Origin of the sequence: Geoalkalibacter ferrihydriticus DSM 17813, assembly GCF_000820505.1 — a bacterium.
GTDB classification, from domain to species: domain Bacteria; phylum Desulfobacterota; class Desulfuromonadia; order Desulfuromonadales; family Geoalkalibacteraceae; genus Geoalkalibacter; species Geoalkalibacter ferrihydriticus.
Genome location: NZ_JWJD01000001.1, coordinates 227812 through 282421, shown reverse-complemented (window position 1 = coordinate 282421; position 54610 = coordinate 227812). Strand labels below are relative to the sequence as shown.

At 55.2% G+C, this 54610-nt stretch carries 65 protein-coding genes and 2 tRNA genes (2 of these 67 running past the window's edge); 14 read left to right on the top strand and 53 right to left on the bottom strand.

Annotation, left to right across the window (positions count from 1 at the left end; genetic code table 11):
* A protein-coding gene (locus GFER_RS01430) for a Cache 3/Cache 2 fusion domain-containing protein (protein ID WP_235264012.1) crosses the window boundary here: on the top strand, window positions 1-651 show its 3' portion. Its footprint begins 342 nt before the window's first position; 651 of the gene's 993 nt are visible here — the last part of the coding sequence; its start codon lies off the left edge, out of view; the stop codon is at window positions 649-651.
* A gap of 26 nt (window positions 652-677) precedes the next feature.
* On the opposite strand, the gene GFER_RS01425 is transcribed toward GFER_RS01430, so the two are convergent.
* Complete coding sequence (locus GFER_RS01425; RefSeq protein ID WP_040095404.1) at window positions 678-947, bottom strand: nucleoside triphosphate pyrophosphohydrolase family protein; 270 nt, start codon at window positions 945-947, stop codon at window positions 678-680.
* 72 nt (window positions 948-1019) lie between these two features.
* Between GFER_RS01425 and GFER_RS01420 the strand changes: the two genes are divergently transcribed.
* Window positions 1020-1859, top strand: coding sequence for an MBL fold metallo-hydrolase (locus GFER_RS01420; protein WP_040095403.1), 840 nt, complete (start codon window positions 1020-1022; stop codon window positions 1857-1859).
* Here the strand turns inward: GFER_RS01420 and GFER_RS01415 are convergent.
* Both GFER_RS01415 and GFER_RS01410 read right to left on the bottom strand, forming a co-directional pair.
* Window positions 1856-2107 (bottom strand): NfeD family protein, encoded by a 252-nt coding sequence (locus tag GFER_RS01415; protein ID WP_052445840.1) that lies wholly within the window; start codon window positions 2105-2107, stop codon window positions 1856-1858. The two genes, GFER_RS01420 and GFER_RS01415, sit on opposite strands and share 4 nt — an antisense overlap.
* Before the next feature lie 34 nt (window positions 2108-2141).
* The gene (locus GFER_RS01410; protein WP_040095400.1) at window positions 2142-2408 is read right to left on the bottom strand and encodes a hypothetical protein; all 267 of its coding nucleotides are present in this window, start codon (window positions 2406-2408) and stop codon (window positions 2142-2144) included.
* A 297-nt stretch (window positions 2409-2705) separates the two neighbouring features.
* Between GFER_RS01410 and GFER_RS01405 the strand changes: the two genes are divergently transcribed.
* Together GFER_RS01405 and cls are read left to right on the top strand one after the other, a co-directional pair.
* Window positions 2706-4121, top strand: coding sequence for a dihydrolipoyl dehydrogenase (locus GFER_RS01405; protein WP_040095399.1), 1416 nt, complete (start codon window positions 2706-2708; stop codon window positions 4119-4121).
* 138 nt (window positions 4122-4259) lie between these two features.
* Entirely contained in the window at window positions 4260-5777 is a 1518-nt protein-coding gene (gene cls, locus GFER_RS01400) for a cardiolipin synthase (RefSeq protein ID WP_200889277.1), read from the top strand.
* 33 nt (window positions 5778-5810) lie between these two features.
* Here cls and GFER_RS01395 read toward each other — a convergent pair whose 3' ends face one another.
* From GFER_RS01395 to GFER_RS01385, 3 genes are all read right to left on the bottom strand, one after another.
* Window positions 5811-7097 (bottom strand): hypothetical protein, encoded by a 1287-nt coding sequence (locus tag GFER_RS01395; RefSeq protein ID WP_040095397.1) that lies wholly within the window; start codon window positions 7095-7097, stop codon window positions 5811-5813.
* Between the two features lie 100 nt (window positions 7098-7197).
* Window positions 7198-8370 (bottom strand): hypothetical protein, encoded by a 1173-nt coding sequence (locus GFER_RS01390; protein WP_040095396.1) that lies wholly within the window; start codon window positions 8368-8370, stop codon window positions 7198-7200.
* 122 nt (window positions 8371-8492) lie between these two features.
* Window positions 8493-9392, bottom strand: coding sequence for an ExeA family protein (locus tag GFER_RS01385; RefSeq protein ID WP_052445839.1), 900 nt, complete (start codon window positions 9390-9392; stop codon window positions 8493-8495).
* Window positions 9393-9625: 233 nt separating this feature from the next.
* Here GFER_RS01385 and glgP point away from each other — a divergent pair, with 233 nt between their 5' ends.
* Both glgP and GFER_RS01375 read left to right on the top strand, forming a co-directional pair.
* Window positions 9626-11350 carry an alpha-glucan family phosphorylase gene (gene glgP, locus GFER_RS01380; protein WP_040095395.1) on the top strand — a complete coding sequence of 575 codons (1725 nt, stop codon included), beginning with the start codon at window positions 9626-9628 and terminating at the stop codon, window positions 11348-11350.
* A 96-nt stretch (window positions 11351-11446) separates the two neighbouring features.
* The gene (locus GFER_RS01375; RefSeq protein ID WP_052445838.1) at window positions 11447-11857 is read left to right on the top strand and encodes a C-GCAxxG-C-C family protein; all 411 of its coding nucleotides are present in this window, start codon (window positions 11447-11449) and stop codon (window positions 11855-11857) included.
* A 40-nt stretch (window positions 11858-11897) separates the two neighbouring features.
* On the opposite strand, the gene GFER_RS01370 is transcribed toward GFER_RS01375, so the two are convergent.
* Together GFER_RS01370 and GFER_RS01365 are read right to left on the bottom strand one after the other, a co-directional pair.
* Window positions 11898-12245 (bottom strand): Hpt domain-containing protein, encoded by a 348-nt coding sequence (locus GFER_RS01370; protein WP_040095393.1) that lies wholly within the window; start codon window positions 12243-12245, stop codon window positions 11898-11900.
* 28 nt (window positions 12246-12273) lie between these two features.
* Window positions 12274-14313, bottom strand: a complete 2040-nt coding sequence (locus GFER_RS01365; RefSeq protein ID WP_082047753.1) for a putative bifunctional diguanylate cyclase/phosphodiesterase — start codon at window positions 14311-14313, stop codon at window positions 12274-12276.
* A gap of 153 nt (window positions 14314-14466) precedes the next feature.
* On the opposite strand from GFER_RS01365, the gene yhbY reads away from it, so the two are divergent.
* The gene (gene yhbY / locus GFER_RS01360; RefSeq protein WP_040095391.1) at window positions 14467-14793 is read left to right on the top strand and encodes a ribosome assembly RNA-binding protein YhbY; all 327 of its coding nucleotides are present in this window, start codon (window positions 14467-14469) and stop codon (window positions 14791-14793) included.
* Between the two features lie 267 nt (window positions 14794-15060).
* Here the strand turns inward: yhbY and GFER_RS01355 are convergent, their stop codons facing one another.
* Complete coding sequence (locus GFER_RS01355; RefSeq protein WP_040095389.1) at window positions 15061-16197, bottom strand: deoxyguanosinetriphosphate triphosphohydrolase; 1137 nt, start codon at window positions 16195-16197, stop codon at window positions 15061-15063.
* Between the two features lie 85 nt (window positions 16198-16282).
* Here GFER_RS01355 and rsmD point away from each other — a divergent pair, with 85 nt between their 5' ends.
* Genes rsmD through GFER_RS01340 form a run of 3 tightly spaced genes read left to right on the top strand, consistent with a single transcriptional unit; the run spans window position 16283 to window position 17631 of the window.
* A complete protein-coding gene (gene rsmD / locus GFER_RS01350) occupies window positions 16283-16921 on the top strand; it encodes a 16S rRNA (guanine(966)-N(2))-methyltransferase RsmD (RefSeq protein ID WP_161807370.1) in 639 nt (212 codons plus the stop codon).
* On the top strand, window positions 16918-17415 hold the full coding sequence (gene coaD / locus GFER_RS01345) for a pantetheine-phosphate adenylyltransferase (RefSeq protein ID WP_040095387.1): 498 nt from the start codon (window positions 16918-16920) through the stop codon (window positions 17413-17415). The genes rsmD and coaD overlap by 4 nt, the downstream gene beginning before the upstream one ends.
* An 18-nt stretch (window positions 17416-17433) precedes the next feature.
* Window positions 17434-17631, top strand: coding sequence for a DUF1858 domain-containing protein (locus GFER_RS01340; RefSeq protein ID WP_040095385.1), 198 nt, complete (start codon window positions 17434-17436; stop codon window positions 17629-17631).
* Between the two features lie 13 nt (window positions 17632-17644).
* Here GFER_RS01340 and GFER_RS01335 read toward each other — a convergent pair whose 3' ends face one another.
* The 4 genes from GFER_RS01335 to GFER_RS18085 are packed head-to-tail and all read right to left on the bottom strand — an operon-like array spanning window position 17645 to window position 19702.
* Window positions 17645-18364 (bottom strand): creatininase family protein, encoded by a 720-nt coding sequence (locus tag GFER_RS01335; protein ID WP_040095383.1) that lies wholly within the window; start codon window positions 18362-18364, stop codon window positions 17645-17647.
* 30 nt (window positions 18365-18394) lie between these two features.
* Entirely contained in the window at window positions 18395-19156 is a 762-nt protein-coding gene (locus GFER_RS01330) for a 7-carboxy-7-deazaguanine synthase QueE (RefSeq protein WP_040095381.1), read from the bottom strand.
* A complete protein-coding gene (gene queD / locus GFER_RS01325; protein WP_040095379.1) occupies window positions 19128-19499 on the bottom strand; it encodes a 6-carboxytetrahydropterin synthase QueD in 372 nt (123 codons plus the stop codon). Before queD ends, GFER_RS01330 begins: the two co-directional genes overlap by 29 nt.
* 14 nt (window positions 19500-19513) lie before the next feature.
* Complete coding sequence (locus tag GFER_RS18085) at window positions 19514-19702, bottom strand: DNA gyrase inhibitor YacG (protein WP_074669543.1); 189 nt, start codon at window positions 19700-19702, stop codon at window positions 19514-19516.
* A gap of 251 nt (window positions 19703-19953) precedes the next feature.
* Here GFER_RS18085 and GFER_RS01320 point away from each other — a divergent pair, with 251 nt between their 5' ends.
* The gene (locus GFER_RS01320) at window positions 19954-21030 is read left to right on the top strand and encodes an ADP-ribosylglycohydrolase family protein (RefSeq protein WP_040095377.1); all 1077 of its coding nucleotides are present in this window, start codon (window positions 19954-19956) and stop codon (window positions 21028-21030) included.
* A gap of 88 nt (window positions 21031-21118) precedes the next feature.
* Here the strand turns inward: GFER_RS01320 and GFER_RS01315 are convergent.
* The 35 genes from GFER_RS01315 to GFER_RS01145 all read right to left on the bottom strand — a co-directional run bounded on the left by GFER_RS01315 (window position 21119) and on the right by GFER_RS01145 (window position 48582).
* Window positions 21119-21195, bottom strand: a tRNA-Arg gene (locus tag GFER_RS01315).
* A gap of 57 nt (window positions 21196-21252) precedes the next feature.
* Window positions 21253-21771, bottom strand: a complete 519-nt coding sequence (locus GFER_RS01310) for an adenine phosphoribosyltransferase (protein ID WP_040095375.1) — start codon at window positions 21769-21771, stop codon at window positions 21253-21255.
* A 60-nt stretch (window positions 21772-21831) separates the two neighbouring features.
* Complete coding sequence (locus GFER_RS01305; RefSeq protein WP_040095374.1) at window positions 21832-22815, bottom strand: sigma-70 family RNA polymerase sigma factor; 984 nt, start codon at window positions 22813-22815, stop codon at window positions 21832-21834.
* Between the two features lie 68 nt (window positions 22816-22883).
* Window positions 22884-23651 carry a peptidoglycan DD-metalloendopeptidase family protein gene (locus GFER_RS01300; protein WP_040095372.1) on the bottom strand — a complete coding sequence of 256 codons (768 nt, stop codon included), beginning with the start codon at window positions 23649-23651 and terminating at the stop codon, window positions 22884-22886.
* Between the two features lie 75 nt (window positions 23652-23726).
* Window positions 23727-24320, bottom strand: coding sequence for a YqaA family protein (locus tag GFER_RS01295; protein ID WP_040095370.1), 594 nt, complete (start codon window positions 24318-24320; stop codon window positions 23727-23729).
* 3 nt (window positions 24321-24323) lie between these two features.
* Window positions 24324-24977, bottom strand: a complete 654-nt coding sequence (locus tag GFER_RS01290; protein ID WP_040095368.1) for a protein-L-isoaspartate(D-aspartate) O-methyltransferase — start codon at window positions 24975-24977, stop codon at window positions 24324-24326.
* 20 nt (window positions 24978-24997) lie between these two features.
* The gene (gene surE, locus GFER_RS01285) at window positions 24998-25759 is read right to left on the bottom strand and encodes a 5'/3'-nucleotidase SurE (protein WP_040095365.1); all 762 of its coding nucleotides are present in this window, start codon (window positions 25757-25759) and stop codon (window positions 24998-25000) included.
* Between the two features lie 24 nt (window positions 25760-25783).
* Window positions 25784-26149 (bottom strand): MerR family transcriptional regulator, encoded by a 366-nt coding sequence (locus GFER_RS01280; protein WP_040095363.1) that lies wholly within the window; start codon window positions 26147-26149, stop codon window positions 25784-25786.
* A gap of 42 nt (window positions 26150-26191) precedes the next feature.
* Window positions 26192-26470, bottom strand: coding sequence for an integration host factor subunit alpha (locus tag GFER_RS01275; RefSeq protein WP_040095361.1), 279 nt, complete (start codon window positions 26468-26470; stop codon window positions 26192-26194).
* Window positions 26471-26551: 81 nt separating this feature from the next.
* The gene (pheT, locus tag GFER_RS01270; protein ID WP_040095359.1) at window positions 26552-28969 is read right to left on the bottom strand and encodes a phenylalanine--tRNA ligase subunit beta; all 2418 of its coding nucleotides are present in this window, start codon (window positions 28967-28969) and stop codon (window positions 26552-26554) included.
* Window positions 28970-29030: 61 nt separating this feature from the next.
* Entirely contained in the window at window positions 29031-30047 is a 1017-nt protein-coding gene (gene pheS, locus GFER_RS01265) for a phenylalanine--tRNA ligase subunit alpha (RefSeq protein WP_040095357.1), read from the bottom strand.
* Window positions 30048-30231: 184 nt separating this feature from the next.
* The gene (gene rplT / locus GFER_RS01260) at window positions 30232-30588 is read right to left on the bottom strand and encodes a 50S ribosomal protein L20 (RefSeq protein WP_040095355.1); all 357 of its coding nucleotides are present in this window, start codon (window positions 30586-30588) and stop codon (window positions 30232-30234) included.
* A gap of 112 nt (window positions 30589-30700) precedes the next feature.
* Window positions 30701-30898, bottom strand: coding sequence for a 50S ribosomal protein L35 (gene rpmI, locus GFER_RS01255; RefSeq protein ID WP_040095353.1), 198 nt, complete (start codon window positions 30896-30898; stop codon window positions 30701-30703).
* Between the two features lie 32 nt (window positions 30899-30930).
* Window positions 30931-31449: a translation initiation factor IF-3 gene (gene infC, locus GFER_RS01250; protein ID WP_040095350.1), complete on the bottom strand. Its 519-nt coding sequence runs from the start codon at window positions 31447-31449 to the stop codon at window positions 30931-30933.
* A gap of 11 nt (window positions 31450-31460) precedes the next feature.
* Entirely contained in the window at window positions 31461-33377 is a 1917-nt protein-coding gene (thrS, locus tag GFER_RS01245) for a threonine--tRNA ligase (RefSeq protein ID WP_040095348.1), read from the bottom strand.
* A gap of 70 nt (window positions 33378-33447) precedes the next feature.
* Window positions 33448-33522 (bottom strand) — tRNA-Val (locus tag GFER_RS01240).
* A 95-nt stretch (window positions 33523-33617) separates the two neighbouring features.
* The gene (locus GFER_RS01235; RefSeq protein ID WP_040095346.1) at window positions 33618-34928 is read right to left on the bottom strand and encodes a homoserine dehydrogenase; all 1311 of its coding nucleotides are present in this window, start codon (window positions 34926-34928) and stop codon (window positions 33618-33620) included.
* Window positions 34929-34961: 33 nt separating this feature from the next.
* Window positions 34962-35303, bottom strand: coding sequence for a hypothetical protein (locus GFER_RS19665; protein ID WP_412171497.1), 342 nt, complete (start codon window positions 35301-35303; stop codon window positions 34962-34964).
* A 128-nt stretch (window positions 35304-35431) separates the two neighbouring features.
* Complete coding sequence (nusB, locus tag GFER_RS01225) at window positions 35432-35944, bottom strand: transcription antitermination factor NusB (protein WP_052446035.1); 513 nt, start codon at window positions 35942-35944, stop codon at window positions 35432-35434.
* A gap of 83 nt (window positions 35945-36027) precedes the next feature.
* Window positions 36028-36492, bottom strand: a complete 465-nt coding sequence (ribH, locus tag GFER_RS01220) for a 6,7-dimethyl-8-ribityllumazine synthase (RefSeq protein ID WP_040095342.1) — start codon at window positions 36490-36492, stop codon at window positions 36028-36030.
* 28 nt (window positions 36493-36520) lie between these two features.
* Window positions 36521-37726: a bifunctional 3,4-dihydroxy-2-butanone-4-phosphate synthase/GTP cyclohydrolase II gene (locus GFER_RS01215; protein WP_040095340.1), complete on the bottom strand. Its 1206-nt coding sequence runs from the start codon at window positions 37724-37726 to the stop codon at window positions 36521-36523.
* Window positions 37727-37761: 35 nt separating this feature from the next.
* Entirely contained in the window at window positions 37762-38412 is a 651-nt protein-coding gene (locus tag GFER_RS01210; RefSeq protein ID WP_040095337.1) for a riboflavin synthase, read from the bottom strand.
* Window positions 38393-39505 carry a bifunctional diaminohydroxyphosphoribosylaminopyrimidine deaminase/5-amino-6-(5-phosphoribosylamino)uracil reductase RibD gene (gene ribD, locus GFER_RS01205; RefSeq protein ID WP_040095335.1) on the bottom strand — a complete coding sequence of 371 codons (1113 nt, stop codon included), beginning with the start codon at window positions 39503-39505 and terminating at the stop codon, window positions 38393-38395. Before ribD ends, GFER_RS01210 begins: the two co-directional genes overlap by 20 nt.
* Before the next feature lie 84 nt (window positions 39506-39589).
* Window positions 39590-40051 (bottom strand): transcriptional regulator NrdR, encoded by a 462-nt coding sequence (nrdR, locus tag GFER_RS01200; protein ID WP_040095333.1) that lies wholly within the window; start codon window positions 40049-40051, stop codon window positions 39590-39592.
* Window positions 40048-40527, bottom strand: coding sequence for a deoxycytidylate deaminase (locus GFER_RS01195; protein ID WP_040095330.1), 480 nt, complete (start codon window positions 40525-40527; stop codon window positions 40048-40050). The genes nrdR and GFER_RS01195 overlap by 4 nt, the downstream gene beginning before the upstream one ends.
* A gap of 11 nt (window positions 40528-40538) precedes the next feature.
* A complete protein-coding gene (gene glyA, locus GFER_RS01190; RefSeq protein WP_040095327.1) occupies window positions 40539-41789 on the bottom strand; it encodes a serine hydroxymethyltransferase in 1251 nt (416 codons plus the stop codon).
* 90 nt (window positions 41790-41879) lie between these two features.
* Window positions 41880-42335 (bottom strand): ribose 5-phosphate isomerase B, encoded by a 456-nt coding sequence (rpiB, locus tag GFER_RS01185; RefSeq protein ID WP_040097132.1) that lies wholly within the window; start codon window positions 42333-42335, stop codon window positions 41880-41882.
* Window positions 42336-42352: 17 nt separating this feature from the next.
* Entirely contained in the window at window positions 42353-43585 is a 1233-nt protein-coding gene (gene fabF, locus GFER_RS01180; RefSeq protein ID WP_040095325.1) for a beta-ketoacyl-ACP synthase II, read from the bottom strand.
* Window positions 43586-43712: 127 nt separating this feature from the next.
* The gene (gene acpP, locus GFER_RS01175) at window positions 43713-43946 is read right to left on the bottom strand and encodes an acyl carrier protein (protein ID WP_040095323.1); all 234 of its coding nucleotides are present in this window, start codon (window positions 43944-43946) and stop codon (window positions 43713-43715) included.
* Window positions 43947-44005: 59 nt separating this feature from the next.
* Complete coding sequence (gene fabG / locus GFER_RS01170; protein ID WP_040095321.1) at window positions 44006-44743, bottom strand: 3-oxoacyl-[acyl-carrier-protein] reductase; 738 nt, start codon at window positions 44741-44743, stop codon at window positions 44006-44008.
* Window positions 44744-44752: 9 nt separating this feature from the next.
* Entirely contained in the window at window positions 44753-45667 is a 915-nt protein-coding gene (fabD, locus tag GFER_RS01165; RefSeq protein ID WP_040095319.1) for an ACP S-malonyltransferase, read from the bottom strand.
* A 37-nt stretch (window positions 45668-45704) separates the two neighbouring features.
* Entirely contained in the window at window positions 45705-46685 is a 981-nt protein-coding gene (locus tag GFER_RS01160) for a beta-ketoacyl-ACP synthase III (RefSeq protein WP_040095317.1), read from the bottom strand.
* Window positions 46686-46708: 23 nt separating this feature from the next.
* Complete coding sequence (plsX, locus tag GFER_RS01155; protein WP_268746189.1) at window positions 46709-47770, bottom strand: phosphate acyltransferase PlsX; 1062 nt, start codon at window positions 47768-47770, stop codon at window positions 46709-46711.
* Window positions 47771-47782: 12 nt separating this feature from the next.
* Window positions 47783-47965 carry a 50S ribosomal protein L32 gene (gene rpmF / locus GFER_RS01150; RefSeq protein ID WP_040095315.1) on the bottom strand — a complete coding sequence of 61 codons (183 nt, stop codon included), beginning with the start codon at window positions 47963-47965 and terminating at the stop codon, window positions 47783-47785.
* Between the two features lie 71 nt (window positions 47966-48036).
* Window positions 48037-48582, bottom strand: a complete 546-nt coding sequence (locus GFER_RS01145; RefSeq protein ID WP_040095313.1) for a YceD family protein — start codon at window positions 48580-48582, stop codon at window positions 48037-48039.
* 259 nt (window positions 48583-48841) lie between these two features.
* Here GFER_RS01145 and mazG point away from each other — a divergent pair, with 259 nt between their 5' ends.
* Together mazG and GFER_RS01135 are read left to right on the top strand one after the other, a co-directional pair.
* A complete protein-coding gene (gene mazG / locus GFER_RS17365) occupies window positions 48842-49546 on the top strand; it encodes a nucleoside triphosphate pyrophosphohydrolase (RefSeq protein ID WP_052445834.1) in 705 nt (234 codons plus the stop codon).
* A 219-nt stretch (window positions 49547-49765) separates the two neighbouring features.
* Complete coding sequence (locus tag GFER_RS01135) at window positions 49766-50158, top strand: FxsA family protein (protein WP_040095311.1); 393 nt, start codon at window positions 49766-49768, stop codon at window positions 50156-50158.
* Here GFER_RS01135 and GFER_RS01130 read toward each other — a convergent pair.
* Together GFER_RS01130 and murJ are read right to left on the bottom strand one after the other, a co-directional pair.
* Window positions 50152-50700, bottom strand: a complete 549-nt coding sequence (locus GFER_RS01130) for a methylated-DNA--[protein]-cysteine S-methyltransferase (protein WP_052445833.1) — start codon at window positions 50698-50700, stop codon at window positions 50152-50154. The two genes, GFER_RS01135 and GFER_RS01130, sit on opposite strands and share 7 nt — an antisense overlap.
* Entirely contained in the window at window positions 50690-52279 is a 1590-nt protein-coding gene (gene murJ, locus GFER_RS01125; RefSeq protein ID WP_040097124.1) for a murein biosynthesis integral membrane protein MurJ, read from the bottom strand. The genes GFER_RS01130 and murJ overlap by 11 nt, the downstream gene beginning before the upstream one ends.
* 206 nt (window positions 52280-52485) lie before the next feature.
* On the opposite strand from murJ, the gene rpsT reads away from it, so the two are divergent.
* Window positions 52486-52749, top strand: coding sequence for a 30S ribosomal protein S20 (gene rpsT, locus GFER_RS01120; protein ID WP_040095309.1), 264 nt, complete (start codon window positions 52486-52488; stop codon window positions 52747-52749).
* Between the two features lie 200 nt (window positions 52750-52949).
* Here the strand turns inward: rpsT and holA are convergent, their stop codons facing one another.
* The 3 genes in view from holA to leuS are tightly spaced (at most 12 nt apart) and all read right to left on the bottom strand, a layout consistent with a single transcriptional unit that may run on beyond the window.
* Window positions 52950-53954 carry a DNA polymerase III subunit delta gene (gene holA / locus GFER_RS01115; protein WP_040095307.1) on the bottom strand — a complete coding sequence of 335 codons (1005 nt, stop codon included), beginning with the start codon at window positions 53952-53954 and terminating at the stop codon, window positions 52950-52952.
* 12 nt (window positions 53955-53966) lie between these two features.
* Entirely contained in the window at window positions 53967-54482 is a 516-nt protein-coding gene (gene lptE, locus GFER_RS01110; RefSeq protein WP_052445832.1) for an LPS assembly lipoprotein LptE, read from the bottom strand.
* Window position 54483: 1 nt separating this feature from the next.
* Window positions 54484-54610, bottom strand: the end of a protein-coding gene (gene leuS / locus GFER_RS01105) for a leucine--tRNA ligase (RefSeq protein WP_040095304.1). The gene runs 2429 nt beyond the window's last position; 127 of the gene's 2556 nt are visible here — the last part of the coding sequence; its start codon lies off the right edge, out of view; its stop codon occupies window positions 54484-54486.

Here is a 54610-nt window from a genome sequence, read left to right as displayed (position 1 = left end):
CGCCGCACCGGTGGAGAGATCACAGTTCTGCAGAACCTCAACCAACGAGGTGATCAGGTCAAGGTTTTTTGCACACTCGATTCCATCAGTGGTCCTCAGCAGGTCACGACACTGGTGCCGGGACAATTGCCCGGGGGACAACCGGATATTTTTCTGGAACCCCTATCCCGGGGGGAAGTCGTGATACGGCCGGAACTGGTTCATGGCCGACTATATCTTTCCATCTACCGCCCTTTGCGAGAAGGGCGTAAAACGATCGGCTCCCTGGTGTTACACGTCAAGGATCAGAATCTCGATCGATTGCGTGAGAACCTACTGCAATTAAATGTGGGTCGCACGGGTTATGTTTTTGCTCTCAAGGCCACCGGGGCCCAGCGTGGTCATTACGCCATTTCCTCTGGAGGCCTGCGCGATGGAGAGGACATCTGGAGGGCGACGGATGCTGCCGGACGCCCAATCATCCGTTCCCTTATCAATCAGGCTCTGAATCTCAATCCGCATAAAAAGCGCATTTCTGTACCCATCGCCTTTGAACGCTACCCCTGGAAGAATCCCGGCGAAGTCCATGCGCGCTACAAAACTTCGGCGATCACCTATTTCGAACCCTGGGATTGGGCCATCGGCGCAGGTTATTACGAAGATGAGTTCTAAGACATCAACCCTTGGGCGCAGCAGATTCAGGGGCCTTGCAATAGATGGTTGAGTTTGGCCAGCTTGGCCTGCACTGCCGCTTTCACCTTCTCTTCGCCGAACATGAAGGTGAGTTGCCCGACCATCAACCAGACATCGGCCAACTCTTCAACAACGCGGTCCGCATCGGCCTTGCCACGTCGGAAATGTTTAAGGACCGCAATTAACTCGGCGCATTCCTCCACGGCCTGATCATATTGAGCCTCGCTCCCCCACTTGACCAGGGTTTTGCGGTAAATGTTTGGGTTTTCAAGCATTTTCTGGGTGTCTCCTGATAAAATACGTGATGCATTTACGCTGATTGACGAAATCAACAAAAAGGATGCGCCATGCAGCCCTCTTTGCGTCTGACCATTCTGTGTGAAAATACTGTCGGCCGGCCCATAGCGGCCATCGGCGAGCACGGGTTTGCCTGCCTGATCGAACGCGGGGCGGACACCTATTTATTCGATACCGGCCAGGGGCTGGGACTACTGCAAAATGCCCGAGCGCTGAAAAAGGACCTCGCACGCGTCTCGACGGTTGTTCTCAGTCACGGACATTACGACCACACGGGCGGATTGCCGGACCTGCTGAGACTCACCGGCGAGATCGAGGTGGTGGCACATCCCGACATTTTTTCAGAACGTTACTGGGCGGGACTGGGACCTCGACGCTTTATCGGTATCCCCTACCAGCGGCCCTACCTGGAAAATCTGGGTTGCCGCTTTCGCTTCACGTCTTCCTTCACGCCCCTTGCACCGGGTTTATGGGTGACAGGCGAAATTCCCCGGCGTCATCCGTTGGAAAAAGGCGATGCCAACATGGTGATGATCGACGCGAATGGCCGTGAGACGATTGACCCCCTGAGTGATGATCTGTCTCTGGTGATTGATGCCCCGCGAGGTCTGGTCGTGGTTCTGGGATGTGCCCACGCCGGGCTTATCAACATCCTGCACCATGTCAGGGCAAAAACCGGGCGGGAGAAAATTTACGCGATTGTCGGCGGCACCCACCTGATGGCCGCCAGTGACGCATTGTTTGAAGAAACGGTACGGGCTCTCGATGAGTTTGGCGTGGAAAAAATCGCCGCGGCCCACTGCACTGGTCTGCCGCGCGCAGCGCAACTCCAGGCGCGCTTTGGCGCGCGCTTTGTTTTTGCTACCGTGGGAACTCAGCTTGAAGCCTAATCAGATTTGGACGATGATCGCCTGCGCGGCTCGAGAACCCGCGTCCAGAGAATAACAAAAGCAATGCTGGAGAAAGAAAACAGCAACAATTGGGCCTCCGGGGGGATCGCTGGGAAAATCGCCAGCAAGACACCCACGAAAACAGCCCCCAGACCAAACCAGAAAATGCTGACGACTGGAATGAACTTTTTCAAAATCACCAAGGCTGATCCGAATAGAATCCAATGCCACCAAAGCAGAACGTCCATGGGAGCCCCATCCTTTCTTTCTAAAATATATTGATCATTTAACAAGGGAATCGAGAAGTAGGACCACCGCTAGGAGTAAAAAAGCAAAGCTGACCAAATAGCCGTAATAGGCCGGACCGGTCCGGCCGTGTTTGGCTTTGGTCAAATCTCGATACTTGCCGAGATTTTTGAACACATGCCAGCGCAGATCAAAAGTCAGGGTACTATTTTTTTCCGCGGAAAGTTCCCGCAGGATCACAATGGCGCACAGGAAATTGAAAACACCGAACGCCAGAACCAGAAACAGAAAAAAAGCTGTCACAACGCCTCGCAATGAAAATTAGGGTGTTTGTGCCCTGCGCATGAATCTCGGATCTATGTACCTATCCGGCTGCAGTACATGCCGAACAGGTACATATCTATCGGAATTCATTCCATCTCGCAAGTACCGATCTGCCCCACCCCCACTCAGGTGGTCACAAACTGATCCGTCAGGCTGCCATCAATCTCTTCGCAACGCGTTGACTGCGGAGACTTTGTTCGATAAGTTTTTGTACCTGTTCAACCGCCGCGCCCTGCAGTACATGCTGAACGGTTACTGACTCCCAAGGAGCAATCTATGCCGGAATTCTACGATGTGGCTATCATTGGTGCAGGCACCGCCGGCCTGGCGGCATTGCACGAGGTGAAGAAAAGCACAGAAAATTTCGTGCTGATCAACCATGGACCCTACGGCACCACCTGTGCGCGTGTGGGGTGCATGCCCTCCAAAGTGCTTATCGAAACCGCCGCCGCTTTCCATCGCCGCGAAGTTTTTGAGGATTTCGGTATCCGCGGCAGCGCGGGGCTGCGCATGGATATACCTTCGGCCCTGGCGCGCGTGCGGCGACTGCGGGACGACTTCGTACGCGGCACTCTGAAAGCGACAGAGACTCTGGGAGAGCGCAACATTGCCGGCCAGGCAAGGTTCCTCGAACCTGATACCCTGGCTGTCGGAGATCGCCGTGTGCGGGCAAATAAAATCATTATCGCAACAGGCTCAAGTCCCGTCGTTCCTGATGCCTGGCAAAGACTGGGAAAGCGGATCTTGACCAGTGACGACCTGTTTGAGCAGATTGATCTTCCGTCCAAAATGGCCGTGATCGGACTCGGGGTCATCGGTGTTGAAATGGCCCAGGCTCTGGCGCGTCTGGGTATCCATCTTCATGCTTTTGATAGAGGCGGCTGGATTGCGAACCTCTCCGATCCGCAAATCAACGATATCGCTGCCGCTTGCCTGAGGGAGGAGTTCTCTGTCTACCTTGGCGCATCAGCCGAACTGGAACCTGCGGGAGATGGGGTCAGGGTGCGTTCCGGCGACGTCGATATGGTTGTCGACAAGGTGCTGGCCGCCTTGGGGCGCCGCCCCAACCTCGAGCACCTCGGCCTTGAGGTGCTGGGAGTCGCCCTGGACGAAAAAGGGTTGCCGCCTTTTGATCCGCTCACCATGCAGATCGCCGATCTGCCGATATTTATTGCCGGCGATGTCAACCAGCGCGCCCCGCTATTGCATGAAGCCGCCGACGACGGACACATTGCCGGGCGCAATGCCACCGCTGAAAAACCGCAGTGCCATGCCCGCCGAACGCCCCTGGCTATTGTTTTCTCCGATCCCAACATTGCGGTCGTGGGCCGGCGTTTTGCCGATTTGCCCGAGGACCAAACTCTCATCGGCGATGTCAGTTTTGCGCGTTCGGGTCGAGCCCTCGCCGCGGCGACCAATCGCGGAGGTTTACGCGTGTACGCCGACAAACAAAGCGGATGCTTGCTGGGCGCCGAGATCTGTGCCCCGCAAGGAGAACATATGGCCCATTTGCTCGCCCTGGCCATTCAACAGAAGCTTAGCGTGCACGATCTGCTGCGGTTGCCTTTTTATCATCCAGTTGTTGAAGAAGGACTGCGCAAGGCCTTGCGCAGACTGGCAAAACAGCTTCCCGAAGCGCCTGCATCAGACCTTGCCGACTGCGAGGCTTTCGGGATCGATGCCCTTGACTGACTCTTGGTTTTCTGTCCCGCCAACACGAGGTTTTGACCTTATTCCTGAGTTCTTTGTCGTCTGGACGCCAAGGCTCCTGCAAACGGTTGCCGGACAGGCATGTTTTTCGTCCGATGACCTTTTGGGGGGCCACCTCCCATGAACCTAACGGACAAAATGCACCAGCTAAAATTTCGCGCAACTGCGTACTTTGCGCCTTTTAAGCAGGCGATCGCCTATATCAGGGCACGCCAAAAGCGCTTCTTTGCGCTGTTTGTGACCCTGGCCCACATTGCCGGAGCGCTGACATCGGTTCAAGCCGTCATGGAAACCCGCACCGCCCAGGGTGCCATTGCCTGGGCAGTCTCCCTTAATACCATTCCCATTGCCGCGGTCCCCGCCTACTGGGCTTTTGGGCGCACCAAGTTTCAGGGATACGTGAAAAAGCGCCAGGAGAAAATTGATGAAACCAATCCCCTGGTCCGGCATTTCATCGACCTGGCGCGCGAGGAGCAGTTCCTGGTGTCAAATCGGACCCGGGAAACCCCGCTTCTGGAGCGTCTGACCAACCTCCCGGCCACCGTCGGTAATGATGTCCAATTGCTGCGCAACGGCGAAGAAATTTTTCCCTCTATTTTTCGCGGTATGGAAAAAGCCGAGGATTACCTGCTGGTTCAGTTCTACATTGTCCGCGACGACAACCTGGGACGTGAACTCCAGGCCCGACTTCTCGCTGCAGCCCAACGTGGCGTGAGAGTCAAGTTTCTCTATGATGAGATCGGCTCCTATCAATTGCCCCGCAGCTATCTCGATACCCTGCGAGAAAGCGGTGTTCAGGTCAGCGCTTTCAACAGCACCCAGGGGCGCGCCAACCCTTTTCAGATCAATTTCCGCAACCATCGCAAGATCGTGGTGGTTGACGGTCGCCATGCCTGGGTGGGTGGAGCCAACGTCGGTGATGAATACCTGGGGCTTCACCCGCGACTGACACCCTGGGTGGATGCCATGGTCAAAGTCACAGGGCCGGCGGTACAGGCCCTCCAAGTCCCCTTTCTGGAAGACTGGTTCTGGGCGAGCGGCGAAATGCTGGATCTGGATTGGACACCGCGAGCCGCCCCCAATGGCACATCGCGCACCGTTTTCATCCTGCCCACCGGACCCGCTGATCGGTTTGAAACCTGCGCGTTGTATTTTCTCCACAGTATCAACAGCGCCAGCCATCGCTTATGGATTGCCAGCCCCTATTTCGTGCCTGACGAGCAGATTGTCAGCGCGCTGCAATTGGCGGCGTTGCGCGGGGTGGATGTCCGAATCCTGGTGCCCGAAGACTGCGACAACCGTCTGGTGCGCTTGTCGGGCTGGTCTTATGTGGCAGCCCTGGAAAAAGCGGGTGTAAAGGTCTATCGCTATACCAACGGTTTTCTGCATCACAAAACCATGTTGCTCGACAACGAGACCAGTGCCGTCGGCACAGCCAACTTCGACAACCGCTCTTTCCGGCTGAACTTTGAAATAACATTGGAAGTACAGGACGAAGAGTTTGCGCGCGAGGTGGAAGAGATGTTATTGCAGAATTTTTCCGAATCACGTTTGTCATCGGCTCAGGAACTCGAGCAACGCAGTTTTCCTTTTCGCCTGGCCGTACGGGTGGCGCGCCTGCTGGCCCCAATTCAATAATTTCCCCCCCCAAACAGGTCACTAAGCCCTTGCCTACCCGAAGCGGTAAACACAGCGACCGTTCCGATAGAGTTCCACGGGGCCATCCTCAGACACCTTGAAGACCCAACCATAGTACGACGCCGCCGTAGCAGCCGTGGTGCGGCCGCCGCCGGTAACCAGGTCACCAACTTTGGAGGTGTCGATGATCACCCCCGTATCGAGCAATTCGCCCTTGCGGTTGATCACTGTCAGCCCGTCGGACGAAAGGATGCGGCTCAACTCACCGGAGCGCTTGAGCAGGCCGATTTTAGAACCGCGTACGTGGCGGATCAGGGCGCGGCTCAGGGCCTCACGACCGCCTACCGAGCCCTTGCGCAGGGCCTTAAGGTCGGTTTCATCATCGGCGATCAGCACCACGGTTCCATGGCGAGCCTTGGATAAAGCGTAGATGGACCACACCAGGTAATCAATAGAGCGCTTATCCAGATGACCAGCGAGAAAATCGCGAAAGATGTCGGGATCGTAGACTCCCCAGTAACCTTTGCGCCACACCAGCAGTTGATCGCTGTCCAGAACGATCTCCACTTCCGAAACCTTGTTGACGAAAATGGCGAACGCCCCTTCCCCGGCAGTCGCAAGCAAAGCGAGACTTTCCCGATTGGCCAACTGGTCGATGGAATCGCGGGGACCTGGAGCCCTGGTTCGCAGGATTCCTTTGACATTCATGCGGATATCACAGACAAACAGAGCACGCAGTCCGTCAACAAAACGGTAAGACAGGGGATTGCGAAAAAAATCGCCGGAAATACGTTGACGATCCTCACCAAGATCAAACCAGTCGTAGCGGCTTTTTTCAGCGGCGGCAAGAAAATCATCAAGCTGTGTGCGGTAGACGATAAACCCGGTCGTCGCCGGTACGCCTTCATAGCGCTGATAAGAAAGACTTTTCAAGAGCTGGATGAGGCTCTGGGTCGGCCAGAAAACCCCTTTGCGGTCACCGCGAATAAAGCGCGCCACGGCAATATCCGTCAGTGAGGTCAGCAGTGCAGTGCGGAAATGGGCTGCGTAACCTTGGGCCGAGAACCCGGCGAAGAGCCCCTCAAAGGCCGTGAGCAACTCCTGAACAAAGTTTTTTTCCGTGGCAGTGAAGGCAAGCTCTTTACGGACCGCACGAAACAGGAATCTGTCCTTGTCGAATTCAAGCGGAACCCTGATTTCAAGAGGGTTGTTCGTTTCACTTGACGAATCGTCTTCTTCGATCTCCGTCAAAGATAATTTCGCCCCGCCGAGGAAGGTTTGAACGCTATTTTCAATGGCGCTGAAAGCTGACTTGGGCATTTCGTTCCGATTGCCTTATCCTTGCGGCGGTTTCAGAAAAAAGGCCGCAGAACATCCGCGGCCTTCAAAATTTGCTTAAAAGGGCGACGTAGGGCCTCGATTAGCGTTTCTCCAGCCGAATTTCGCGATACTGGCCGTTGTGAATAAAGCGCACCCGATCCTGAAGAATGCGATCGACCTTGACCCCCTCGATAACAGTGCCCTCCATGACCGGCAAATCGTTGACCACCGCCAAGCGGTTTTTCACATCCCACTGGTAATGAATTTCGCTGACCCGCAGAGTAGGAAAAGCGACCGTTCCGGAAGCAGAGCGGGTTGTCGTGGGCCGGCGCGTGGTCGTCGACCCAGAGGGTGTTGGTGTCACCGCGCTCGGACGATTAACCTGGGTCTGAGCCTGAGTCTGATTCTGAGTTTGACTCTGGTTGGTGCGCGGTGTGGGTGTCGGCGCCGGAGTGTTTTCCGCAAGGTAGAGAACCCGCACATTGCTCCCGCTGACGGCGGTGGCTGTGGTGCTTGAGGGTGCCTGATCGGAGGCCGTCCTGGTTGTCGTCGGTGCCGGCGTGGCGGAACGAGGTGCAGGTTGCGCAGTGGGCTGTGCCTGCACGACACTACGCGGCTGCGCTTGCGGTGCGGCTTGAGATTTTTCAACCTTAGCTGGGGCAGGCGCGGCGGTCTTGGCCGGTTCCGCAGGTTTTTCGCGAACGGCAACGACGGTTTCCGCCCTGCTTGATTGGGGCTTGTCCGGGGAGACAACCAGAACCTCCCTGGGAAACACCACCCGATCTTTAAGGGCTTCAGCCGTATCCTTCAGAGCCCGGGCCGTTTCGTTGAGCGCGGCAGCGGTCTCATTTTGTGCGGCAATGCTTGCATCGACAGCCTTGTCTCCGGAACCCGCCACAGACTCAGATGCTGTGGAGTCGTCTCCCCCTGCCGGCAAAGGATCCCTGCCGGCAAAAAGCGCTTCGGGAGTTTCAACCACTAGGGGGGGATCGATGCCGTCGAGGGGCACGATGGTTGTTTCGGCAACCTCATTGGCGACGGCAGGCACGGCGACCTGCTCTTCGTCGGGCGAGGAAAATCCACCGAACAAGGCATAGGCGACCATGCCTCCGGTCAGGAGTAAGGCAGCAATGGCCGTAGGGAGAATCCAGTTTTCGACCTTCTTCGCCTTGCGACTCGAGCGCAGAATGTCGCGCGCGATATTGACCGCGCCCTCTTTTTTTTCCGCTTTTTGTTCTTCAAGCTTTTTGAGGGCTTTGAGAATGGAACTCATGTACAAACTCCCCTATATCAATAGTCACGGTCGCGGACGAATTGTCGAAAGACGGATTCGCTTATCGCAGCTTTCTTTATACCAGAAACATGCCCAAAACCGCTCAGGCGCCGAGGTTACACCTACAGATTCAGATAGTAGCCTAGAATCCCTACTGCGAAGGCCACGACCAAGGCTCCAATCCAGAGCATGGGGCGACGCTGAAAAGTTCTTTGCGGATAACCCAGCTCACCGATGGCGGTCTGGATCATACGGGTGTCAATTTCCCGGCACCCTTCGGCATAGCCGACCAGCAGTGCGCGATCGCACAGAATATTGATCAGGCGCGGATACCCCTTGGAAAAAGAAAAGATTTTTTTCAGTGCGCCGTCACCGAAAACCCGTTGTTGCGTTCCGCCGGCAATCCTTAAACGATGGCTGATGTAATCGCAGGTATCGGTAAAGTCCATGGGCTGCAGATGGTAACGCACGGTGATGCGCTGATTGAGCTGGCGCAGGTCGGAACGTGACAGAATATCTTTGAGCTCGGGTTGCCCCACCAGAACGATCTGGATCAGTTTGTCGGTTTCCGTTTCGAGGTTGGAGAGTAGGCGGATCTGTTCAAGAACCGCGGGCTCGAGGTTCTGGGCCTCATCGATGACCAGCACCACGGTACGGCCTTCGCTGCGCTGTTGCAGCAAAAATTCGTTGAGTGCGCTCAGCAGGTCGGAGTTGCTGCCTTCCTTGTCGGCGAGGCCGAATTCGCGATTGATGTTGCGCAGCAAATCCGTCGCCGATAGACAGGGATTAAAGATGAACGCCAGGCAATAGTGGTCTTCCTGAAGCTCACCGAACAGGGTGCGCAGCACCGTGGTCTTCCCCGTGCCCACCTCACCCGTCACCACCACGAACCCAGCCTGATTCTGAACCCCGTAGAGCAGATGGGCGAAGACTTCCTTGTGGTTTTTGCTCAGATAGATGAACTTGGGGTTCGGCGTGATGGTGAAGGGTTTTTCCTTCAAACCGTAATAATCAAGATACATGGCATCCCTGGTGTCGCCGGGCCTTTGCCCGACCCGGACAGAGGGTTGAAAAACTCCACCAATTTCCCATAGATCCCAGCGTATTTCAAGCAGAAACTGTAAGGATCGACTTTTCCGCTCCGCGCATTTCCCGGTACGTCGAGGGCATGAAGTTTTCCCTGTCGGCACGGGAAAATCCTGCTATTCTAGATACGATTTTTGGGTCAATCCGCAACAAGGAGCAAGGAACGGCGATGGAAAAACACAACTCCTGGAAGAAATTCACCTGGGAACCGCGCATTGCTTACTTTTCCATGGAAATGGGCCTTTCTGCCGAGATACCTACCTACAGTGGCGGCTTGGGAATTCTCGCGGGTGACACGATCAAAAGTGCCGCCGATTTGGATCTGCCCATGGTTGCGGTGACCCTGCTTCACCGCAAAGGCTATTTTCGCCAGCAGATCGACCCTGAAGGCTGGCAGCGTGAATTTCCGGTCGAGTGGAATCCCGAGAAATATCTGCAACTTTTACCCGTCAAGGCGCTGGTGGCCGTGGAGGGGCGCGATGTCAAGATCCAACCCTGGCTTTATCGCGTCAAAAGCCCCGCCGGAGGTGTGGTTCCGGTGCTGCTGCTCGACACCGACATTCCCGGCAACGCCGAAGAAGATCGTCACCTGACCGACTACCTGTACGGCGGAGATCTGGAATATCGGCTCAAGCAAGAAATCGTCCTGGGCATCGGCGGCGCCCGCATTCTCGGCGCCCTGAACTTCAGCATCCGCAAATATCACATGAACGAAGGGCATGCGGCGATGCTGACCCTGGAGCTGCTCAGCAACACCCGAGGGCGCATTGACGACCCCTGGGAAGAGCGTGCCTCCTGGGATACCCACCGGGTCATTGAACAGTGCGTGTTTACCACCCATACGCCCGTTGAAGCCGGACATGACAAGTTCCCCTGGGAGATGGTCGAGCGTGTCCTGCCGGAAATCGTCCCCTTTACCCTGTTGCGGGATCTGGCCGGCCAAGAGACCTTCAACCTGACCCTGCTTGCCCTCAACCTGAGCAATTTTGTCAACGGGGTTGCAAAAAAACATGGTGAAATATCCAAAACCATGTTCCCCGGATTTAAAATCCATGCAATCACCAACGGCATTCACAGTTTCACCTGGACTTCGCCGTTTTTCGTGCAGTTATACAACAAATATCTGCCCGGCTGGGCCAACGAGCCCGAACTATTGGTCCGCGTGGACAACATTCCGGACGAAGAAATCTGGGATGCCCACTGCGGCGCCAAAGCTTTTCTGTTTATGTATATCGAGGAAACCACCGGGCAGCGCTTTGACCCCAACGTTCTGACGATCGGTTTTGCCCGCCGCTCGGCAACCTACAAGCGGGCCGATCTGATCTTCAGCGATCTCGAGCGTCTGGTGCGCCTCGGTGAAGGCAAGCTGCAACTGGTTTTCGCCGGCAAATCCCATCCCCGGGATCTACCCGGCAAGGAAATCATTCACCGCATTTATGAAAAAATCGCGAGTCTCCAGGGCAAAATCCGCGTCGTCTATCTGGAAAATTACAACATGGATGTGGCCTATCGTCTCATCCCCGGAGTCGACCTGTGGCTCAATACCCCGGTGCGCCCCCTGGAAGCCTCAGGGACCAGCGGCATGAAGGCAGCCATCAACGGTGTTCCCAATTTCAGCATTCTTGACGGGTGGTGGATTGAAGGGCATATCGAGGGTGTGACGGGTTGGTCCATCGGACCCGCCCCCACCGAAAACAGTGCCATCGCCAACGGCGACAGTCTTGAAGACGTCGAAGACCTTTATCGCAAGCTCGAAAAGGTTATCCTGCCCCTCTACACCAGCGACCGTTCGGGGTGGATCCGGGTGATGAAAAATGCCATCGGCAAAAACGCCTATTATTTCAACACCCATGTCATGATGCGCCGCTACGTAACGGAGGCCTATATCCGCTGAGAGAAACGCCCGTGAATACTTGACTTTTTCTGTCCCGTTTTGCAGGATAAGACACTGACTAAACGCTGAAAGCACATGTAGAAAAAAAGGCTTTTTATGCTGAAGAAATTTTGGCGGTTGCGCAAAAAGATACCTGAGAGTGCCACGGTTGCCGAAAAAGCAGGGATGCTGTTTGCGTCAGGTCACAATTGCACCCAGGCTGTTTTTGTGGCGACGACCGGCGAAGAGGATCCTCGGATTCTGAAAATGGCCGAAGCATTCGGCGGCGGAATCGGCGGAGCCAAATGCCTGTGTGGGGCGGTTACGGGGGGCGTTATGGCTCTCTCAATAAAGGACCGAGGACACCTCGCCGCCCGACTCGTTGAAGAATTCAAACAAAATCATCGTGCAACCTGCTGTGCTGCCCTGTCAAAAAGTTTCCGCTGGAACAGCAGGGAACATCGCGAGAACTGCCGGCGCATTACCCAGGAAACCGCCGCGCTTACCGCTCGCCTCCTGCAGGAATAAATCCTTTACTGGGCAATCGTCTCCATTCTCGATTGTCCGCTCAGAACCTCGCAAGATAAGTCTGGACGCGCTCAACTTCCTGGTTAAGTTCGACGGCCAGGGCGTCGATACCTTCAAATTTGTTTTCCCTGCCTCTTTGCTCCACTTCCTCGGCCAACGCATAGGCCTGAAGGGCCTGAAAAATCCCCAGCAGCGACTTCATGCTATGGGCGGTTTTCTCGATTTTCGCGCCGTCTTTTTGACAAATGGCCTCGTTGAGAGTTCGCACATAGCGCGGACAATCAATGTTGAACTGTTCAATCAAGCTGGAAATAACACTTTTCTGGCTGCCGAGATCCTCAATCAAGTCGGTCAGATCCACCGGTGGAGGCAAGGTGTTGGAACTCATGTCGCGAGTAATCCTTCTCTATGACGCTTCAGGCAGCGCTGCGTTCAAGCAAGTCTGCAAATGCGTCGCTTCTTAATGGCGGACTGAATAAATAGCCCTGCATCTTATCGCAACCCGCCTCAGCTAAAAAGGCTTTTTGCGCTGCGGTTTCAACCCCTTCGGCGACAACGGACATTTTCAGATGGTGAGCCATGGCAACAACAGCCGTTGTAATGGTACACGCCCCCCGATCATCCGGGATACCGGCAATAAAAGATTGATCGATCTTAAGGGTGCCGACAGGAAAATTCTTCAGATAGGACAGGGATGAATAACCCGTGCCGAAGTCATCGATGATGAGATGAACACCCAGGTCGCGCAATTTTTCCAATGTCCTTACGGTTTCACTGATATCTCGAAAGAGGACGCTTTCGGTGATTTCCAGAGCAAGCCAGCGCGGATCAAGCCCGGTCTCGCGCAATACCCGGGCTACCAGGGCGGCAATGTCGCGATGATAGAACTGGCGGGCGGAAACATTCACCGCAACCCTTTGCGGCGGCAATCCCGCCTGCTGCCAAAGCCGGTTTTGTTCGCAGGCAGACAGCAGAATCCACTCTCCCAGAGGATCGATCAACCCTGTTTCCTCGGCCAGGGGAATGAATTCCGAGGGAGAAAACTGCGAGCGTCCTTCCTGGGTCCAGCAGATCAGTGCCTCCATGCCGCTCAATGTGCCGCGGGAGAGATCTAGCTGAGGCTGATAGAGAAGGACGAACTCGTCACGCTCCATGGCGCGATGCAGTCGATTTTCCAGAACCAGCGTCTGAAAAGATGCACGACTCATCTCAGGATTAAAAAACTGCACATTGTTTCGTCCCAGGGCCTTGGCGCGACTCATGGCCACATCGGCGTTGCGCAGCAGGGTTTCGCTGTCCTGACCATCGTGGGGAAAGACGGCCACCCCGATGCTGGCAGTTACATAAAGTTCATGCCCGACAACGTTGAGTGGGATTTTAATTGCCGCCAGTAACTGCGCGATAAAGCCTTGCACGTCCTCGACAGAGTTCACCTGGGGAAGGCACAAGGCAAATTCATCTCCGTCGAGATGAGCCAGCAACCCCTGTCCGTCCATCTGCTGACTGAGCCGTTCGGCGGTCAATTGTAAAACCTGCCGTCCATGGCGATGGCCAAGGGTGCGGACAATGGTTTTAAAGCGATCGAAATCGAGATAAATAAGGGCCAGTTGGCTGCCGCTTTGCCGCGCCCGCCCCAGGGCGGCATCAAACCCCTCGCGAAACATCTGCTGGTTGGGCAAACCTGTCAGCTCATCATAGTAAGCCATCCGCAGCATCTTTTTCTCCGCGGCGCGCCTTTCAAGTTCAGACGCGGCACGCGACGCAAAAATCCGCAGAAGGGATTCCGCCGTTTTCTTCTGCCCCATGGGCTGTCGCGACATGACCAGCACAACGCCGAGAAGCCGTTGCCGGGTATCGCGCAGCCCCAGGGCCAGACAACCTTCAATCTGCATGCGACTGAAGGGATGGTCTGCTTCCTGCCGGTTTGCGACCCCATTGGGGCACCAGCAACTTTCGCTGGTGTGCAGCGCACTGCAAGCGGACCCCTTCAGGGCAAAATCAAAATTGTCGCCGATGGCGCCGTCTCTCCAGAACGCAATAGTGCGTGCCTGGTGTTTCTCTTCATCCTCAAAAGCTGCGATCAGGGCGCAGTCGCTGTTGAGGGCTTGAGCGAGATAAGCAGCCAGCGAGGTGAAAAAAGCATCACCGATTTCGGCCGAAATGCCCTGCGCGGCAAGAAAAACTTGCTCTTCGGCACGCCGCAGGGTGCGCAGATGGCGCCATAGCAGAAAAAACAGCAGAAGTCCGGTGATCAGGACAAAAATCAACCCTTTAAAAGTTTGCAATCGGGTCAATGCAGTGGGATCAGTAATGAAAACAGCCACAAGTCGATCCGAAAGCAGGATCCAGAGCAGTCCGGCGAGCAAATAACCACCCGCGATTTTAAGGGCGGTTGCCCATCCTGCGGGCAGCAGATTCTTGAGGGAATCTTTAGGGGTGGTGTGTTTTAGCAACATTGTCTGACTGGGGCTAGGGGTGAACGGTCACTGATTGACACTATCTCATCATCCACGCCTGTCAAGCAATTCCTATTTTCTTCCTTGGAAATCCGCTTTGACCATGATAGAAGATGCGGATTCTTTCATACTAACCGGCATCGAGGCTATTTCATGCAAAAGTTAACCGGAAAACAGGCACGTCACCTGCGCGCCCTTGGGCATCATCTCAATCCGACCGTCATGGTGGGCAAGGAAGAGATCGACGAACGGGTAATGCAATCCGTCGAAGAAGTGCTTGAAGCCCACGAGCTGATCAAGGTGAAGATCCAGAAAGGCTGCCTGACTGACCGCAAGGATGTGGCCGAGGAACTGGCGCGCCGCAGTGGTTCCGTCGTGGCGCAGATTCTCGGTCAAACGATCCTGCTTTATCGTCCGAGCGAAAAACAGCGTATCAGCCTACCTGCGGCTTCACCCAAGAGCTCGGCGAAAAAGGGATAATCGATCCTCGGTCCGGCTCGGGGCCGCTTGGCGTCGTCTCTTTTCAGTCCTCTGTAATTTTAGATGGCACAGCCCAAACCCGGTTGCGGGTACGGGCTATGCGCAAAAACCCATCCCCCCCGGTCTCGGCCAATCCGGCTTCCTCAGCCGGCGGCGACCGTTCGTCCGACCGCGCCACGCCGTCTTGCGCATAATGCCGCAACGACAGCAACTTTCAACGCCACCATCCACTCACATGGGCTCCCAACTCCTTGCGTCATCTTATCCTTATACGGGTTCATAAGGTTCAACGAGACGACGAAATTCGTCCAAAGCATAACGGTCCGTCATCCCTGCGATATAGTCGCAAATGGCGCGTTTATGCCCGTGTTGATCCATTTTTTTCTGTTGTTCGAGCGGGAGCAACTGGGGATTGGTCACATAGGCATCAAAGAGAAAAGTCAGGCAGCGCTCTGTTTTCAGCCGCATGCGTTCAACCTTATAATGCCGATACAGATATTTGTGAAGGAAGGTTTTGAGTTGCTGATTTTTTTCCGCGATTCCAGGGCTGAAACCGACCAGGCCGGCAGGGTGGGAACGCACGTCATCAACGGACTGGATACCGGCCGCACTTATTGCCTGCGTGGTCGTGGTGACCAGATCTTGAATCAGAGCGCCGATAAGATGACTGATGGTTTGGTGGATATGGCGGCTCTGGTCGGCGCCGGGGAATTTTTGCGCCACCATCATCCAGGTTTCCTCCCAGATCGCAACCTGCTCCAAATCGATTAAGGTTACATAGCCTGATTTTAGGCCATCGTCGATATCATGATTGTTGTAGGCGATTTCGTCGGCGAGATCAATAATCTGGGCCTCGATGGCGGGGCTGTGGCGGGGGTCATAATCGGCGAGCGCCGCATCATCCTCTTGCCCGATGCAGGCGCAAGAGTGCTTGATGATCCCTTCGCGGGTTTCCCAACTGAGATTAAGGCCGCAGAAGCCGGGATATCGTTCTTCAAGGAGCTCAACGATGCGCAAGGACTGACGGTTATGTTCAAATCCGCCCTGATCGGCCATCAACCGACTCAACACCTCTTCGCCGCTGTGGCCAAAGGGCGTATGACCGAGATCGTGGGCCAGGGCCAGGGCTTCGACGAGATCTTCGTTGAGCCGCATCTGCCGAGCGATGCCCCGGGCGATTTGAGCGACTTCCAGTGAATGGGTCAGACGGGTACGGTAGTAATCTCCTTCATGATTGACGAAGACCTGGGTTTTATATTCAAGACGGCGAAAGGCAGCGCAGTGGATAATGCGGTCGCGGTCACGTTCAAACGCGGGGCGATTGTCTTTAAAGGGTTCAGTATGACGGCGACCGCGGCTGTTGCTGCTGCGAGCGGCGTAAGGGGCGAGATCGGGACGTTCCATGCCTGGCAGGCTCCTGAAGAATTTAAAGTTTATCTCTTGTGCCTTGACCGTGGCACTTGATTATGTTAATTTTTTGAAGGTTTTCATGTATTTAGATGGCCTTCAGCATTTCGGCCGGGATATGGGGTCACCAGTGCGCATCGTCAGCGGCTCAGCTCGGGGCACCCGATTGGCAGGCCTCGCCGGAAAAGACATCCGGCCTACTTCCGATCGTGTTCGCGAGGCAATTTTCAGCATTATCTACAGCCGGTTGGGAGAACTGACCGGAAAAAGTGTGCTTGATCTTTATGCCGGAACCGGCGCCCTGGCTCTGGAAGCGTTGAGCCGTGGAGCGCAGCGCGCTGTTGTGATCGATGCCGCTCGCCAGGCGATCCGTACCATTGAATTCAACGCCCGCGCCTGTCGCCTGGCCGAAGGTGTTCAGATCCTGTGCGGTACGGTCGCAGAGCAACTCGCCCGACTGCCCGAAGACCAACCCTTCGATCTGATTTTCTTCGACCCGCCCTACGACAAAGGGCTTGTCGAAAAAACGCTTCAACTCATCGGCGATCTTGACGTACTCGCCGCAGGCGGTCTGGTCTGCGCCGAAAGTTCCGCACGCGAGAGCATTCCCACGATCGTCGCCGGCCAGGGTGCGACGCTGGTTCTTGCTGATTCGCGCATTTACGGAGCGACCGCCGTGCATTTTTTCACTCATTCAGACGCAGAGGATTCGCACGAATGAAAAAGCGCCTTGCGGTTTATCCCGGCTCCTTTGATCCAGTCACCTATGGCCATCTCGATATCATCCAGAGGGGGCTTGAAGTTTTTGATCACTTGATCATCGCGGTTGCAGGCAATTCCGAAAAAAGCGGTTTGTTCACCTTCGCCGAACGTCTTGGGTTGCTCGAAGAACTGGTGGGAGACAACCCACGCGTACAGATCGAAACTTTTCAGGGCCTGCTGGTGGATTATGTCGTTTCTCGTGGTGCCAGCGTCATTATCCGCGGCTTGCGCGCGGTTTCGGATTTCGAGTACGAGTTTCAACTGGCCCAGACCAACCGCGCCATTCACCCCGAGGTGGAAACCATCTTCATGATGACATCCGTTCCCTATGTCTACCTCAGTTCATCCGTCGTTAAAACCGTTGCCTCACTCGGCGGACCCGTCGACTCTTTTGTTCCGCCTCCTGTAAAGGCCGCGTTGCAGAAAAAATTCACCAACCTTCGTTCCAGCTGACACTTTCCGGAGGTCACCATGATTACCAAAGACATGAAAATTTCAGATGTTATCCGCAGGTATCCCGAAACAGTCGCGGTGTTTGAAAAGTTCGGCCTTGCCTGCATGGAATGCCAGATCGCCGATTACGAAGAGGTCGAGTACGGAGCCGGTAAACACCAGGTGAATCTTGATGACTTGATGACGGAGCTCAACCGGGCCGCGCGCAACTCCTAATCGGCCATCGCCGTCAATCGCGCGCCTGTTCCAATTTCAAGACGAGACGTTCAAGGGCATCCACCACCAACGCCTCGATCCGGCGACCCTTGTCCGCCGAAGCCTTGGTGGGATCGCCATGCACCCCTCCGGGCCAGTAACGGCGCTTGTCGCGCACCAGGATTGCTTGAGGGAAAGTCGGAACCTCCGCCCTCCCCCTGCCCTTGACCAGATGCGGCCGCGCGTGCAGAATGCGTGATGTCTCGATCTCGCCGGCATGCGCATCACCAGACGTTTCGATGATATCGCCTCCCTCCCCGACCGCCAGATCGTATTCGGTGACAACTGCAATCTGTGCCTCAGGCAACTTTTTCAACAACACCTCGCCCGCGTCAAGCAGCGTAGCATTGTGCGTCCCTCCGGCATGTCCGCTGATCAGCACGAAACAGCGCAGGCCGTTGCGATACAGATCGCTCACGATATCCACGGTCAGCGCTTTGAGGGTTTCGGTGGAAATCGAAATCGTCCCCGGATGATCCGCCGTTGAACGGCAGACGCCGTAGTGTATCGGGGGCGCAACAAACACAGCCCGCCGTTGCGCCAGTTTCAGGCAGACATCTTCGGCCTGCATGGTGTCGGTTCCCAAAGGCAGATGATCGCCGTGCTGCTCCACCACACCAAAGGGAATCAACACGGTGCGGGTGCGCTTCAATCCCTTTTCGAATTCCGGCATGGTGATTTCGGAAAGTATCATGAATTGCCCTTAAATCACTCGAAGCGCGACTTACAGAAGCCCGACAAAACGGTGAGTTTGAGGAATGATGCGAAGATTGGCGTGGATAGCGGACGCCTGACGCTGCAAATCGAGCAGGGTTGAGGCGCAAACCCCAATCTGCCCGTTACGGGTCAGAGGCTGCAGAACAAGTACGACTTCCGGTGCCGTTTCGTGAACCAGGCGTGCTGCGCGTAAGACCTCGCTTGCCGGTGTTTCCTCGCCGATGACCGCCTTGACATAACACTGCCTGCGGCGCGCAATGGAGAGAAATTCCCGATGGGCCGCCCAGGGGGTTGGGCACCCGCTGACCGAAGCCAGCTTGAGGTCCATGGAAATCCAGTCGAGATGGTCGATCAGTGTCTCCAAAGACGCCGCCAGTGTTCCATTGGTTTCCAGGTAGATGGGCATGATCTGGCGCAAGACCGGCAACCACTCACCCAGAACATTTGCCTGCAGAAGCGGCTCGCCCCCGGTAAGGCTCAGTGAATGGTGCATCTGCGGGGCCTCTTGATGCCAGCGGCAGAGAATTCCGGCAAGGATTTCCAGCGGCACCGGATTGGCCAGCCCACGAAACACCCCGGATCCTGGCGCATCTTCGATGCGGCATTCGGGAGTTGGCGCATAGGGAGTGTCGCAATAAGCACAATCGAGGTTGCACAGAGCGAAACGCAGAAATACCTGGCGACACCCCACCAGCAGACCCTCTCCCTGGATTGAGGAGAAGACCTCGAGAAGTGGGGCCTCAGTCGGCGGTATAGCTGGCACAGGCATTGTCCGATTCCCAGACGGTAATTCGTTCGACGATGACATTGCCATTATTGAGAGATTCCGTTAATTTCTCGAAAATAAACCGGGAAATATTCTCCGAAGAAGGACTTATTTCGTCAAATGGCTTAATTTCATTGAGATATTTATGGTCAAGCAGATCAAGAATGAGGTTGGTTTCGCGCTTGAGGATCTTGAAATCAATGGCCAGACCCGCCTTGTCAAGCTCGTGTGCACCCACCGTCACTTCAACTTTCCAGTTATGCCCGTGGAGATTCTCACAGTCTCCCTGGTAATGAATCAGGTTGTGGGCAGCAGCAAAGTGAGTCTGGATGGTTAAGTGATACATATTTTAATCCTTTGTCAGTTGTTGTCTTCCGAATCCGGTTGTGGAACTTTTTCCCCAAGGATAAAGTACTCCCCTTCTGCCCATTTGCCAAGATCCACCAAGCGGCATTTCTCACTGCAAAAAGGGCGGTGAGGATTCTCATCCCAGGAAACTTTTGTCCGGCAGCGCGGACAAGCGACCTGCCGTTTTTTTTCGTCTCCCATCTTATCGCCTCGTCCAAAAAAGAAAAAGCCTTCCAGTTGAGCTTTTTACGGGTAAAGTTTCCTTGAGAGGGCTGTGTGAAAAAAGCATACCTCTAACATAATGACAAGACAATCCTCATGCAACAGCATTTATCCCTGTGCTGTGCCGGACGCTGACAGCCCTTTTGCGGCGGAGAAATTGAGATCGTACAGCCTCAAGGGAAAACTTGGATCAAGGCAAGACGGCTCGTTTTCCATGGAGGAGTTGACAAATGACCACCACAGCCATTCGCGACCGCGCCAAAGGTGCCCTCATGGGCGCCTTGATCGGTGATGCCCTGGCCCTGGGTCCCCATTGGTATTACGACTTGGAGGAACTGCGCCGCGACTACGGCGAATGGATCAGCGACTACACCGACCCTAAACCCGGACGCTATCATGCCGGCCTCAAAGCAGGACAACTCTCTCAAGCCGGGTTTATCCTCACCCTTATGCTTGCCTCGTTGGCTGAATGCGGACATTATGATGAGGCCGATTTTTGCCGCCGCATGGACGAAGAACTCTTTCCCCTTCTCGACGGCACCCCGGTCAGTGGACCGGGCGGTTACACCAGTCAGTCCATCCGTGAAGCCTGGCGGCGGCGCGTACAAAAGAAACGGCCCTGGGGTCAGACAGGCGGGCATGCCGACACTACCGAAGCCATAGAGCGCACTCTTGCCATCGCGATTCGTTATGCTCTCCACCCCAAACAACTTGCCCAGAAGGTGGCCGGCAACACGGTTCTCACCCAAACCGATGAAACCGTGGTCTCAATGACCGTTGCCTATGGTGCGGTGCTCGGCCTGCTGGTCCAGGGGTACGCCCTGGATAACCAAATCTCGGCGAAGCTTATGGACTTGGTCAAATCCGGCGAATTGCCCTTTCACGCAGTCACCGGTGACAATCTCGAGCCACCTCGACCCGGTGATCCTGATCCGCCCCGCGCCGGTCGTTTCGCTTCTCCCGACGCCCTGCTGACGCCATCTTACATGGCCGCAGCCGTCGAGGATTCAGATATCCGCATAGAACCGGCCTGGAAAGTTTCCATCGTGTACGGCATGCCCTGCGCCATCTACCACCAACTGCCCGCAGCTTATTACCTTGCCGCACGTTACCCGCAGGATTTTGAGTTGGCCATTCTCCACGCCGTCAACGGTGGCGGCCAGAATCAAGCCCGCGCTATCCTCACAGGCGCCCTCGTCGGCGCCCAGGCAGGGTTCTCCCGCATTCCACAGCGCTTCGTCGATGGCCTCAAAAACTCTGCGACCCTTTGCAGCCTTGTCAACAGGTTGACCGCTAAAATACGGTGAAACCGCAACGCTCGAAAAGTTTTACGCAGAACCAAAAAAGAAAAACAGGGACTTACGCCGAGGAGGCACAAGTCCCTGTTTTTATTGATGGCGGCCCCGGCGCGATTCGAACGCACGACCCCTCGCTTAGGAGGCGAGTGCTCTATCCAGCTGAGCTACGGGGCCTGAAGCTGTAATCTTATACACCAACAATGGAGAGAGAACAACCCTGGCTTCCGATCATCAGTCAAACTGCATCAGACTGAAGACCTTGTCTGCCGGTAGACGCTGGCGGCCGTTGAGAAACTTGAGCTCCGTCATGAAGGCACATTCGACGATCTCGGCACCCAGGCTGGTCACCAACTCATAGACGGCGGCGACGGTACCACCGGTGGCGAGCAGATCGTCGGCAATAATGACCCGGGTTCCAGGCTGAAAAGCATCTTCGTGAATTTCTAGAGTATCCTCACCGTATTCCAGTTGATAGCTTTTCTTGCGCGTGCGAAAAGGCAGTTTTCCCGGCTTGCGGACCAGGGTCACCCCGGCACCGAGCTTGTATGCGAGAGCCGCGCCCAGAACAAATCCGCGGGCCTCGACTCCGACGACCTGGGCGATATTCTGCCCGAAATAGCGATGGGCAATGAGATCAACCATGCGGTGATAGCTCTTGGCATCCGAGAGAAGCGTGGTGATGTCCTTGAAAACGACCCCTTGTTTAGGAAAGTCCTGAATATCGCGAATGATTGATTTGAGTTCTTCCACGGTACATAACTCCTGAAAAAAAACCGACGCAGAATTTCCGGAATAGAAAGTTCGAAGGTTTCAGCTATGTTCTTCCCTGTTGGCCTTGGCGCTCGCTTCACCCTCTTCCATGATTTTGCGCAGCTTTTCGAGGCTCTTGGCTTCAATCTGACGAATGCGTTCACGGGTAACGCCGAATTTTCGACCTATGGTATCAAGAGTTTGCGGTTCGCGGTCCTCAAGCCCAAAACGCAGGCTGAGAATTTCGCGCTCGCTTTCATTCAGGGTCGCCAGCCATTCCTGAACGCGTGTGAATTTTTCAAGATCCTCAACCAGTCCTGAAGGGTCGATGGCCGAAGAGTCCTCAATCGTGTCCATGAGGCTGTAATCGCTGTTCTCACCCATGGGATGCTCGATGGAATAAGTCTTTTTGACCAGCACCATGAGTCGTCGCACGTAGGCCGGCTCGACGCCCATGGCTTCGGCAACCTCTTTGACCTGTGGTTCGCGATTGAGTTTCTGCTGCAGCTCGCGGCTGATTTTGATGAGTTTGTTGATATCGTCGGAAACGTGCACGGGAAGCCGTATGGTGCGGCTCTGATTGACCAATGCACGCTCGATGGACTGCCTGATCCACCAGGTGGCATAAGTGGAGAAGCGGCATTCCTTACTCAGCTTGAAGCGCTCCACCGCTTTGATCAATCCCATATTGCCTTCTTCGATCAGATCGAGAAAGGGAAGACCACGATTCATATAGCGCTTGGCAATTTTAACCACCAGGCGTAGGTTGGACTCGATCATACGGTCGCGCGCCGCCATTTCGCCCTTGGCAATGCGGCGCGCGAGCTCTCGTTCTTCTTCCGCGGTCAATAGTTTGGTTTTCTGAATTTCTTTCAGATAGAGCTTGATTGCGTCGTCGGAGTGGTCGCTGAAATCGCTTTTGGCCTCAACTTCCTCGCTTTCTTCCTCGACCTCTTCTTCGTCGTCATTGCGCCCTTCTTCCATCGCGTCGCTCTCTTCCTCTTCGAGTTCAACTTCTTCGAGTTCGCTCAGCTCGTCGTTCATTGTCGATCCTTTTAGTCGGGTTTCCCGGATGTGTTTGAGGCAGCGGAAAGTCTAGGAGAGCTGAGGTGCTATGGCAAGTAAAAAAGGGGATCAACCGTCTCCTTGCCACGACGCACCTCGAAATAAAGACGCGAAGCACCTCCCCCGGGCGGTGTGCCGACGGCGGCGATATGCTCGCCGCGCCCGACAAAGGTTCCATCCTGAACCAGATTTCGTTCATTGAAACCATAAACCGTGAAGAAATTGTCGTCATGCTCAACAATGATCAAGTTGCCATAACCGCGAATGCCATCCCCACTGTAAATGACCCGGCCGGAAGCTGCGGAGTGCACGGGACTGCCCTTGCCACCGGCTATTTCGATGCCTCGATTGGTGCCACCGCTTTGCTGTCCGAATTTTTTCAGGAGTTCGCCCTTCAACGGCCAGGCAAAATGCCCCTTGCCCACCGTGGAGGCCGCGGGCGGGCGAGACACAGGCGGAGTCTGCCGGGTCGGAGGCGGTTTGGCTGTTGGGGGTGCAGGTGGGGGCCTGGGAGCAGAAACAGACGCTGAGGGTCGAGCCGGTGGGGCCGGCCTCTGCGCAGTGGTCACCGCAGTGCCAACCCTTTTTTCCTGGGTGGCGCCGGGGATAAAGATGCGCTGCCCGGCGCGCAGTTGGGTTGGATCGCCGATGCCGTTGAGACGCGCCAGGTTTTTTTCATCCACGCCATAGCTACGGCTGATGCGGTAAAGAGTCTGTCCCGGCTCAACAGTGTGATAGATACCCTTATGGGGCGCACAGCTCCACAGAAGCGCTGCAAGCAATAAGCTGATAAGAGGGGAGATTAAACGTGCCATTGCGTCCCTTGGCTGATGCACGGCAAATCTGCACAGAAAAAGCGTTCCCGGCAATCATGGGATTCGGGGCCGGTTTCAGACAAGATATTTTACCACCCACACTCCCGCAACTAGAAGAATAAAAAAGACCAATGCCAGAAAGTTGAAATATTTCTCAATAAAGACGCGCACGGGAGGACCGAAGCGGTAAATAAACCATGCCACCAGAAAAAAGCGCAGACTTCGGCTGACCACGGAAGCCAGCACGAAGATCGGCACATTGATATGAAAGACCCCGGCGCCGACCGTAATGAGTTTGTAAGGAACGGGGGTAAATCCTGCAGAAAAGACCACCCAGAAATTGTAACGTTCAAACAGTTCCTGAACCTGAACAAAACCCTCCGGCGAAAAGCCGGGAATATACGTATAGAAAAAAGAATCCAGCGCATGCCACATTCCGAAACCCAGCAAATAGCCGAAAAGGCCACCAAGCACCGATCCGCAGGCTGCCAGGAAGGCAAAGCGAAAAGCGCGAGTCGGAAGAGACAAGGCCAGAGCGATCAGGAGAACATCAGGAGGGATGGGAAAAAAGGAGGATTCGGCAAACGCCAGAAAAAAAAGAGCGATGCCGCCATAAGGGGTTTGCGCCCAGGAAAGAACCCAATCGTAAAGCCGCCGCAAGCCAAACATTGATCAAGTCCCGTCATTCTGCCAGCCGTTGCCGCCGATGAGCGGAACGAACCTGCAATCGAGAAGACGCTCTTCTTCAAAACGCCCTTCTCCGGATTTGGTGACACGCATCAGTACCTGGCTGCCGAGGCTGCCAACGGGAATCACAAGGCGACCGCCCGGCCCGAGTTGATCCAGATAGCTGCGCGGAATGGAGGGCGCGCCTGCGGTAACGATGATTCCATCAAAAGGCTGCTGCTCTTCCCAGCCGAAAGTACCGTCAGTCACCTTGACGTTAACGTTGGTGCATCCGATCTGATCCAGAATCCGACGGGCCCGGCGGGCCAGTTCGGGAATACGCTCCACCGAGTAAACCCGACCGGCAATGCGCGCTAATACTGCTGCTTGGTAACCCGAACCTGTGCCGACTTCCAGAATTTTCTCTCCGCCTTTGAGTTGTAAGGCCTCCGTCATGACCGCCACCATGTAGGGTTGCGAAATGGTCTGGCGTTGCCCGATGGGCAATGGATAGTCGCCATAGGCCTGATCGGCCAGGGCCTGTTCCACAAACAAATGACGAGGAACCTGGAGCATGGCATCAAGCACCAGCGGGTCTTTGACACCGCGCGACTTAATGTGCTGCTCGACCATGCGGCGCCTGGAAATGGCAAAATCCATCAATAACCCTTAGGCCTACGTTATGATTGGGAAGAAAAAATATCCCAACGGGACAATTCATCAAATGAACGATAATTCGTGAGATCCAGATGAAGTGGAGTCAGCGAAACATAACCGCGGTGAACAGCGTGAAAATCCGTACCGTCGACATCCTTGAAATCGAGATCTCCGGCACCGATCCAATAATATTTGCGCCCGCGGGGATCGGTATTCTCAATAACGAGATCACCATAAATGCGCTTGCCCTGGCGAGTCAGACGAATCCCCTGAATCTGTGCGTCGTCAACCGGCGGGATATTGACATTAAAAAAGGTGTCCGTTGGCAGGCCATGAGTCATAAGCGTGCGGGCAAGTCGCGCTGCGATACGCGCCGCGGGGCGATAATCCTCACTGCACCCATGAGTCAGTGCCAAAGAAACGGCAAATGCCGGAACTCCCATCAGGGTAGCCTCCATTGCGGCGGCAACGGTTCCCGAATAGGTAATATCATCGCCCATGTTGGCCCCTCGGTTGATGCCGGAAACAACCAAGGCGGGACGTTCGCGAAACAAACCATGAATTCCGAGATTAACGCAATCGGTCGGAGTCCCGTCGATGGCGAACCAGTGAGGGCGAACTTCTTCGGCGCGCAAAGGCGAATGCAGGGTCAGGGAATGCCCGGTGGCACTGCGTTCCCGATCGGGCGCAACCACCACGATGCGACCTAGCTCGCTCAATTCCTGCGCCAGGGCGACGAGGCCGGGGGCGTGGATGCCGTCATCATTGGTAATCAGAATGAACAAGACGTATCAGTCCATGCGTGAAGATTAATCATCGCGCCGCGGAATTTTCGGGGAACACAAAGAATCACGCAAGACCTTAAGATCCTGGCGGATTTCGGAAAGGAGGTCAGGCGGTGGGGCAAAAAATTCAAGGGAGGGTTGCGCTGTCTCCGCACGCTCCTCCCTGAGTTTTTTGCGCGCTCCGGCAATGGTGAACCCCTCTTCGTAAAGAAGTTGCTTGAGGCGCAGCACCAGTTCGATGTCCTTGCGCTGATAAAGGCGTTGCTGCGTACGACTCTTTATGGGAGAAAAAGAGCCGAATTCCGATTCCCAGTATCGCAGGACATGGGGTTTGACACCCGTGATCCGGGAGACTTCACCGATCTTGAAGTAGAGCTTATCGGGGATCATGGCATTCGGAGCGCAGCACCTCTCGGCAGCACAGGGGCATCATCAGTCGGTATTGATCGACGCCTTCAGAACCTGACTGGGCTTAAATGTCAGAATGCGCCGCGAAGTAATTTCGATCTCATCACCCGTCTGGGGATTTCTACCTCGCCGTGAATCTTTTTCTTTTACAACGAAGTTACCGAACCCGGCGATTTTGATCTTCTCACCCTTTTCCAGGGTCGTTTTGATCAGGTCAAAGACCATTTCGACGATTTCGGCCGACTCTTTTTTGGAAAAGCCGGTTTTCAGATAAACATTTTCGATCAGATCCGCCTTGGTCATAGCACCTCCAGTACGCAAAACCCATGTCCTTGAATTTGCTGGTTTTATAACACAGGACAATAGGCACCGCAACCGATTTTTTCAGCGAATTTCAGCACCTAACTGATTTTCGAGACTTCGGATGATTCGCCCATGAGCCTTGCTGATTTCTTCATCAGTCAGGGTTTTCTCCGCAGAACGGTAGCGGACGCGAATCGCGACACTTTTTTTGTCCCCTGCGATCCCCTTGCCTCGGTAAACATCGAACAGCACGACGTCTTCCATATCTTGCGCCTTTGCCGAGTGCACGACATCGAGGATTTGCTGAGCGGTAACGGTTTCGTCAAACAACATGGCACTGTCGCGATAAACTCCGGGGAAGCGAGACAGGGCTGTGAATTCCGTGCGCCCCAGGCCGCATCGAGAAAGAGCCCCCAGATCCAAATCAAAGAGAAAGACCGCCTGCTCAATTTCGAAGGCGCTCAAAACCCTGGGATGAATTTCTCCCAAGTTGCCAAGCAGTTGTTCGTTGCCGTACAGTGCACAGCTTTTGCCGGGATGATAAAAGGACTCGCCGACCTCGCTGCGCCAGGAAAGATTTTGCAGGCGCAAGTGTCCCAGAAGTTCTTCCACAACGCCCTTGATATCGAAAAAGTCGACGGTCTCACCACTCTGGGACCAGCCAAGAGGACTGCGCCGGCCACACATAAGAGCGGTCAGCCGCGGGTTTTCCTCCGGCAGGTCCTCATTCTCACGGGGCAAAAAAACAGGCCGCAACTCAAACAGCCGCAAATCCGCGGCGCTGCGATGGGCAAGGTTCTGTGCAACCGTCTGCAGCAGGCTCGGCACCAAAGTGGTGCGTAAAACGGACTGCTCCTCGTTGAGCGGATTTAGCAAGCGCACCTGGTGACGACGGCCATCGTCCCCGGCGAGTCCCAAGCGGTCGAGTAAAGTCGGGCTGTTGAACGAATAATTAATCACTTCGTTGAAGCCGCAAGCTACCATCGTATCGCGCAACCGCCGCTCAAGGCTGCGCAGTTCGGGTTCACGCTGACAAAGGATGCGGCCTTGAGGCATGGTGGTCGGAATATGCTCATAGCCTTTGAGGCGCGCCACCTCTTCGATGAGATCCACCTCGCGCTCCAGGTCCGGGCGGAAAGTGGGAACCTCGACGTACAGCACGTCTTCCTTGCGATCGGCGGCCAACTCGGCCGCCAGAGCGATGGAGCGAAGCAAGCTTTGAATTTCGAAAATATCAATATCAATGCCCAGCAAACGGCTGGTTTTTTCTGCGGAGATGCTGAGTTTGCGGGGTGCAATGGGCTGCGGATAGCAATCAATCGCCCCTTTAGCGAGGGTACCGCCAGCGACTTCGACAATCAGAGCCGCTGCGCGGTCCAGGGCGCGCGGCACCATATCCACATCCGCGCCACGCTCGAAGCGATGCGAGGATTCGCTGTGCAGGCCCAGCCGCTTACTGGTACGGCGGATAGTCGGAGGATTAAAAAAGGCACTTTCCAGTAGAATATCGACGGTGTCGGGACGAATTTCTGAGTTTTCGCCACCCATGATGCCGGCCAGGGCCACCGGGCCCTGTGCGTCACAAATGGTGAGATCCCCACTGTTGAGAGTGCGCTCCTGGCTGTCGAGCGTCATGAATTTTTCGCCATCTCCGGCGCGGCGAACAAGAATGCGGCCACCCCGCAGCAGACTGAAATCAAAGGCGTGAAGCGGGTGGCCAAGTTCCATCAACACAAAGTTAGTGACATCGACAACGTTATTGATGGACCGCAGACCGATGGATTCCAGGCGACGCACGATCCACTGAGGCGAAGGGCCGATCTGGACCCCGCGAATCAGACGGGCGGCATAACGCGGACACATGCCGGGTTCCTCAATTGTCACGGAAGTCTGCTCGGTGATCGGTGCATCATCCTCGACAATCAGCGGTTGTGGCAATCGCAGGGATTTACCGGTCAACGCAGCAACTTCCCGCGCAACCCCAACCACGCTTAGACAGTCGGCGCGATTGGGCGTTAGTCCCAACTCAAACCGCACGTCTTTGAGACCAAGGGCGTCGAAAACAGGGGTGCCGGGAATCAAATCAGCCGGCAAGATGAGGATACCTTCGGCGTCTTCGGCTAAACCCAGCTCCTTTTCCGAACAGAGCATGCCATAGGATTCCTGCCCGCGAATTTTCGATTTCTTGATTTTGAAATCACCGGGCAGAACCGTTCCGACTTGGGCCAGAGCGACCAGGTCGCCGGTTTTGTGGTTCTTGGCGCCACACACCACCTGAACGACATCGGCACCCGTATCGACACGGCAAACCGTCAAGCGGTCGGCATCAGGATGCGCAGCGACCTCCTGCAAGCGCGCGACAATGACCGTGTCCAGCCCCTCGCCGATCTTCTCCATGCTATCGACTTCCAACCCGGTCATCGTCAGGCGGTGAGCCAATTCTTCGGGAGACAAATCGCAGTCGACGTATTCCTTGAGCCAGTTGTAGGTGAGAATCATCCCTTCACGTCCTTTATCAAAAAGTGCAACCCAAGCACCTGTTCTTTAAACGTTTTTTTGCTCAGAATTGCCGCAAAAACCGCACATCGTTTTCAAAAAACAGGCGCAGATCATTGACCCCGTACTTGAGCATGGCGATGCGCTCGATACCCATCCCGAAAGCGAAACCGGAATAGATGTCCGGGTCATAATTCACGGATTTGAACACTTCAGGATCGATCATGCCGCTGCCCAGGATCTCTAACCAGCCGCTTCCCTTACAAACCCGGCACCCACTGCCCTTGCAGATAACACACTGAATATCGACTTCAGCGGAAGGTTCGGTGAAGGGGAAAAAGGAAGGTCTGAAGCGCACCCCGATACTCTTGCCGAAATACTGACTGATAAAGGCGGTAAGAATACCCTTGAGGTCGCCGAAAGTGACATGGCGGTCAACCAGAAAACCCTCGACCTGATGAAACATAGGGCTATGCGTGATGTCGGAATCGCGACGATACACAGTCCCTGGAGCAATGACCCTTACCGGAGGCGCATGCTGCAACATGGTTCGTACCTGCACCGGCGAAGTATGGGTGCGCAGCAGCACATCTTCGGAAACAAAAAAGGTATCCTGCATGTCCCGCGCAGGGTGATCTTTGGGAAAGTTGAGAGCTTCAAAATTATAGAAATCCTTTTCCACTTCAGGGCCTTCGGCGATGCCGAACCCCAAGGCCGTAAATATGGAGCAGATTTCTTCCATCACCAGAGTGATAGGATGCTTGCTGCCGGTGAAGCGAACGCGGCCGGGCAAGGTTACATCGACCCGCTCCCGTTCCAGGCGAAGTCGGATTTCCTCATCGCGCACGATTGCGAGGCGTGCTTGGAAAATCTCTTCCAACTGGTCTTTAAGCTGATTGAGCAAGGCACCGAGTCCAGGACGCTCTTCGGCTGAAACGGAACCCAGCCCCTTCATGAGGGTGGTCAATTCGCCCTTCTTGCCGAGATAGCGCACCCGCGCCTGTTGCAGGTCGTTCTCGGTGGCGGCGCTTTGCAACGCCTGCCGCCCATCGGCGGCGATTGCCTCAAGTTTTTCCTTCATGATCCCCATCCAACCACTTAATAAAACATACTTTGGTTACAGGACAAACGAAGGTCGTGCGCACCGCTGTCCATGAAAAAGGATGGAAGCCCCAAAAGCCGGCTTCCACCAAAGACCACCTAAGCTGAATATGAAAAAAAAGAGATGAGGAGCCCCCATCTCTTTTTTTTCTTTGCGGCTTGATTTACTGCAGTTGAGCTTTTGCTTGCTCGACCACCCGGCTGAAGCCTGTCGGATCTTCTACCGCAAGTTGCGCCAGAATTTTCCGATCGAGTCCGACTTCCGCCTTCTTCAACCCATGCACCAGGCGACTATAGGACAATCCGTTGTCGCGCGATGCTGCATTGATACGCGCAATCCACAGAGCGCGAAAATCACGTTTGCGCACCCTGCGGTCACGGAAGGCATAGTTGAGCGCCCGGTCAACGGCTTCGGTTGCACTGCGGAACAACTTGCTGCGCGCGCCCCGGTAACCTTTGGCCAGTTTCAGAACCTTGTTTCTTCTGCGTCTCGCTTTGAATCCTCTTTTGACTCTCGGCATGATGTTGCTCCTTCTGGAAAAAAATAAGCGGCCGAAGCCGCTACCGGATCTGAAGGGGGAGACATGAACCCCTCAGTTCTCGGATTTTAAGCCGATAGGCAGTATCTGCCAATCAGAGATAAGGAATTAGGCGGCTGATATTGGCATGGTCACGACTGTCGACAATCGCTCCACCACGCAGATTGCGTTTGCGTTTGGTGCTTTTACTGGTCAGGATATGCCGCCGAAAAGCTCTATTGCGACGAATCTTGCCACTGCCGGTCTTGCTGAAGCGCTTAGCGGCTCCACGATTGGTTTTGATTTTGGGCATCAGACAAACTCCTTGCAAAAAAAATGAGAATTTTAGGATTTTTTTGTCGGCGAAACGATCATGGACATGAAGCGCCCTTGCAGATTGGGACGTCCTTCAACCTGACCGATATCCGCTATTTCCAAGGACGCTTTTTCCAGCAGCATCCGGCCACGTTCGGGGTGAGTGACCTCACGTCCACGAAACATGATGGTAAATTTGACTTTGTTGCCCTCTTCAAGAAAGCGTCGCGCGTTGCGTAACTTGACCTGAAAGTCGTGCTCCTCCGTCTTGGGGCGCATCTTTACTTCTTTCAACTCAACGCGGGCCATTTTCTTCTTGGCCTCGGCTGCCTTCTTGCTCTGCTGGTACTTGAACTTACCAAAGTCCATGATCCGGCAAACGGGCGGGTTCGCATTGGGCGAGACTTCAACCAGGTCGAGTCCCCGCTCCTGGGCTGCAGCCAGAGCATCACTCAAAGTCATGACCCCAAGCTGCTGGGATTCATCATCGATAACCCGAACCTCCCTGGCTCGAATGGCGCGATTGATATTGGTTTCTGGCTTAGCTATGATGCGACCTCCTAGTGATATTGTTTACACTCATCCCGGACAAAGTCGGCAAACTCCGCGGGAGTCATGGAATCCAGCATTTTGCCGGACCTGTGCCGTGGAGCAACACTCCCCTGCTCCATCTCTTTGTCGCCGATTACCAGCATATATGGAATTTTCTCAACCTGCGCTTCGCGAATCTTAAAACCTAGCTTTTCGTTGCGCAAATCCTTACGGACTCGCACACCGGCGGAGCGCAGATCGTTAAACACCTGCTCGGCATAGGCAGCCTGATTATCCGTCACATTCAGCACAACGGCCTGTACCGGAGAAATCCACAAAGGGAAGTTGCCGGCGTAATGTTCAATCAGAATGCCGATAAACCGCTCGATGGAGCCGAGAATGACACGATGCACCATAACCGGGCGGTGCTTCTCGCCATCATTTCCCACATAGGTCAGATCGAATCGCTCGGGCAGGGTAAAATCGCACTGGATTGTAGCACACTGCCACCGCCTGTCAAGGGCATCCTTGAGCTTGATATCGATCTTCGGGCCATAGAAGGCACCGTCGCCCTCGTTGACCTCAAAGGGCAACCCAGTGTCCTTTAGAGCACTCATCAGAGCTTGGGTGGCGCGCTCCCAATCCTCTTCAGCACCGATAGACTTTTCGGGACGCGTGGAAATTTCCAGTTCGTACTCGAAACCGAAAATATCCATAACATCGCGCACAAATTGCAGAACGCCCTTAATTTCGCTGTCAAGCTGCTCGGGGGTGCAGAGAATATGCGCGTCGTCCTGCGTAAAACCGCGTACCCGCGTCAAGCCATGCAGAACGCCCGATTTTTCGTGCCGATGCACCGTGCCCAATTCAAAGAAACGCAATGGAAGGTCGCGATAAGAGCGGATATGCGATTTATAGATAAGCATGTGGGACAAGCAGTTCATCGGCTTAATGCCGTAACTCTGCTCCTCCACATCAGTGAAATACATGTTCTCGCGATAATTGTCGTAATGCCCCGAGGTTTTCCAAAGATCGGTACGCAAAAGCTGCGGACCCATGACAATATCGTAGCCGCGCCGGAGGTGTTCGCGGCGCTCAAAATCTTCCAGAACAGTGCGCAGCAACGCGCCCTTGGGATGCCAGATCACCAGGCCGGCACCCGCCTCCTCGCTGAAGGAGAAAAGATCGAGCTCACGACCAAGCTTGCGATGATCGCGTTTGCGGGCTTCTTCGAGACGATGCAGATATGCTTTGAGTTCTTTGCGATCTGGAAAGCTGGTTGCATAAAGGCGTTGCAGCATCGCCTTGTTCTCGTCGCCGCGCCAATAGGCTCCGGCCACGCTGGTAAGTTTAAACGCCTTGATGAGCCCCGTGGAAGGAAGATGCGGGCCGCGGCACAAATCAACAAAATCGCCCTGACGGTAAAGTGAGACCGTCTCATTGGGCAGGTCCTCGATCAGCTCGACCTTGTAAGTCTCCCCCATCTCGCGAAATAGTTGGATGGCGCTTTCACGCGTCATCTCTTCGCGCCGTATGGGAAGGTCCGCGGCAGCCAATTCAGCCATTTTATTTTCGATGGCGGCGAATTCTTCCGGGGTAAACTTATGGGTGTCGCTGTAAAAATCGTAGTAGAAGCCGTTTTCGATGGCGGGACCGATAGTCACCTGGACGTCCTGCCCGAAAAGAGCCTTGACGGCATGAGCCATAAGATGGGCAGTAGAATGGCGATAAACATCAAGGCCTTCGGCGCTGCTCAGGGTGAGCAGTTCAAGGCGGCAATCCTGCAGCAAAGGGGTTTGGATGTCGACCAACTCTCCGTCAACCCGGGCCGCGACCGCTTGGCGAGCCAGCCGTTCACCGATGGCGCGAGCGACGTCCAGAGCTGTGGTGCCGGCCGGAAAATCTTTCATTGATCCGTCCGGAAGTTCTATCTGCACCTTGCTCATGACCTACTCCGCGAATAAAAAGAGGCATCCGAAGATGCCTCAAGGAAACATGATTGCGGGTGATTGCAATTGGTAGGCACGGGCGGGATTGAACCGCCGACCCCTACCGTGTCAAGGTAGTGCTCTCCCACTGAGCTACGTGCCTCCATCCGCAATGCCGGTAACTTTTAACAGAATACTTTAAATGATGTCAAGCCCTTTGTTGAACGAGCAAGCATTTTTCATGTCGCGACGAAACATTCAGGCAAGATCGTTTTCGATACGAATAAGGTGACTTTTTTCCCGCACCAGTTCCAGTTGGTCGATCTCTGCTAAAGCGGCACGAACATTCGCCTCGCCCGCGTCATGGGTCATGATCACGATGGGGACCGCGCCTCCGATCTGGCGCTCAGGCTGCATCATGGATGCGATGCTGATGTCGTGGTTGCCGAGAATGCCGGCAATCTGCGCCAGAACGCCGGGGCGATCCAGGACACCGACGCGCAGATAATAGTGACCGACGAGTTCCTCCATGGGCCGCACCGGCAAATCAGCTCGCACTGCCACAGCACAGCCCATGGAAGGTGTTCTCAGGGGGCCTTTGCGCAAAAGATCGCGCGTTACCGCCATGGCATCGCCCATCACCGCACTGGCAGTGGCATCCATGCCCGCGCCCTGCCCATGGAGCATAACCGGTCCGACAAAATCACCCTGCAGGCGCACGGCATTGAATACGCCACCGACATCCGCCAGCGGATGGCTTATGGGTATCATGGTCGGATGCACCCGCGCTTCAACCTTGCCATAGCCCAACTTGCCGATGGCAAGCAATTTTATTTCGTAACCAAACTGCTTGGCAAACTGCAGATCCAGAGCCGAGATATTCGAAATTCCCTCGGTATAGATACTTTTGAAATCGACACGCGTTCCAAAGCACAGGGAAATCAAAATCGCAAGCTTATGAGATGTATCGACCCCTTCGATGTCAAAGGTCGGGTCGGCTTCGGCGTAGCCCTGGGTCTGTGCATCTTTGAGAACTGTCTCAAACTCCTGCCCTTCGCGACTCATTCGGCTCAAAATGTAGTTGCAGGTCCCGTTGAGTATCCCGAGAACGCTGCGAAAGCGGTTGGCGCACAGGCTTTCTTTGATGGCCGAGATGACCGGGATGCCCCCCGCCACGGCCGCCTCAAACATGACGCTGACCCCCTGCTTCTCGGCTGCGGCAAGAATTTCGTCACCGTGGAGTGCGAGCAGAGCTTTGTTGGCGGTAATGACGTGCTTGCCCTGCGCTATGGCCTCAAGGACGAAAGTGCGAGCCGGCTCGTAGCCACCGATCAACTCGATTATGATTTTGATATCCGGATCACGAATCACCGCATAGGCATCCGTCGTCAACAAAGCCGGATCAAGAGAAATCCCTCGATCGGTGGTGATGTCCAGGTCGGCGATTTTAACCAGTCGCAACCTTGCGCCAAGGCGCTTTTCCATGAGTTCGGCGTTTTTTTGAAAGACCTTCACCACCCCGGTACCGATGGTACCAAGACCGATGAGCCCTGCCTTGATTTCTTTCATAGCTTGGCTGCTCCTGGTGATTTGATTAAAGATTCAATTTTTTTCAGCGAGCGTCGCTGAATCATAGGCGATGCAACAGGTGATTTCTTTTCCGCCTGGATCCCGGCATTGCTTCTGTACCTGTGCCTCCAGAAACTCCGGGGTAATATCCTGGGTAGGATCAAAACAAAGACCTACTTGAAAAAAACCGGCCAGGCGACAGATCCGCAAAACATCGTCAAACAACTCAGCGCAGGAGCTTTTATGAAAATCTGCCCGGGCGCCGGCACCGACGAACAATATCCAGGGTGCGTGAAGCTTGCAGCGTCCGGCCGCCAGAACATATTCGCCGAATCGTCCGCTCACCCGACCAGCCGGCAGCAAATCGGTCAGCATCCCGCCAAGGTGTTGGTCGAGAAGCGCGCAAACACCACACAGGGGATTTTCTTCAAGAAAAAATGGGGCCACCAGCACTTGAGCGTCAAGACGCTCAAAAGAGAGATCTGCTTGTTGACTTAACCGCATCATTGCCCATATTTGCGGGAGATCTGGTCGAGGATACCGTTGACAAAAGACGGTGTTTCCTGGGATCCGAAGCGTTTGCCTATTTCTATGGCCTCATTGATGATGACACTGTTCGGCACCGAAGGGCAGTAAAGCAGCTCATAGGCAGCAAGGCGCAGAATCGCCAGATCAACCCGTGCCATGCGACCCAGGGTCCAATTGGTGGAATATTCCTTGAGTACACGATCGATGGCTTCAAGATTTGCGTGAACACCGCGCACCAGAGTTTCGGCAAAGCTCAGGACATCGGGAGACATCTTTTGAGAAACATCCTCAAGAGGATCTCCGAGAACATCTTCGGAAAACCGGAAATTGCCCCAGAAACGATCCAGAACCAAACGGATATCAGGTTCCTGGTCCCGCAAACTGTAAATCACCTTGAGGGCCAGTTCCCGCGCCTGACGACGGGCTCCGCGCCGGCCGGTGGTGTCTCGGCCTGACGTTTGAGCAGCTTTTAGACCGGTACTTTTCAAAGAATTGCTCGACATTGTGACAAGAAAAACCTCGGGAATCTAATTCTTCGCTCGACCTTTTGGCCCGCAACGAAAAAACAGGTTTAAAAATTCTTCAGAAGATTGGCCATTTCTATCGCGCCAACGGCCGCTTCAAAGCCTTTGTTGCCGGCTTTGGTGCCGGCCCTCTCGATGGCCTGCTCAAGATTGTCCGTGGTAAGGACGCCAAAGGAAATCGGCAGTCCGCTATCGAGGCTGACATGGGCGATCCCTTTGGAAACTTCAGCGCTGACATAATCAAAATGCGGAGTGGATCCGCGAATCACGGCACCCAGACAGATAAGCGCGTCATAGCGCCCACTGCCGGCGGCTTTTTGCGCGACAAGGGGGATTTCAAAAGCACCAGGCACACGAATGATTTCAAGATCCGCGTCCTGTGCCCCATGGCGTATGAGGGCGTCCTGTGCCCCTTCCAGCAGCCGTTCAGAGATGAAGCTGTTGAATCTGCCGACGATCAGACCGAATCTCAATCCAGTCGCATCCAGTTTGCCTTCGATGGTTTTCGCCATAGAGTCCTTCTCCTTGCCCCAAACAATTTTAAATATTTTCCAGCAGATGCCCCATTTTTTCCCGTTTGGTGCGTAAGTACTTCAGATTGGAACGATTTGGGACAATTTCAATCGCAACACGCTCAACGATCTCCAGGCCATAACCCTCAAGCCCGATAATTTTCTTCGGATTGTTGGTCAGCAGGCGAATTTGGCGAATCCCGAGATCTGCCAGAATCTGAGCACCAATCCCGTAATCACGTAAATCAGCTTTAAAACCGAGAACTTCGTTCGCTTCAACGGTGTCGTGCCCGTCGTCCTGCAAAGCATAGGCTTTAATCTTATTGACCAGGCCAATCCCGCGACCTTCCTGGCGCATGTAGAGGACCACTCCGTTCCCGGCGCGCGCGATCTGCTCCATGGCGCTGTGCAACTGATCGCCGCAATCGCAGCGCAGAGAACCGAAGACATCTCCGGTCAGGCATTCGGAATGAACCCGCACCAGAACGGGTGAGTCGGGAAGAATTTCTCCTTTGACCAACGCCAGGTGTTGTGCCTGATCGACTTCGTTCTCAAAGATGAGGGCCCGAAATTCTCCACCAAAAGGCGTCGGCAGAACTGTTTCAGCGGCAAGCCGTACCAAGCGTTCTTTGCGCATGCGATAGGCCACCAAGTCCGCAACGGATACAATTTTCAGGCCATGACGCTCGGCAAACTTGAGCAGATCGGGCATACGCGCCATGGTTCCGTCATCGTTCATGACTTCGCAGATAACGCCGGCAGGCTTGAGACCGGCCAGGCGCGCCAGATCAACGGAGCCTTCCGTCTGGCCGGCGCGTACCAGTACGCCGCCCTTCTTGGCACGCAAGGGGAATACATGACCGGGCCGCGCCAGATCTAGAGCAGTGCTTTCGTCGGCGATGGCCACCTTGATGGTTTGCGCCCTGTCGGCCGCGGAAATGCCGGTGGTCACGCCTTTGCGCGCCTCGATGGAAACGGTAAAGGCGGTGCCGAAGGAGCTGCTGTTATCACGCACCATCAGCGGCAATTCGAGGTGATCGGCGCGCTCTTCGGTCAGTGAGAGACAGATCAGCCCCCGTCCTTCGCGAGCCATGAAATTGATGGCCTCAGGCGTGACCATTTCGGCGGCCATGGCCAAATCACCTTCATTCTCCCGGTCTTCATCATCGACCAGGATCACCATTTTCCCCTGGCGAATGTCCTTGAGTGCTTCTTCAACTCTGGCAATCGGCATGACTCACATATCCTCTCTCAAAGCTGATAACTATGTCACAGATACCCGTTCCTGGCAAGAAATTCAAGGTCGATACGACGGCTCCCTTCTTGGTCGCCGTGGCGACTTAATAGCCGCTCCACGTACTTGCCGAGGATGTCGGTTTCAAGATTAACCCGTGCCCCGACATTGAGTTCTGCGAGATTGGTTTGACCCAAACTGTGGGGAATGATGGTCAGAGAGAAGCTGGTTTCTGTGAGGCCACTGATTGTCAGGCTGATGCCATCAAGAGCTACTGATCCCTTGGGCACCAGGTAACGAAGCAAGTGCGCCGGGGGTTGAACGGTAAACAGAACGGAATTGCCGCGTGATTCGCGTTTGATAATCATTCCGACCCCATCAACATGCCCGGTCACCAGGTGTCCGCCGAGACGATCACCGAGACGTAAAGCACGTTCCAGATTGACCCTGATCCCGCACCTCAGCTCGCCCAGGGTCGACGATGCCAGAGTTTGAGGCGAAACATCGGCCTGAAAGAAGTCAGATCCAAAAGCCTCCACAGTCAGGCAGACACCATTGACGGCAATGCTTTCGCCATGAGTGAAATCAGCAAACGGTGGGCAGGTGCCCAGGGTCAGCCGGCAACCATCCCTTCCCTGCCGAACTTCCTGCAAGGTGCCCAGCCCTTCAATCAGCCCCGTGAACATAACTAACCTGCCCTTCGTAGAAGATATCGTCGCCGAAGCGGCCTACCCGCAAGTTGGTGATTGACGCCGCCGCGCTCAACAAAGGCGCTCCGGCGCCGGCAAACAACCCTTTACCGTCGCCGCCGATGAGGCGCGGAGCGATGAACAGCATCACCCGATCAATAAGCCGGGAGCGCAAGAATTCACCATTAAGCGTTGCGCCGCCTTCGAGTAGAATGCTTTGCAGATCCATCCCGCCAAGCGCTGCGAGCAAGGCATGCAGGTCAACGCGACCCTCGCGCTCGGGCAAAACCAGAACACGAACACCCGCATCGCGCAGCCTGCGGATCTTTCCATAAGGTGCCTGATTGGTTGTGGCAATGACCGTCGGCGCGGCGGAGGTGAGATGCAGAAGTCTAGCGTTTTCAGGTAAGCGCAAGCAACTGTCGACCACCACCCGGACTGCATCGCGGCCGTCCTGGCCGGCGAGTCGCGTTGTCAGGCTGGGATCGTCGCGCTCAACGGTGCCGACCCCGACCATGATGGCGTCGACGCGATTGCGGATTTCATGCACCTGGGCACGACTCGCCTCGTTGCTGATCCATTGAGAATCGCCGCCGGCCGTGGCGGTGCGACCGTCAAGGGAAATCGCCGCTTTAAGGATGACCAGGGGCAAGCCCGTGGTGATATGGCGGGCGAAAGGGCCGATCAGCCATCGACATTCGTTTTCCAATACGCCTTCAATGACCTCAATGCCGGCTTGCTGCAAGCGTGTCACACCGCGCCCGGCAACCTGAGGATTGGGATCGCGGCAGCCGATAAAGACACGACGGATGCCGGCGGAAATGACCGCTTCGACGCAGGGGCCGGTGCGTCCCTGATGAGAACAGGGTTCCAGGGTTACGTAAAGGTCGGCGCCATTGGTACGCTCAGCAGCCTGGTGCAAGGCATGGATTTCGGCATGGGCCTCCCCGGCGCGCAAATGAAAGCCCTCACCGATGACCTGGCCCTGCCAAACAACCAATGCTCCCACCGGGGGATTTGGGCGAGTTCGGCCCTCAGCCCTGCGGGCCAGATCCAAAGCACGCTGCATGTATTGGTCGACATTTGACATTTTAGAAAAAGGCAGCCTTGACAGCCGTGGAAAGCATCGTAGGAAAGCAACCGCAAGCAGCGCGGGTGCGATCAGGTTGAGAATTCAGACCTCGCCGCGCGCCAGCAGATCCTTGAGTTCGTCCATAAACTCGTTGATGTCTTTGAATTGCCGGTAGACCGAGGCAAAGCGAACATAAGCAACTTCGTCGACACGATGAAGTGCGTCCATCACCGCCTCACCGATGCGACTGGCGACAATCTCCTTTTCTCCACTTTCCTGCAATTGGCGCTCTAACTGATCAACCATCTTTTCAATGGTTTCGATGGAGACAGGACGTTTTTCACAGGCCTTCTGCATGCCGACGAAAATTTTCATGCGGTCAAAGGGTTCGCGCCGCCCATCCTTCTTGATCACAAGAGGCAGAATTTCTTCCACCCGCTCGTAGGTGGTAAAACGACGCTCGCACTGAATGCATTCACGGCGTCGACGAATATTATTGCCCTCTTTGCCCAAACGGGAATCGATGACTTTGGTGTCGACAAATGCACAGAAAGGACATTTCATGTCGCGCACTCCTTTTCGCCGCCCGCAATTTCAGAGAATGCCCGTGTATCAACACCTGCCTCGGCCAGCATATCCAGGGAAAGCCGGTCTGGATAACCATCGGCATAGACAACCTGAGTCAGTCCGGCATTGATAATCATTTTCGTGCAGATAATACAGGGGGTATTGGTGCAATAAAGGGTTCCGCCGGCGATATTGATGCCATGCTTGGCCGCCTGAATGATGGCGTTCTGCTCGGCATGCAGGCCGCGACAGAGTTCATGGCGTTCGCCCGAGGGAACCTGCATCTTCTGCCGTAAACACCCTGTCTCAGCGCAGTGGGTGATGCCTGACGGCGTCCCGTTGTAACCGGTGGCCAGAATGTTCTTGTCCTTCACGATCACCGCCCCGACCTGGCGGCGCAAGCAGGTTGAACGCTTGGCCACCAGGCGGGTGATGTCCATGAAATATTCCGGCCAACTGGGGCGTTGCGGCATAGGACAGCCTGTCAATTCAGCCGATGGGCATAAAGAGGAAATTGGCGGCAGAGGTCCTGGACTTCACCGCGGATGGCCTGCAGTTCGGCATCGTTCCCCACATTATCAAGAGCACGTCCGATCCAGGCGGCAATGTACTGCATCTGCTCTTCGCGCAGGCCGCGGGTCGTGGTTGCAGGAGTACCGATACGAATGCCGCTGGTCACAAAAGGCGAGCGAGTATCAAAAGGAACCGCGTTTTTATTAACCGTGATGCCGGCCTTCTCCAAAGTCTCTTCAGCCACCTTGCCGGTCAACTCCGTCCCGGAAAAGTCAACCAGCATGAGATGGTTGTCGGTTCCTCCGGAAACGAGTTTAAAGCCGCGCTCAAGCAGCGCCTGGGCAAGCGCCTTGGCGTTTTTCACGACCTGACCCGCATAGGTTTTGAATTCGGCAGACTGGGCCTCTTTCAGGGCGACGGCTTTAGCGGCGATGACGTGCATCAAAGGACCGCCTTGAATCCCGGGGAAAATGTTGCTGTTGAGCTTCTTTGCAAACTCTTCGCGACACAGAATCATGCCACCGCGCGGTCCACGCAGCGTCTTGTGGGTCGTGGTGGTGACAAATTCCGCGTAGGGCACCGGACTGGGGTGCTCACCCGCGGCAACGAGCCCGGCAATATGCGCCATGTCAACCATGATCGGCACGCCAATTTCGTCGGCGATGCGACGAAAAGCGGCGAAATCGATAGTGCGCGGATAAGCGCTGGCGCCGACCACCAGCAGTTTGGGACGGTGTTCCCGCGCCAGTTGGGCAACCTCGTCATAATCGATGAGACCGGTTTCGGCGCGCACGCCGTAGGGGACCACATTGAACAATTTTCCGGAAAAATTAACCGGAGACCCATGAGTGAGATGGCCGCCATGGGCGAGGTTCATGCCGAGAATGGTATCGCCGGGTTGGCAGACGGCGAAATAAACCGCCATATTGGCCTGGGAACCAGAGTGGGGCTGCACGTTGGCGTGCTCAGCACCGAACAAAGCGCAAGCGCGATCAATGGCGAGCTGCTCGGCTTTATCGACAAATTCGCACCCGCCGTAGTAGCGCTTTCCGGGATAACCTTCGGCGTACTTATTGGTCAATACCGAGCCTTGGGCCTCCAGAACCTCTTCGCTGACAAAATTTTCCGAGGCAATCAACTCCAGACTGGATTCCTGGCGAAGGGTTTCCTCTTCAATAGTCTGGGCGATTTCAGGATCAAACTGGGCAAGCTTCTGTGACATGAATCCAATCTCCGCTCAATGAGTATTCGGTCTTCAACACGAACGGGCAGGCGTTTGCCTGCCCGTGTCAACCGGACTGTATGTTTATTGTCAGGATCCCAGGCCCGCGACCTCTTGCTCTATGCGGGTAATTTTATCGAGGCGCTGCTGATGGCGTCCGCCCTCATAAGCAGCTTCAAGCCAAGCGGCCACCATGCGCTGCGCCGACTCAGGCGTGATCACCCGCCCGCCAAGGACAACAATGTTGGCGTTGTTGTGTTCCTTAGCCATGCGCGCCATAAACTCGTCGGTGGCCAAGGCGGCGCGAACACCTGGAAATTTGTTGGCGACGATGGACATGCCGATCCCTGTACCGCAGATCAAGATCCCACGCGAAACCTCTCCACGGGAGACCAGGCGCGCCACCTTTTCGCCAAAATCAGGATAATCGACGGATTCCTGATTGCTGGTGCCGACGTCGTCGACCTTGAATCCCTGCATCTCAAGAAAGCCGATGACTGCCTCCTTGAGAGCCAGACCACCATGATCACTGCCTATGACGATCACTTCAGACATATTAAACCTTAAATTTTCTTGAACAACAGGGTGGCGTTGGTGCCGCCAAAGCCGAAGGAATTACTCATCGCCACGCGAACATCGGCTTCCCGCGCCTGGTTGGGCACGTAGTCGAGATCACATTCAGGGTCCGGCTCATCATAATTAATAGTGGGAGGAATGAAACCACGCTCCATGGCGAGCAGGGTAAAAACAGCCTCTACCCCCCCCGCGGCGCCCAAAGCGTGGCCTGTCATGCTTTTGGTGGAACTGACCGCGGTTTTAGCCGCATGGTCTCCGAGTACAGCCTTGATGGCGAGGGTCTCGTAGAGATCATTGAAGGGCGTCGAGGTTCCGTGGGCATTAATGTAATCGACTTGATCGGGGTTGACCCCGGCTCCACGCATGGCCATGCGCATGCAGCGCGCGGCGCCCTCACCCCCAGGCGCGGGGGCGGTCAGGTGATAAGCGTCACCCGTAAGACCATAACCGCAGACCTCGGCATAAATTTTGGCTCCGCGACGTTGTGCGCTCTCGAGTTCTTCGAGAATAACGATCCCGGCACCTTCGGCCATAACAAAGCCGTCGCGACTCTTTTCGAAGGGGCGGCTGGCGGCTGCGGGATCGTCGTTGCGCGTGGAAAGAGCTTTCATTACGTTGAATCCGGCGATCCCCAGAGGCGTAATCGTAGACTCCGACCCTCCGGCGAACATAGCGTCGGCATCTCCGCGTGCGATCATGTGATAGGCGTCACCAATGGAATGGGTACCTGTCGCACACGCGGAAACCGACGAAACGTTGGGGCCTTTGGCGCCAAAACGGATGGAGATGTGACCCGGCGCAAGATTGATGATGAGCATGGGGATGAAAAAGGGCGTAATCTTGCGATATCCGCCTTCCAGCATCGCCTGATGATATTTCTCTATCGTCGGCAATCCGCCAAGGCCGGCACCGACAACCACCCCTACCCGCTCAGCATTTTCCTCGGTGATTTCCAGTCCCGAATCCCGCAGGGCCATATCGGCGGCACCCACGGCATATTGAATGAAGAGATCCATTTTTTTGATCTCTTTTTTCTCAATGTAATCTTCCGGGTTGAAGTCGCGGACTTCTCCGGCAATCTGCGTCGGCAACTCGCTTGCATCGAATCGGGTGATCCGGTCGATGCCTGAGCGTCCTTCGGCAAGTGCCTGCCAGTTTTTTTCGATGCCGGTTCCAAGCGGGGAGACAATACCGATACCGGTGACAACGACTCTGCGCATGGTGATGGGAGTCCTCCGTCAAAAGCTGAATGTCGAGGCTGGCTCCGTCGTAAAGACAAGCAACACTCTACGAACAAGATCCGAGTTTGCGGGAAAAGGGGAGGAGTCGCAACCCCTCCCCTCTTTGTCAGGAATGCTCGCTGATATAATCGATGGCGTCCTGCACGGTCTGAATTTTTTCGGCGTCTTCGTCAGAGATTTCGATATCGAATTCCTCCTCAAGCGCCATGACCAGTTCAACAGTATCGAGGGAGTCGGCACCGAGGTCTTCCATAAAGGAAGCTTCGGATGTCACCTGATCCTCATCAACGCCCAACTGCTCTGCTACAATTTGCTTCACTCGTTCTTCAACAGAAGCCATTTTCTTAACCTCCTTGGTCATTTGTCCAGTCGATCGGCTGATCGCTCGAAAAGTTTGTGTTACATATACATGCCACCATTGACGCCAAGAACCTGGCCGGTAATGTACCCGGCCTGGTCAGAGCTCAAAAAAAGTACTGCGTGAGCGACTTCGGAGGCTTCCCCCAGGCGACCCAGGGGAATCATCGCGCTGAGTTCCACCCTGGTTTTCTCGGGCAACTCCTCCGTCATGTCCGTGAGAATAAAACCCGGCGTCACGGCGTTAACCGTTACATTGCGCCGAGCAAGTTCACGCGCCACGGATTTGGTCAACCCGATCAATCCCGCTTTGCTGGCGCAATAATTAGCCTGCCCGGGATTGCCCATCTCTCCCACCACGGAAGAGATATTGACGATACGACCGAATTTCTGCTTGCTCATGATTTTGGCGGCGGCCCGGGTGCACATGAACGCCCCTTTGAGGTTGGTATCGAGCACAGCGTCCCAATCCTCATTCTTCATGCGCAACAACAATCCGTCCCGGGTGATGCCGGCGTTGTTGACGAGTATATCAACCCGCTGAAAAGTTTCTCCGGCTTTTTTAAAAAGTTCGTCGACATCGGCCATTTGTGCAATATCACCGGAAACGGCCAAGGCCTGGCCACCGAGTGCTTCAATTTCGACAACCAGCTCCTGCAATTTCTCAAGATTGCGTCCGCTGGCGACAACTTTCGCGCCGCCCGCAGCGAATTGCAGGGCGATTTCGCGACCAATTCCTCGTGAAGCCCCGGTGACAACAACAACCTTATCTTTAAACAAGGCGATCTCCTAAATTTTTTGCAGCCCGGCACTGTCTTCTAAATTGCCGATTTCCACATTTTTTGCAATGCGCTTGACCAGTCCGCTCAACACCTTGCCGGGACCAATCTCAATAAAGCGCTTGACTCCCTGCTCGGCCATAAACTCAACCGACTCCTGCCAGCGAACCGGAGCACTCACCTGGGCGACAAGCAGTTCACGAATCCGCTCACTTTGATCGTTGGGGCAGGCTTCCACATTCGTAACCACAGGAATCCGCAAGGCTTTGAAATTCAGGCCTGACAGAACCTCATCAAGCTCCTTGCCGGCCGGTGCCATCAGAGCACAATGAAAAGGTGCGCTGACGGGAAGCGGAAGTGCGCGCTTTGCGCCTTTCTGCTTGGCCAACTCCATGGCGCGCGCCACGGCGGCGGCATGACCGGCAATAACCACCTGCCCAGGACTGTTGAAGTTGGCGGGAGAAACAATTTCCGGGCCGGCAGCCGCAAGGCAGACCGATTCGACCTCGGCTGCGTCAAGCCCAATGATGGCCGCCATGGCCCCCTCGCCTACGGGAACCGCCTGTTGCATGAATCGGCCGCGGCGCCGCACAGTGCGCAGCGCGTCGGCAAAATCCATGCCTCCAGCACTAACGAGTGCTGAAAACTCCCCCAGAGAGTGACCGGCTACAAAATCGGGGGCCATGTCGCGCTCTTGCTGCAAAACCCGTAGCGCGGCCACACTGGCAGCAAGAATGGCCGGCTGGGTGTTTTCCGTCAACCTGAGATCGTCCTCGGGACCAGCAAAACAAAGCGCGGAGAGACGAAATTCCAGAGCTTCATCGGCCTCCTCGAAAGTGCGGCGGGCAACGTCGAAATTCTCTGCGAGGTCTTTGCCCATGCCGGCATATTGAGAACCCTGGCCGGGGAAAATAAAGGAAAGCATAGGGTTGCGTCCCGTTTAAATAAAAGTGGAAAAACAGCTACCAGCGAATCAGGGCGGATGCCCAGGTAAAACCGCCGCCGAATGCATCGAAAAGAAGGATATCGCCCGGCTTGATGCGTCCGGCCCGATTCGCCTCGTCAAGAGCGATAGGAATAGAGGCGCCGGAAGTGTTGCCATAAAAATCGACGTTGATATACACCTGCTCGTCGCGCAAATGCAAGCGCTTGGCGACCGCCTCAAGTATGCGACGGTTAGCCTGGTGAGGAATGAACAGATCGATATCCTTGCACTCCATACCGTTATGAGTCAAGGCTTCGTGTGCCACCTCGGTGAGCATGCGTACCGCCACCTTGAAAACCTCATTGCCCTGCATCTTGAGAAATGGCAAGCGCTGGTCAAGCCCCTGGGAAGAGGCTGGATGACGGGCCCCGAATCCGGCCTGATAGAGCAACTCCCAATAACTTCCATCGGAATGCAGATGGGTAGAGAGAACTCCATGCTCACCCTCCTCGGCCGAAAGCACCACCGCACCGGCGCCATCGCCGAAGAGCACACAAGTATTGCGGTCCTCCCAGTCAACGATACGGCTGAGGATTTCAGCGCCGATGACAAGCGCCTTTTTAACGCCACCACACTGGATCTGCTTTACCGCCGCATCCAGGGCATAAACAAAACCACTACAGGCTGCGGACACATCAAAGGCAAAGGCACGCTTAGCACCGATTTTTTCCTGAACCAGGCAAGCTGTGGCGGGCCAGGGGAAATCGCCCGTAATGGTGCCGACGACGATCAGATCGATTTCTTGCGCGGACACGCCGGCCATTTCCATGGCACGCCGCGCGGCATGAGCAGCGAGATCCGAGGTACACTCCCCCTCGGCGGCAATACGCCGTTCGCGAATCCCGGTACGGCTGACGATCCACTCGTCGTTAGTATCGACTTTTTTTTCGATGTCGCGGTTGGTAAGAACAGCCTCTGGAGCATAGCAACCCGTGCCGACAATCCGAGCTTTTTTCACGCGAAGAATCTCCCTGTCATCCGTTATCCGGCGCTATTGCCACCAGCAACCTCTGAAGCGTTCCCTTCGCCAGCCGGTGGTTCACCGATTTTCTCCAGATAGGCGGTAAGTTTCCGATTGACGTCCATGGCCGAATAATCACGGGCCATGCGGATAGCGTTCATGATCGCCTGGGCGCTGGAGCCCCCGTGACAAATCATGCCGACCCCTTCGATCCCGAGAAGAGGAGCCCCGCCGTATTCAGCGTAATCAATCTTTTTCTTAAATGCGCGAAAGGCGGGCTTTGCCAAAAGAAAGCCTAGCTTGGCCAGCAGTCGTCCATCGAATTCACGGCGCAGCATGGTGGTCATGGCATCGGCGACCCCTTCGGACACCTTAAGAACCACGTTGCCCACGAATCCATCGCAGACCACGACATCGACGGTGCCGTTGAAAATATCGCGCCCTTCGACATAGCCGACATAATTGAAATGGGAGGATTTGAGAATACCGTGAGTTTCTCGCGTCAACTCGGTACCCTTCTTCTCCTCTTCGCCATTGGACAGCAGTCCCACCCTTGGATTTTTCTTGCCAAGAATGTGTCGCGCATAAACGTCGCCCATCGCGGCAAACTGCGCCAGGTGAAGTGGTTTGCAGTCGACATTGCCCCCGACATCCAAAACCAGGGTCTGGTCGCGCAGATTCGGCATGATGGTGGCGATGGCAGGCCGATCAATTCCTCGCACACGCTTGAGAACAAACATCCCGGCAGCCATGGTGGCACCAGAGTTTCCGGCACTGACAACGGCGTGAGCGTCGCCTTCCTTGACCATATTGAAGGCGACGCGAATCGAAGAGTCCTTTTTTTTGCGCACCGCGTCCGAGGCCGAATCCTGCATGCCCACAACCTGGCTGGCATGCCGGACGCGCAGGTCAAGCCCGGCGACATTATGCTTATTCAACTCGTCGTTGATGCGCTCTTGATCACCGACCAAAGCGATCGCGATGTCCCAGCGCCTCGCGGCCTGAATGGCTGCTTCGATTTCCACGGCGGGCGCATGATCCCCCCCCATGGCATCGACTGCAACGACTACACGCTCTTTCAACCAACGGCCCTCTTAAAGTTCTTCGGCAGGAAGAATTTCCCGGCCTTTATAGGTGCCGCAACTGGGGCAGACACGATGAGGCTGCTTAGGCTCCTTGCACTGGGGACACACCGAAAGCCCGGGCGCGCTCAGAGCGTCATGGGCACGGCGCATATCTCTTTTGGATTTGGAAGTTTTCTTTTTAGGTACAGCCATGGGTATCTATCTCCTGACAACTTATCGTTCAAAAATCGGATGACCACAAGATGGGCCGCTCCGTCCACTACTTACTTCTCGGCCTTGAAGTCTTTAAGTGCCGCGAACTTGTTATTGAAGACCGGCGGGCGACAACCGCAATCCCCCGCATTGAGATTTGCGCCGCAGTGAGGACAAATGCCCTTGCAACGACTGGAGCAAAGTGGACGCAAGGGCAACTCCATCACCAATTGCTCCTGAACAATCTCCCGCAGATCGATCTCATCGCCCTCAATGGGAATCATGCCCATATCTTCTGCCGTCAACTCGACCTCGTCATCCTCGCCACCCTCAATCTGAGGCAAATCACCGACAAAAGTCGCTGTAAGATCGGCAACCAATGGCATTTCAAGCTCTTTGAGACACCGGCTGCAAGGCAGAAGAACGCGCGTCTCGACCCGGCCTTCGACTTCAATAATACTATTAGCGAAAAAAGCTCTCACGCGGCCCGCAACAGGTCCTGCGAATCGGCATTCCTCGCGCTGAATCAAGTCTTCTAAGGCGGGGAAACTCTCGGCGGATTCCTCGATATCGAGAACAACCTCATTTTCCTTGATTTTTTCAACGCTGACACGCAAAGGTTTAGCATCCGTATAAGTTGAAAACGGTTAGTATAAGGAGCACCCCTTTTTTGTCAAGAAATAAATCCGGGCGCTTGTCCGGGGGGCACAAGACGTCATCTATTAGCCCATTACGACCTTATTTGCAAGGGATAATTCCTCATCTTCCCTGGAGATCAAAACCATCCGATCCTTGCATTTTTTCGCCCACATGGTTTAGAAACAAAGCTTCTTTTACCCACACAAATTGGGGAGCATGCATAAAAAGGATAGAATTTTGAAAAAAAATCCAACCGCGTTTCTCGATCTGGTGGAAATCATGCAGCGTCTGCGGGCTCCAAACGGCTGCCCCTGGGATCGCGAACAAACGACCCAGAGCCTTAAACCTTACCTGCTGGAGGAAACCTACGAGGTCTTGGAGGCCGTGGATCTGAATGATCCTTCCGCAATCTGCGAAGAGTTGGGCGATCTGCTGTTACAGGTTGTTTTTCTCGCACAGATTTTTGCCGAGCAAGGCCTATTCACCGTTGAGGAGGTTGCCCGCGGCATCACCGATAAACTAATCCGGCGCCACCCCCATGTTTTCGCTGACGGCGAATGCTCTGACCTTAAAGAACTCAACCGTCAGTGGGAGCAGATAAAAAGTGAAGAAAAAAGGGAGCGTGGTGACACCGCTCCGCGAAAAACCGCTCCACGCAATCTGCCGGCATTGGCGCGCGCACACAAGGTTTTGCCACCCCCAGGTCCCGGCGAACACTCAATACTGCACGCGCAGATCCTCAACTGCCTCGCCCGCCTGGAGAATCAGTCCCCCAAGAATCGCGAACTCAGCCTCGGTCAAGCCTACAGCTATCTGGTGGCTTTGGGTCAATACTGGAGCATAGACAGCGAGCAGGCTCTGCGGCGTTATCTGAATTGCATTGAGGAGGGTTGCGACGCCAAGGGCAAGGGTGGAAAAACAGACGGCAGCCAAGCCAGTTAAGGAACTTTTCCACATTTTTCGTGGATAGCCTGTGGATTCAGCCGTTGAAAACCCAGCGAGCCAGAGAGCCGCACTGGCTGTTCGCCTCTCTGGCTGTTTTTTAGACACAAATTCTTCCCGTTAAATTTCGGCCACTTACATGGTTGGGATATTTTTTCAAATGAGACCGTCCCATCTCATGAGGTTCTAACAGATTCAACATACGCATAGAGGTAGAGGATGTTCATAAGATTGCTGTTACTTTTCACTTTAATTCCGGTTCTGGAGATTTATGTGATTCTCAAAGTCGGAGGACAAATTGGGGCCGGGTCGACCGTCGCCCTGATTATCCTGACCGGAATCGCGGGCGCCTACCTGGCCAGAACGCAAGGTTTTGATATTGTGCGCCGCATCCAGCGTGACACTGCCCAAGGCCATCTGCCGGCAGAGTCCTTGCTGGACGGGGCCCTGGTCCTGAGCGGCGGACTATTGCTCCTGACACCGGGTTTCTGCACTGATCTTGTCGGGTTTGCCCTGCTCGTTCCCCTGACCCGCGACTCGCTCAAGCGTGCTCTGCGCCGGTGGCTGCAAGCCCAGATCGAACGGGGCAATATCACACTGGGGCGTTACTGATTATCGCCGTCATTCCGAAGAGAGCGGCGCTCAAAATCGAGCAACCATTGCTTGCTGGCGATTCCTGCACCACCTGAATAACCCGTCATCCTGCCGCCACGACCGAGCACGCGGTGGCAGGGCACCACAATAACAAAGGGGTTGACGGCCATAACCGCGCCTATCGCCCGCGCCGCGCGCGGTGCACCGACTTGGCGCGCCATCTCGCCATAGGTTGTCAATTCGGCAAAAGGCAACTGTTGCAGATGCCGCAAAACCCGGCGCTGAAAATCACTTAACCTTCGCCAATCAAGAGGCAGGTTGAAGCGCTCGCGTTTTCCCGCGAAATATTCCAGCAACTGAGTACGGGCATCGACCAGCACCCCGCTTAACTCTTCATGCGCCAGGGGAAAGCGCAAATTCACGCTGTCCGACACCGCCTCACGGGTGGTATGCATCTGAATATCCACCAGGCCTCGTGGCCCACCGACCAGTCCCAACCAGCCGACGGGAGTGGAAAATATGTGGTAAAAAAGTTTTTCACCCTGAGCATTAGGATCCACGACCAGACCTCCTTGTCAGTTTGCGACGCACAAGAGCCCAGCCCTCGCGCACCTCTTGAACACCGGCACCCAAGCAGCCAAGCACATAGACCAGCATGCCCGCGGTAATGGCCGACAGCAGCACCAGACATTTCTGCCAAAAAGCCGCCGCCCCCAAGACCTGCCAGTCAGCTAGGTTGAGCAACGGCACCACCACCGCGGTCATGGCCAGCAAAGGCAAAACCAGACGCAGGCAGCAACCGGCCAGCCGGCGCAAACCCAGTGCGCCGAGTTTGCGCCGCAATGCCCAGACCAACAGCAGACAATTGCCGCAGGTAGCCAAAGTCAGAGCCAGCGCCAGCCCGACATGTCCCAAAGGTTGCATCAGGAGCAATCCGAGAGCCGCGTTGAGCAGCAGCGTCCAGAAGGAAATCCTTACGGGTGTGCGGGTGTCCTTCATGGCATAAAAGGTTGGTACGATAACTCTGGCAATCCCTAGAAAAAAAAGACCTGGAGCATAGGCGATCAGAGCCGCAGAGGTGTGCCTGACCGCGCCATAGTCAAATGTCTCGCTGAGAAATAAAAGACTGTAGATGGGAACGGCGCACAGCATCAGCCCCAAGGCCGCCGGCAAAGTCACGACGGCAATCAGACGCAGGGCAAAGTCCAGAGACTCGCGGAGTCCAGCCTCATCCCCGGCCGATGCTTGCCGGCTCATGGAAGGAAGAACCGCCTGGGCCAGGGACAGGATAAAAATGCCCTGCGGAAACTCAAAAAGGCGCTGGCCGTAATAGAGATAGGAAACGCTGCCTTCGGGCAGGAACGAGGCCAGAATACGGGTGACAACCACATTGATCTGGTAGATGGCAACGCCAATGACGCCGGGCAACATCAGCTTTCCAATGCGCCGCACCGCGGGATGGCGCCAGTGGAAATCCAGACGGGGCAAAATCCCGTAACGCCTGAGAATCGGCCCCTGCATGAGTAACTGTAACACCCCGCCCAGCAGAACCCCAACGGCCAATGCCTTGATGGGGGGATCGAAGAAAGGGCTCAGCAGGGCAGCACCGGCGACCATGGCGAGGTTGAGCATCACTGGCGAAAGTGCGGGCACGAAATAGTGACCATGCACATTGAGTCTTCCGGTGAGCAGCGCCAGCAGACTGACAAAGAAGATATAGGGAAACATGATGCGGTTCAGCATGTCCGTCAACGCCAGCTTGCCTTCAATATCACGGAACCCGTAGCCGATGGTCTGCACCAGCCAAGGCGAGCCGACAATTCCCACCAGCGTCACCCCTGCCATGATCAGCAGCAGCAGGGTGAAGCAGATATTGCCGACGCGAATGGCCTCTTCGCGCCCCTGCCGATGATACACATCCGAATAGGTCGGGACAAATGCCGCAGTCAGGGAACCCTCGGCAAAAAAGCGCCTGAGCAGATTGGGCAGGGTAAAGGCCATGAAAAAGGCGTCCGTCGCAAAACCGGCACCGAACATGCGGCCGATAACCACATCACGGACCAGACCGCTGATGCGACTCAGCAGAGTGGCGCCACCAAGAACGCCCGTGGCACGGGTAATAATTTTCTTCTCCGACATTTTTTCCGACATGGGCCCCGCGTTATAAAATCTGCAATTTAAATCTATTAATCCCGACACCAGCCACAGCTTTGTAATATTTTTCAGGTGCTTACAAATTTTGATTGATTTTTTTTAACTTGACTGGCGAGGATTGTGATGATAAACAATCATTCGTCAAAAGAAAACACCAAATAAATACCCATCGACCATGGAGGTTACAAGCTTTGGCTAATCACAAATCAGCTCTCAAGAGAATCAAGCAAAATGAAAAACGCGCGGCGCGCAACCGCCATATTCGCTCCACCATGCGCACCCTGGTGAAGCAGGTTCGCGAAGCGGCTGCCGGGGGCGATGCCGGCTCGGCTCGGGCGGCTCTTGAGCGTGCCGTCCCTTATATCGACAAGTCTGCGAGCAAAGGCATTATTCACAAGGCGACTGCAAGCCGCAAGATTGCGCGCCTGACGAAACTTGTGGGCAGCCTTGCCTGATTCTGCCTGCCGGACCGAAGCTGACTGAAAAAGGGGCCGCACGGCCCCTTTTTTTGTAACTATTCAGCACAGGGGCTCGCTGCATCCATGGCGAAGGTCTCCGGCGCCCGGATGGCGCCGGCCCCCAGGCAAGAGCACATACGAGCTTCGCCAGGGATGTCGCAAGGCTCTCCCCGGCCAGGGCGAACAGTTACATTTTCTTATTGTCGTTCCCCCTCCTGTATCAGCGCAAGAACCAACTGTTCCATCAAGGCTCCAGGATCGCCACCACTCGATTTGAGTGCGAGATCGGCCTGCAGACAGACGGTAAAGGCCTTGCGATATTCCGTTGCGTTGAAGCGTTTGGACTGGGTAAGTAATCCATCCAGAAAATAGGGATTGATGCGCATGCGTCGCGCCATTTCCCCACGCTCGGCACCCAGTTTGAGCAGTTCGGCGGCCTGCCATAGTTGGCGAAAGTGCCGGACCACCATCGTCAAGATCCGCAAAGGCGGCTCGCCATCGTCAAGCATCCGACCCAGCAAACGCAAAGCTTCGGCGGGACGACGTCTCCCGATGGCATTGATCAGGTCAAAAACACTTTCGGCGCGAGTATCGCTGATGATCTGCCGCACATCCTCGACATCGATCAGAGTTCTCTCGTCCACATAGGTGCAGAGCTTGTTCAACTCTGCCTGAATCTCACCCAGATCGCTGCCCATGCGCCGGCAGAACAATGCCAGGGCATCCTCGGTAAAGCTCTTGCCGTTTATTCGCACCTGCTCCTTGATGAACGTCGGCACCTGATTATCATAGAGGCGCCGAAACTCAACCAGGGTTCCCTTTTTTTTGAAATCGCGAAAAAAAGACAGGCGCCCGTCAATGCCGCGGCCCATAAAAAGCAGCACCGTTTCCGGTACCGGATCCTTGAGATAGGGAAGAAAGCGCGCTAGGTCGACAGCCGTCAGGAGATGAGCATCCTTGACCACGACCAGTCGACGCGCGGCAAAAACCGGCAGGGTACGGCAGGCGTCCAGGATGGTTTCAGGTGAAGTTTCGCGACCGGTGAAAACCTCAAAGTTGAAATCCCGCCCCTGCACGTCAAGAACTTTCTCCACCACCTCGTGGTAAGCACGCTCCAGAAGAAACGTCTCCTCACCGTGGAGAAACAAAAGGTTCGGCACCTGAGCGCTTTCAAGCACGCGTTGGAACTCAGAAGGCTTCACCGGAAAAGATCCTCAGAAATTGTCATGGAGGCGCACGAACAGATTTTCCGCTAGGCGCCGGCTGATGACCCGAATCGCAGCCTGCTCATTGTCTTCCTGCTCACTTTTATCTGAAACAACTGGATATTTTTCCGACCAACTAAGCTGTCCACGCCACAGCACCAGCCCGCTGTCGGATCGGCGCAGAGTGGCCGCAATGGTCAGGGTAGCACGGTATTGGCCGATCCGGTCTTCAGGTCCGAACGACAAAGCTCCGGCATGAAAAGTGATAACCTCTCCTTCGAGACGGGCATCGGCAGCGCGAGGATCCTCAACGACCCGCAATCCTTTGCGGCGGGAAAACTCCTCAACGACATCGCGACTGATCTGGTTTTCAAGAAAAGGTTCAAGGGAGCGATTGTCGAACACTCCGATGTAAATACTCTCGACGCCCTCGGGCAGGCCATTACCGCTCCCCAAAGGGTGATAACCACAGCCGCCTGCAAACAATAACAGCAGCAGGAATACCGTACTGAGCAGAGGCCGCACCTTAGTTTGCCACCACGTTGACCAGCCGGCCGGGAACAACAATGACCTTGCGCAGGGTGGCGCCCTCAAGAAAACGACTGACATTGGGACTGTCCAAGGCCTGGCGGCGAATTTCATCCTCGCCGGCT

Excerpts from the sequence above, each read along its gene's own strand:
- glgP (WP_040095395.1), top strand. The coding sequence starts at position 9,626 with ATGGAAAAACACAACTCCTGGAAGAAATTCACCTGGGAACCGCGCATT.
- fabD (WP_040095319.1), bottom strand. The coding sequence starts at position 45,667 with ATGCTTTCCTTTATTTTCCCCGGCCAGGGTTCTCAATATGCCGGCATG.
- murJ (WP_040097124.1), bottom strand. The coding sequence starts at position 52,279 with ATGTCGGAGAAGAAAATTATTACCCGTGCCACGGGCGTTCTTGGTGGC.
- GFER_RS01305 (WP_040095374.1), bottom strand. The coding sequence starts at position 22,815 with ATGAACGACGAGCTGAGCGAACTCGAAGAAGTTGAACTCGAAGAGGAA.
- fabF (WP_040095325.1), bottom strand. The coding sequence starts at position 43,585 with ATGCGCAGAGTCGTTGTCACCGGTATCGGTATTGTCTCCCCGCTTGGA.
- GFER_RS01420 (WP_040095403.1), top strand. The coding sequence starts at position 1,020 with ATGCAGCCCTCTTTGCGTCTGACCATTCTGTGTGAAAATACTGTCGGC.
- GFER_RS01300 (WP_040095372.1), bottom strand. The coding sequence starts at position 23,651 with ATGGCACGTTTAATCTCCCCTCTTATCAGCTTATTGCTTGCAGCGCTT.
- GFER_RS01195 (WP_040095330.1), bottom strand. The coding sequence starts at position 40,527 with ATGCCGCAACGCCCCAGTTGGCCGGAATATTTCATGGACATCACCCGC.
- GFER_RS01295 (WP_040095370.1), bottom strand. The coding sequence starts at position 24,320 with ATGTTTGGCTTGCGGCGGCTTTACGATTGGGTTCTTTCCTGGGCGCAA.
- rplT (WP_040095355.1), bottom strand. The coding sequence starts at position 30,588 with ATGCCGAGAGTCAAAAGAGGATTCAAAGCGAGACGCAGAAGAAACAAG.
- acpP (WP_040095323.1), bottom strand. The coding sequence starts at position 43,946 with ATGGCTTCTGTTGAAGAACGAGTGAAGCAAATTGTAGCAGAGCAGTTG.
- thrS (WP_040095348.1), bottom strand. The coding sequence starts at position 33,377 with ATGAGCAAGGTGCAGATAGAACTTCCGGACGGATCAATGAAAGATTTT.
- GFER_RS01390 (WP_040095396.1), bottom strand. The coding sequence starts at position 8,370 with ATGAGTTCCATTCTCAAAGCCCTCAAAAAGCTTGAAGAACAAAAAGCG.
- pheT (WP_040095359.1), bottom strand. The coding sequence starts at position 28,969 with ATGATTCTCACCTACAACTGGCTCAAGGAATACGTCGACTGCGATTTG.
- GFER_RS01215 (WP_040095340.1), bottom strand. The coding sequence starts at position 37,726 with ATGCCGATTGCCAGAGTTGAAGAAGCACTCAAGGACATTCGCCAGGGG.
- GFER_RS01330 (WP_040095381.1), bottom strand. The coding sequence starts at position 19,156 with ATGCCTGTGCCAGCTATACCGCCGACTGAGGCCCCACTTCTCGAGGTC.
- rsmD (WP_161807370.1), top strand. The coding sequence starts at position 16,283 with ATGTATTTAGATGGCCTTCAGCATTTCGGCCGGGATATGGGGTCACCA.
- coaD (WP_040095387.1), top strand. The coding sequence starts at position 16,918 with ATGAAAAAGCGCCTTGCGGTTTATCCCGGCTCCTTTGATCCAGTCACC.
- GFER_RS18085 (WP_074669543.1), bottom strand. The coding sequence starts at position 19,702 with ATGGGAGACGAAAAAAAACGGCAGGTCGCTTGTCCGCGCTGCCGGACA.
- rpmI (WP_040095353.1), bottom strand. The coding sequence starts at position 30,898 with ATGCCCAAAATCAAAACCAATCGTGGAGCCGCTAAGCGCTTCAGCAAG.
- rpmF (WP_040095315.1), bottom strand. The coding sequence starts at position 47,965 with ATGGCTGTACCTAAAAAGAAAACTTCCAAATCCAAAAGAGATATGCGC.
- GFER_RS01320 (WP_040095377.1), top strand. The coding sequence starts at position 19,954 with ATGACCACCACAGCCATTCGCGACCGCGCCAAAGGTGCCCTCATGGGC.
- ribD (WP_040095335.1), bottom strand. The coding sequence starts at position 39,505 with ATGTCAAATGTCGACCAATACATGCAGCGTGCTTTGGATCTGGCCCGC.
- GFER_RS01395 (WP_040095397.1), bottom strand. The coding sequence starts at position 7,097 with ATGCCCAAGTCAGCTTTCAGCGCCATTGAAAATAGCGTTCAAACCTTC.
- yhbY (WP_040095391.1), top strand. The coding sequence starts at position 14,467 with ATGCAAAAGTTAACCGGAAAACAGGCACGTCACCTGCGCGCCCTTGGG.
- GFER_RS01405 (WP_040095399.1), top strand. The coding sequence starts at position 2,706 with ATGCCGGAATTCTACGATGTGGCTATCATTGGTGCAGGCACCGCCGGC.
- queD (WP_040095379.1), bottom strand. The coding sequence starts at position 19,499 with ATGTATCACTTAACCATCCAGACTCACTTTGCTGCTGCCCACAACCTG.
- ribH (WP_040095342.1), bottom strand. The coding sequence starts at position 36,492 with ATGGCGAAAACCATCGAAGGCAAACTGGATGCGACTGGATTGAGATTC.
- nrdR (WP_040095333.1), bottom strand. The coding sequence starts at position 40,051 with ATGAAATGTCCTTTCTGTGCATTTGTCGACACCAAAGTCATCGATTCC.
- GFER_RS01280 (WP_040095363.1), bottom strand. The coding sequence starts at position 26,149 with ATGATCCCCGATAAGCTCTACTTCAAGATCGGTGAAGTCTCCCGGATC.
- GFER_RS01370 (WP_040095393.1), bottom strand. The coding sequence starts at position 12,245 with ATGAGTTCCAACACCTTGCCTCCACCGGTGGATCTGACCGACTTGATT.
- GFER_RS01355 (WP_040095389.1), bottom strand. The coding sequence starts at position 16,197 with ATGGAACGTCCCGATCTCGCCCCTTACGCCGCTCGCAGCAGCAACAGC.
- GFER_RS01210 (WP_040095337.1), bottom strand. The coding sequence starts at position 38,412 with ATGTTCACGGGGCTGATTGAAGGGCTGGGCACCTTGCAGGAAGTTCGG.
- pheS (WP_040095357.1), bottom strand. The coding sequence starts at position 30,047 with ATGAAGGAAAAACTTGAGGCAATCGCCGCCGATGGGCGGCAGGCGTTG.
- GFER_RS01135 (WP_040095311.1), top strand. The coding sequence starts at position 49,766 with ATGTTCATAAGATTGCTGTTACTTTTCACTTTAATTCCGGTTCTGGAG.
- GFER_RS01425 (WP_040095404.1), bottom strand. The coding sequence starts at position 947 with ATGCTTGAAAACCCAAACATTTACCGCAAAACCCTGGTCAAGTGGGGG.
- GFER_RS01385 (WP_052445839.1), bottom strand. The coding sequence starts at position 9,392 with ATGTATCTTGATTATTACGGTTTGAAGGAAAAACCCTTCACCATCACG.
- GFER_RS01290 (WP_040095368.1), bottom strand. The coding sequence starts at position 24,977 with ATGGATTTTGCCATTTCCAGGCGCCGCATGGTCGAGCAGCACATTAAG.
- GFER_RS01335 (WP_040095383.1), bottom strand. The coding sequence starts at position 18,364 with ATGATACTTTCCGAAATCACCATGCCGGAATTCGAAAAGGGATTGAAG.
- GFER_RS01235 (WP_040095346.1), bottom strand. The coding sequence starts at position 34,928 with ATGAAAGAAATCAAGGCAGGGCTCATCGGTCTTGGTACCATCGGTACC.
- GFER_RS01340 (WP_040095385.1), top strand. The coding sequence starts at position 17,434 with ATGATTACCAAAGACATGAAAATTTCAGATGTTATCCGCAGGTATCCC.
- cls (WP_200889277.1), top strand. The coding sequence starts at position 4,260 with ATGAACCTAACGGACAAAATGCACCAGCTAAAATTTCGCGCAACTGCG.
- GFER_RS01275 (WP_040095361.1), bottom strand. The coding sequence starts at position 26,470 with ATGACCAAGGCGGATCTGATCGAAAATGTTTATCTGAAAACCGGCTTT.
- glyA (WP_040095327.1), bottom strand. The coding sequence starts at position 41,789 with ATGTCACAGAAGCTTGCCCAGTTTGATCCTGAAATCGCCCAGACTATT.
- GFER_RS01365 (WP_082047753.1), bottom strand. The coding sequence starts at position 14,313 with ATGTTGCTAAAACACACCACCCCTAAAGATTCCCTCAAGAATCTGCTG.
- GFER_RS19665 (WP_412171497.1), bottom strand. The coding sequence starts at position 35,303 with ATGCTGACCGATTTGCTGCCGGCTGGTCGGGTGAGCGGACGATTCGGC.
- GFER_RS01375 (WP_052445838.1), top strand. The coding sequence starts at position 11,447 with ATGCTGAAGAAATTTTGGCGGTTGCGCAAAAAGATACCTGAGAGTGCC.
- GFER_RS01415 (WP_052445840.1), bottom strand. The coding sequence starts at position 2,107 with ATGGACGTTCTGCTTTGGTGGCATTGGATTCTATTCGGATCAGCCTTG.